A 55756-nucleotide genomic window follows, 5' to 3' on the forward strand; every position below is an offset into this window, starting at 1 on the left:
CGGAGGTGGCCGAGCCCGCCGAACCACAGCTCGGCGAGGGCCGCCGTGTTGGCCTCGTTGTCGGAGGTGAGGGGGAGGCCGGCGGTGGCGGGACGCAGGGCGTTGAGCGCCTTGCCGAAGAGGGCTTCGGCGGGGACCTCGTTCCAGCCGAGGTTGGGGGCCTGCCGGACGGTCCCGTCGGAGACGAGTCCGGGGAGCGCGAGTCCGGCGCCGGCCGGGGCGAGGTGCCGTTCGGCCGCGGCTTCCAGGGCGTCCGCGGCGATGCGTGCGGCGCGGGCGAGGACGTCGGCGGCTTCGGCGTCCCGGTTGTCGAGGCGCTCGGTGCGGCGGACGCGGTCGGTGCCGGTCAGGTCGACGACGCAGACCGTGACGTAGTCGACGTTGATCTCGACGCCGAGGCCGGCGGGTCCGGTGTCGGCCGGTTTGAGCACGGTGCCCGGCCGTCCCGCCTGCCCGCTGAAGGTCTTGCCCGACTCGACGAGGAGGCCGAGGTCGAGGAGCTGCTCGACGAGGGAGGAGACGGCGGGCCTGGTCAGCCCGACGCGGGCGGCGACGGCGGCCCGGGTCGTCTCGCCGGCTTCGTGGACGGTCCGCAGGACGAGGCTCAGGTTGTGCCGGCGCACTCCCGACTTGTCGGCCTTGGGTTCCGTGGGCTGGTTCATGGTGAGCGAGAGCCTAGTCGTCGCTTTCGGCCACGCGAAAACAGTTCGGTGACCGAACCGTCTGCGCTAGGCTCCGCCCATGACGCTTCCGCGCGACTACCGCGGTCAGACCTGTGCCCTCGCCCGGTCGATGGAGATCGTCGGCGAGCGCTGGACCCTGCTGATCCTGCGCGACGCCTTCTACGGGGTCCGCAGGTTCGGCGAGTTCGTCGCGCACCTGGGCGTCCCCCGGGCCGTCCTCACCGACCGGCTCGCCGTCCTCACCGAGGCGGGCGTCCTGGCGCGCCGCCCCGAGACGGGCACGGGCCGCCGCGAGGTCTACGGGCTCACGCCCAAGGGCGTCGCGCTCTGGCCGGCCGTCCGGGCGCTCACCGCCTGGGGCGAGGAGTTCTGCGCGGCGGAGGGCGGCCCGCGGCGCGTCTTCCTGCACGCGCGGGACGAGGCGCCGCTCGAACCGGACGGACGCTGCACCGGCTGCGGCGCGGCCGTACCCGTCCGGGACGTCCTGGTCGCCCCCGGCCCGGGGCTCGCCCCCTCGGCCCCGGACGACGACCCGGTGACGGCGGCACTCGCCCGGCCGCACCGACTGCTCACCCCTCTGCTCGTCACCGCGCCCCCGGGGCGCCTCACGAAGGGTTCACCCCGATGAAGATCCTGGTCGTCGGCGCCGGTGCCACCGGTGGCTACTTCGGCGCCCTGCTCGTCCGCGCCGGCGAGGACGTCACCTTCCTGGTCCGTCCGGCCCGGGCGGCCGCGCTGCGCGAGCGCGGGCTGCGGGTCGTGGGCCGGGACGAGGAGTGGACGGTGGAGCCCCGCCTCGTCACGGCCGACGAGCTGCGCGAACCCCACGACCTCGTCCTGCTGTCGGTGAAGTCCACCGGGCTCGACCGGGCGATCGAGGACGTCGCCCCGGCCGTCGGACCGGACACGGCGGTCGTACCGCTCCTCAACGGCCTCGCCCACATCGACGCCCTCAACGCCCGCTTCGGCCCGTCGGCCGTCCTCGGCGGCGTGGCCAAGGTCGTGACCGTCCTCGACGACGCGGGCGACATCAGGCGGCTCGCGCCGCCGGCCCATCTGTCCTTCGGAGAGCAGGACGGTACGGTCTCCGCGCGCGTGGAGCGGATCCGGAAGGTCCTCGACGGGGCGGGGATCGACGCGCCGGTGCCGGCCGACGTCCTCACGGCGATGTGGCACAAGTGGGTGTTCATCACCACGTTCGGCGCGGTGACGAGCCTGATGCGCGGCACGGTCGGCGACGTGTACGACGCCCCGGGCGGTCCCGCCCTCGGCCCGGCGCTGCTCGACGAGGCCGCCGCGGTCGCCGCCGCGGCCGGGCACCCCGTACCGGAGGAGGAGCGGGCGGCGACGCTCGCCGTGGTGTCCGCGTCGGGTTCGCCGATGGTGCCGTCGCTCTACCGCGACCTGGCGGCGGGCCGCCCGACCGAGGTCGAGCACCTCTTCGGCGACCTCACCGCCCGGGCCCGCGCCCTCGGCGTGGCGACCCCGCTGCTCGACCTGGCGACCCTGCACCTGCGCGTCCACCAGCGCCGGGTCACGGCGTCGGCGGCGGCCTGACGGGAGGACCGCCCCCGCTCGGGGGAGACGGAACGGCCTTCGGGCCGACGCCGGAGACTTCGGCCCGGCGCCGGTCCTGACCACATGAGGAAGCTCAAGGCCCTGCCGGGCGTGCCCCGTTGGGTCGCCGTCGCCGCCCACGCCGTTCCGCTGATCGTCCTGCCGTCCGGCCTCTGGCGGGTCGCCCTGGTGTCCGGCGCGCCGGTGGCCCGGGGGAGGGCCCCGTCTCGGCCCGACCGTCCACGTGCTCGGGCTGACCGTGTTCGTCGAACTGCTCGCCCTCCTGACGCCGGGTCTGGTCCGCGAGTGGGGCGAGGTGTTCCCCGCCGACTGCCGTTCCCCGGCGGACCCTGCTCTGCTTCTGCTACGTCCCGCTCGTCGCCCGGGCTCCGCTGCTCACGGCGGTGACGGTCGCGCACCACCGTCGCCGCGCGGCCCGTTGAGGGAGACCCGGAAGCCCGGCTTGCTGCGGAACCACGCGTCCGCCTCAGGGCCCTGGAGGCCGCTGCCGGCCCTTCCCGTCACTCAGGGCCGACCGCTGCGGCGGATGTGGCCGTCACTCGCCGTGGGCGGGGAGTTGTGGGCGCCCAGGCCGAAGGAGACCCGGTCGGCTCCGGCCCGGCGCAGGGCTTCCTGTTCCTGGAGCATCCCGTCGACCGTGTCCGCGCGGCCGCCGCCCCTGCGGAGGAGGGTGACGGTCAACAGGGCGCCGGTGCAGCCCAGTACGCCGAACAGGATCAGTAGAGCGGTCAAGGCGTCTCCCCCGTCGTTTTCCGCAGGGTAACCCGGCGGTCGCGGGCGGAACAGGGCATCGCGAGCCGTACGCCGGGGGCGGCCGTCAGCTCAGGAGGGTGGGTGTCGCCGCGGCCAGGACGGTCGCGATCCGGTCCCAGGTCTCCTCGTCGCGAGGGGCCGGGGGCAGGAGGACGCCCTCGCCCGTTCCCCAGGCGGTGGCCAGGGCCACCGGGTCGGCGCCGGTGACGGCGGCCGCGGCGAGGGCGGCGGCGCCGAGGGCGACGGGTTCGTCGGCGGCGGGGACGACCAGGGGGCGCCCGGAGAGTCGGCGGACGGTCTCGGTCCAGGCCCGGCCGCGCGCGCCGCCGCCGATGAGGCGCAGCGGGCGGTCCCGCACGTCGGGAGCGGCCGGGTCGAGGCCGCAGGCGGCGAGGAGTCCGTCGAGGGCGCGCAGCACGGTGAAGGCCGCGCCCTCGTAGGCGGCGCCGAGGACGGCCCGGGGGCCGGTGCCGTGCCGGAGGCCGGTGACGAGCCCGGCGGCGTGCGGGAGGTCGGGGGTGCGTTCGCCGTCGAGGTACGGGAGGACGACGACGTCGCCGCCGGGTGCGGCGTCCTCGCGGTCGAGACCGAGGAGCGCGGCGAACCGGTCCACGGCGAGCGTGCAGTTGAGGGTGCAGCCGAGCGGGAGGTACGTGCCGTCGGTGGCGGCGAAGCCGGCGAGACCGGGGTCGGCGGGGCGGACGCGGGTCGCGGCGAAGACGGTGCCGGAGGTGCCGAGGCTGACGACGGGGTGGTCGAGCAGGCCCGCGCCGCCGAGCCCGAGCCCGACGGCGGCGGCCATGTTGTCTCCGGTCCCGGCGGCGACGGCGACCGTGCGGGGCAGACCGAGCGCTTCGGCGGCGGCCGGGGCGAGGGTGCCGACGCGGGTGGCGCCGGAGGGGGCGACGGCCGGCAGCAGGGCCGGGTCCAGGCCGATGAGGTCGAGGACCTCGGGGTCGTAGGCGCCGGCGGCGGTGTCGTACCAGCAGGTGCCGGAGGCGTCCCCGGGGTCGGTGACGGCGGCTCCGGAGAGGCGCTCGGTGAGGTGGTCGTGCGGGAGGCGGACGCCGGCCGTCGCATCGGCGTGGTGCGGCTCGTGCTCGCGGAGCCACTGCCACTTGGCCGCGGTCACGGAGGCGACGGGAACGGAGCCGGTCCGGGCCGGCCAGGCACCGGGACCGCCGAGACGGGCGGCGAGGGCGGCGGCCTGGGGTGCGGAGCGGGTGTCGTTCCAGAGCAGCGCGGGGCGGAGGGGGCGCCCGTCGGCGCCGAGGGCGACGAGGCCGTGCTGCTGGCCGGCGACGGCGATGCCGGTGACGGAGGCCGCCGGGACGCCCGCCTCCCGCACCGCCGCGCGGACGGCCGCGGCGAGGGCGGTCCACCACTCCTCGGGGTCGCCCTCGCGCGCCCCGGCGGAGCCGGTGACGGCGTGCGGGGCGCGGCCGAGGGCGAGGAGCTCGCCGGTGTCGGCGTCGACGGCGGCGGCCTTGGCGGACTGCGTGGAGCTGTCCACGCCGATCACGACGGAGCGGCTCGCGGGCATGCCCCCTCCTCTTCTCTCGGTCTCTCGGTCTCTCGGTCTCTCGGTCATCGGATCACCCGGTCGCCGGGACTGGCGCGGGACCGGCTCCGTCCCGTATTAGTTATCTCAGAAAACAAATATGGCCGCCAGTAGCAGGGAGACGCCGTGACGGACTTCTCGCCCACCCCCGACGACCGCTTCACCTTCGGCCTGTGGACCGTCGGCTGGCAGGGCCGCGACCCCTTCGGCGAGGCGACCCGCCCCGCCCTCGACCCCGTGGAGGCCGTCGAGCGGCTCGCCGCCCTCGGCGCGTACGGCGTCACCTTCCACGACGACGACCTGATCCCCTTCGGGACGCCGGACGCCGAGCGCGACGCGATCGTCAAGCGCTTCCGGGACGCCCTGGACCGCACCGGGCTCGCGGTGCCCATGGCGACCACGAACCTCTTCACGCACCCCGTCTTCAAGGACGGCGCCTTCACCGCCAACGACCGGGACGTGCGCCGGTTCGCCCTGCGCAAGACCCTCCGCAACATCGACCTGGCCGTCGAGCTCGGCGCCACCACCTACGTCGCCTGGGGCGGCCGGGAGGGCGCCGAGACCGGTGCCGCGAAGGACGTCCGGGTCGCGCTCGACCGGATGAAGGAGGCCTTCGACCTGCTCGGCCAGTACGTCACCGAACAGGGCTACGACCTGCGCTTCGCGATCGAGCCCAAGCCGAACGAGCCGCGCGGCGACATCCTGCTGCCCACGATCGGGCACGCCCTCGCCTTCATCGAGCGCCTGGAGCGCCCCGAGCTCGTCGGCGTGAACCCGGAGACCGGCCACGAGCAGATGGCCGGGCTGAACTTCCCGCACGGCATCGCGCAGGCGCTGTGGGCGGGCAAGCTGTTCCACATCGACCTGAACGGCCAGTCGGGCATCAAGTACGACCAGGACCTCCGCTTCGGCGCGGGCGACCTGCGCCAGGCGTTCTGGCTGGTGGACCTCCTGGAGACGGCCGGTTACGCGGGCCCGCGCCACTTCGACTTCAAGCCGGTCCGCACCGACGGCTTCGACGGGGTGTGGGAGGCCGCGAAGAACTGCATGCGGAACTACCTGATCCTCAAGGACCGTTCGGCGGCCTTCCGCGCCGACCCGGACGTCGTGGCGGCGCTCGGCGCCTCCCGGCTGCCCGAGCTCGCCGTCCCCACGGCCGCCGACGGTCTCGCGGCGCTGCTGGCCGACCCCACGGCGTACGAGACGTTCGACCCGGACGCGGCCGCGGAGCGCTCGATGGCCTTCGAGCACCTGGACCAGCTGGCCCTGGAGCACCTGCTCGGCGTGCGCTGACGGCCCGTCCGTACGGGACCCGGCTGCTGCGACACTACGTACAGCAGGGCGACGGCGCCGTCCGGGACGGGGCCGCCGCCCGACCCGAACCGTCCCCGAGGGAGCCTCGATGCGTGTCGCCCTCTTCGTCACCTGTGTCAACGACGCCGCCTTCCCGTCGACGGGCGTGGCCACGGTCCGGCTCCTCGAACGGCTCGGCGTGGCGGTCGACTTCCCGGCGGCCCAGTCCTGCTGCGGTCAGCCGCAGTTCAACACGGGCTACCGCGCGGAGACCGAGCCGCTGGTACGGCGCACGGTGCGGGCCTTCGAGGGCTACGACCACGTCGTGACCCCGTCCGGTTCGTGCGCGGCGATGGTCCGCCGCCACTACCCGTCGTTCGGCACGGAGGCGGGGGCCCTGGCGCCGCGCGTGCACGAGCTGACGGAGTTCCTGGTGGACGTGCTCGGCGTGACGGACGTGGGCGCGTACTTCCCGCACCGGGTGACGTACCACCCGTCCTGTCACGGCCTGCGGCTCCTCGGGCTCGGGGACCGGCCGCGACGGCTCCTGGAGGCGGTGAAGGGCCTGGAGCTGGTGGAGCTGCCGGGCGCGGAGGAGTGCTGCGGCTTCGGCGGCACGTTCGCGGTGAAGAACCCGGACGTCTCGGCGGCGATGGGCGCCGACAAGATCACGAACGCACTGTCCACGGGCGCGGAGGTCCTGTGCGGCGCGGACAACTCCTGTCTGCTGCACGTGGGCGGCATGCTGAGGCGACAGGAGGCGCCGCTGCGGGCGCTGCACCTGGCGGAGATCCTGGCGAGCACGGAAGAGGAGCCCTGGCGGTGAGCGGAACGTTCCTGGGGATGCCGGCCTTCCCCGAGGCGGCGCGGGAGGCCGTGGGCAACCCGACGCTGCGGGCGAACCTGCGGCACGCGACCCGCACCATCCGGGACAAGCGGGCGCGGGCGGTGGCCGAGCTGGACGACTGGGCCGCGCTCCGCGAGGCCGGCAAGCGGATCAAGGACGAGACGCTCCGCCACCTCGACACGCACCTGCTCCGGTTGGAGGAGGCGGTGACGGCGGCGGGCGGCACCGTGCACTGGGCGGCGGACGCGGCCGAGGCCAACCGGATCGTCACCGAGCTCGTACGGGCCACCGGCGAGACCGAGGTGGTCAAGGTCAAGTCGATGGCCACCCAGGAGATCGGGCTCAACGAGCACCTGGCGGCCGAGGGCATCGCCGCGTACGAGACGGATCTCGCGGAGCTGATCGTGCAGCTCGGCGAGGACCGCCCCTCGCACATCCTGGTCCCGGCGATCCACCGCAACCGCGGCGAGATCCGCGACGTCTTCCGCGACAGGATGGGCCGTTGGGGCCGCCCGGCCCCGGAGGGGCTGAGCGACGCCCCGGCCGAACTGGCGGAGGCGGCCCGACTGCACCTGCGGGAGAAGTTCCTGCGGGCCAAGGTCGGGATCTCCGGGGCGAACTTCATGGTCGCCGAGACCGGCACCCTCGTCGTCGTCGAGTCCGAGGGCAACGGCCGCATGTGCCTGACCCTGCCCGAGACCCTCGTCTCGGTCGTGGGCATCGAGAAGGTGGTGCCGACCTGGCGGGACCTGGAGGTCTTCCTCCAGACGCTCCCCCGCTCCTCGACGGCCGAGCGGATGAACCCGTACACGAGCATGTGGACCGGCACCACCGACGGCGACGGGCCGAACGCCTTCCACCTGGTCCTCCTCGACAACGGCCGCACCGACGCCCTCGCCGACGAGGTGGGGCGGCAGGCGCTGCGCTGCATCCGCTGCTCGGCCTGCCTCAACGTCTGCCCGGTGTACGAACGGGCCGGCGGTCACGCGTACGGCTCGGTCTACCCCGGTCCGATCGGCGCGATCCTCACCCCGCAGCTGCGGGGCACCGCGAGCGAGGTCGACGCCTCGCTGCCGTACGCCTCCTCGCTGTGCGGCGCCTGCTACGAGGTGTGCCCGGTCGCCATCGACATCCCCGAGGTCCTGGTGCACCTGCGCGAGCGGGTGGCCGAGGAGGGCGGCAGGGGCCACCGCCTGGAGCGGGCCGCGATCAAGGCGTCCACCTGGGTCCTGGACCACCCCGGCGTGCTCGCCGCGGGCGAACGGCTCGCGTCCGCGGCCCGGAAGGCGCTCCCGAGGCGGCTGCCGGGTCCCGGCGCCCGCCAGTGGACCGACCACCGCGACCTGCCCGAACTGCCCGCCGAACCGTTCCGCGACTGGTGGAGGAAGAACCGCGCATGACCGACTCCCCGCGTACGGAACCGCGGACGGAACCGCGCCTGACCGACTCCCCGCGCACGCAGCCGCACCCGACCGCCGCCGCCCGTCCCCGGACTCCCGCGAGGAAGAACCGCCCATGACCGACGACTCCCGCGCGCGGATCCTCGCCCGGGTCCGCGACGCCGTCGCCGGCGCGCCCGAGGCTCCCGCCGTCGTACGCGACTACCGGCCGCGCCACGCCCCGGACGACCCCGACGTCCTCCTCGGCCTGCTCCACGAGAACCTCGCCGACTACCGGGCCCGTGTCCACCGCACCCCGCCCGACGGCGTGGCCGGGCTCGTCGCGCGGCTCCTCGCGGAACACGGCGCAGGCAGCGTCGTCGTGCCGCCCGGGCTGCCCGAGGAGTGGCTCGCCTCGACCGGGGCCGTGCGGCGGTTCGACGGGCCCCGGCTGACCCCGTACGAACTGGACGGCGCGGACGCCGTGGTGACGGGGTGCGCGGTGGCGATCGCCGAGACCGGCACGATCGTCCTGGACGGCGGCCCGGGTCAGGGCCGCCGTGCGCTGACGCTCGTCCCCGATCTGCACCTCTGCGTGGTGCGGGTCCCGGAGCAGGTGGTGGCCTCGGTGCCGCTCGCGCTCCCCCGGCTCGATCCGGGGCGCCCGCTGACCTGGATCTCCGGGCCGTCCGCGACGAGCGACATCGAACTCGACCGGGTGGAGGGCGTGCACGGGCCGCGCACGCTGGAGGTCCTCCTGGTGGTGGACGCCGAGCGGGTGGAGTCCGCCTCGGCGGCCGGGCCCACCACCGGCGCTCCCTGACTCAGGCCCCGTCCGCCCAGACGCCGTCCCGCATGATGTGCCGTCCCACGATCTCGGGCTCCTCGATCCAGGCCTCCACCGCGACCGGCCTGACCCGGAACCAGACGTAGGAGGGGCCGGAGGTACGCGGGTCCCAGCCGCACTTGGCGGCGAAGGCCTCGATCGCCGCTACCGGCACCTCGTCGCTCGGAAGGGTCGTCACCTCGCCGTCCACGAGGACGACGTCCCGGGTGTCCCCCAGTGCCAGCCGGGTACGGCCCCCGGCGGCGAGGTTCCGCCCGGTGGGGTTGGTCCGCCGGGTGCACAGCCAGACGGCCTCGCCGTCCCAGAGGAAGGCGAGCGGCACGAGGTACGGCCGCCCGTCTCCGTCGGCCGACGCCACCCAGATGTCCACCTCCTGCTCCAGCCGCGCCAGCACGTCCTTCTTTCGCTGCGCGGTGTCGCGCCGCGTCCCCTCGTTCTCGGTCACGCCCCGACCCTACGCGGCGCGGGCGCCACGGACGTCAGCTGGGGCGCGGGGTGGCGGGGGCCGTGATCCCGGGTGCGGTCCGGCTGTCCAGGAGCCGCAGGGCCCGGGCGGTTCCGGAGCCGGGTTCGACGTGGTGGACGCACAAGGGCTGTTCCGCGTCGCCTTCCACCACGATCTCTTCGAGAACGGGGTGGAGCGGGCTCCCCGGGTGCGGTTCGGCCGGGTCGACGCGTACCACGCGCAGTACCCCGCCGAGCAGCTCCGCGCGGACGCGCACGGCCGCCCGCCCCGGCCCTCACGGGTGGAGGAGGGGGAACCCGACCCGCGCCCAGAGCTCCCGGGGAACGGTCGGCAGGTCGTGCGCGTCGCAGTCGTCCGTCCGCCAGACCTTCGGCCGCCCCGGGGCTTCGTCGTACGAGGACCAGCCCGGGTCCCCGGTGGCGGCGAAGCCGGCCCAGGCCTCCCCCATCCGGCGGGCCAGGTCGTGGTCGGCGGCGGTGGGGGCGCCCCCGATGAGGAAGGTCACGCACTCCTCGTCGACGTTGCCGAAGGCGAAGGGGACGTCCGCGCAGTGCCAGGCCCGCACGACCCCGTGCGGGCCGGTGCGCCGCCGGTCGAAGACGGACCGGAACGCCCGGCCGCCGCCCCGGGCGTGCCGTTCGACGAGCCGCTGGGCGTACTCCCCGAAGAGGAGGTCACCGAAGACGGCCAGGTAGACGTCGAGCACGGGGGCGTCGGGCAGGGCGGCGCGATAGCCGGCGAGGAGCCCGTCGGGAAGGCCGAAGTCACCGGCGAACGCGGCCAGTCGCTCCTCCGTGGTGACCTGGGCGCAGCTGCCGACGGCGTCGAGCAGCCGGTACTCCTCCGTGGTGTGGCAGACGAGGAGGTCCACGTCCCGGGCCGCACCGGCGGCCAGGCCCGTGAGGGGGTCGACGGGCAGGACGTCTCCGTCGAGGACGGGGGCGTAGAGCGAGGGGTCGTAGTGGCGGGATCCGGAGGCCTGGTCGCGCCGGTACTTCTCGACGACCCGGTCGGAGGCCGCGAGCAGCGCCTGCGGAGTCGCGGAGGCGAGGGCCTCGGGAGTGGCGGGGCAGCCGGCCGCGGCGGCGACCTCGCGGGTGGTCGCGGCGGCGACGTCCAGGGGGTGGTGGGGGCTGGCGGGGCTGTGGGCGATGGCGCGGTGGAACAGGCCGCGGGCCCGGTCCATCACCATGAGGCAGGCCGCCGACGCCGCCCCCGCGGAATGACCGGCCACCGTGACGTTGCCGGGGTCGCCGCCGAACGCGGCGATGTTCTCCCGCACCCAGCGCAAGGCGGCGACCTGGTCGAGCAGGCCCCGGTTGTCGGGGAAGGCGGTCCCGTCGGCGGCGGGGACGTGTCCGAACCCCTCGAAGCCCAACCGGTAGTTGAGGGTGACCACGACCAGTCCGGCACGGGCCAGGGCGTCGCCGTCGAAGTCGGGCTGGGCGGAGGAGCCGAAGGTGTAGGCGCCGCCGTGGATCCAGACGAGGACGGGCAGGGAACCGCCGTCCGGGACCGGGGTCCACACGTTGACGGTGAGGACGTCCTCGTCGCCGGGCGACCACGCGGGGGAGCCCGGCAGCTCCGCCGACTGCGGGGCGACGGGACCGAAGGCCGTGCAGTCCCGCACCCCGGCCCAGGCGGCGGCCGGGGCGGGTTCCCGGAACCGGTGGACGCCGAACGGCGGTGCGGCGTAGGGGATTCCGAGCACGGCGACGACCTCGGGGGACGCCCGGAAGCCCCGTACCGCACCGCTGGTCGTCTTGAAGATGCCCATGGGTTCAGCTTGTCATCGCGCCCCCGACCGGCACCAACACCAAGATCATGACGATTCACACGCCGCCGGTGTCAATGCCGGGACGCGGCCGGCCCGTTCCCCACGACGGCCCGCCCGCCGGCCGCCGGCGGACAGCCCACCGGACCGGACCCCCTCCGCAGCACGGGCGAGAGGGGGCGGCCGGGAGTCGCGGGCCGACAGGCCCCGGGAGGACCCGGCCCCCACGAAGGATCCGGTGTCCCGCCGAGGGGCCCGGTCGGTCCTCAGCTCAGTCGGGTGTCCGCGTAGACGTTCATCGCCCGCTGCTGGTACTCCGCGAGGCCGACCGCGATCCTGTCGAAGTTCTCGCGGAACCGCGGGTCCTCGGCGTAGGTCCGGGCCAGACCCCGGTACGCCTCGGCGTTCGGGGTCCAGAAACGGCTGACACCCGCGTGGTGGGCCTCCACCTCGGCCTGGACCGCCGGGTCCGCGACCGGCGTGCCGGCGGCCATGTGCTCGGCGAAGCGGATCATCTGGGCGGTCACCTCGCGCTGCCACTGCTCGGTGGTCTCCGGGGTCAGCCCTTCGACGGCCCGCCGGGACTGCTCGTACGCCTCCGGCCACCGCTCCCGCGCCTCGGCCTCGATCGCGGGGTCGGCCCGGAAGCCCTCGAAGAGGTTCTCGGGGCGGTTGATGCTCACCATGTCCTGGTTCTCGCTTTCTTCCAGTTCGGCGATGGTGCGGGCGACCGTGCGGGCCAGGGTGCCGAGCCGGTCCTGCTCCGCGAGCAGCCGCGCGTGGTGCTCGCGCAGGACGGTCACGCGGTCGGCCCCGCTGTCCAGGACCTCCCGGATCTCGCGCAGGCCGAGGTCCAGCTCCCGCATGAGCAGGATCTGCTGGAGGCGCAGCAACTGGGGCTCCTCGTAGTACCGGTGCCCGTCGCTCGCGGTCCACGCGGGCGCGAGCAGGCCGACCTCGTCGTAGTGCCGCAGCGTCCGGGAGGTCACCCCGGACATCCGGGCCACATCCGCGATCGACCAGGCCATGACGGTGTCCTTCCCTCGCCGGGGACCGGTGTCTCCGGCCCCGTACGAAGACCGTAGGAGTTGACGCCGCGTCAACCGCAAGTCCTTCGGGACCCGCCACGGGGACCGAAGCCGCCCCGGGGGCCGGGCGGTCCCTTCCGGGGGCCGCCCGGCCTCGTCGTACGCGGAGCCCGCTCTCGCGGGGCGGGCTGTTGTTCGAGCGGCTCCGCGTACGAGCCCGCGGCCGGGGCGATGTCCGCCCGGGCCCGGAACCGGTGGCAGGTGAAGACGGGGGCGGCGCCGCCCTCCAGGCAGGCCTCGGCCTTGCAGAACTCCACCTTGTCCACGGTGGCGCCGTCGGCGGTGACGGCGAGCGGCACCGCGTCGCCCTCGGCGGGAGTGCCGCTCCAGGACGCGTTGGTCACCGTGACGTTCCTGCCGGACCGCGACCAGACGCCGTTCCAGCCGTTGGTGAGCTCCTGGTCACCGGCGTGGGGGGCACGTCGGCGTCCAACCGTCGAGGGGCGCGGCGGCCCGGTCGGTGAGGGTGAGTTCGGCGGTGGAGCCCGACCCCCGGTCGTCGGTCCTGTGGTCGACGCCGCACTCGACGGCGGCGGCCGGGGCCGTCGTGGCGCCGACGACCGTGGGGCCGAGGGGGGAGGGAGAGCGATGCGGCCGGCGCGGTCGGGCGCCGCCGTGTTCGCGTTCTCTGTCGGAGGGATGCCATGGGCGCGGTTCTCCTCGCGGCTCGGGGGCGGGGATGCGAAGAGCGGGGAGGTGCGACGGTCAAGCCGTGAACCAGTGGGAGCGCTCCCACTGTGCAACGGGGGGCCAACGCCGTCAAGGTGCGTGAGGAAGTCGAAGGCAAAAGTCGGGGAATTTACTCAACTCCTCTTTTGCTTGGCGGCAGTTGACGCTACGGTCTGCCCCGACCCAGTGGGAGCGATTCCATCCAGTCGGCACGCCGTCAGAGGTGTGCCCTCGCTGTGAGGACTCGCTCATGCGACATCCCCCACGTCTGTCCGCGCTGCTCGCAGGAGCGGCGCTCACGATGGCGAGCACCGCTCTCGCCGTCACGGGTACGGCCTCAGGAGCCGCGGCCGCACCCGCCTGCACGGTGGAGTACTCGGTCGTCGGCCAGTGGGCCGGCGGCTTCCAGGGCGCCGTGACCGTCACCAACAACAGTGCCGCGCTGAACGGTTGGAGCCTCGGCTTCGCCTTCCCGGCCGGCCAGGTGGTGAGTCAGGGCTGGGGCGGGAAATGGTCCCGGTCCGGGTCGTCCGTCACCGTCGTCAACGAGAGCTGGAACGGCGCGCTCGGCACGGGCGCGAAGGTCTCGGGCGGTTTCATCGCCTCCTGGACGGGCGCCAACACGGCACCCACCGCCTTCACGCTCAACGGCACCCCGTGCGACACCGACGGACCGACGCCCACGCCCACACCCACTCCGACGCCCACTCCGACGCCCACACCCACACCCACTCCGACGCCCGACCCGACCACCCCGACCACTCCGCCCACCACTCCCCCGACCACCCCGGCCCCGGTCACCGGAGCGCCCGAGCTCGGCGTCTCCGGGAACAGGTTCACCGACCAGAACGGCGCCACCCGCCGCCTCCTCGGCGTCAACCGTTCCGGCGGCGAGTTCATGTGCGTCCAGGGCCACGGCTTCTTCGACGGCCCCGTCGACGACGCCTCCGTCGAGGCGATCTCCGGCTGGAGGGCCAACACGGTCCGCATCCCCCTCAACGAGGAGTGCTGGCTCGGCCTCGACAACGTCAAGCCCGAGTACCGGGGCGCGAACTACGTCGCCGCCGTCAAGGACCTGGTGGCCAAGGTGCTCGCCCACGGCATGACCCCCGTGGTCGAACTCCACTGGACGCACGGCCAGTACACCGGGAACTCGGCGGGCTGCTCCGACGTGCACGCCACCTGCCAGAAGCCGATGCCCGACGCCCGGTACACCCCGGCGTTCTGGACCTCGGTCGCGAACGCCTTCAAGAACGACGAGCGGGTCGTCTTCGACCTCTTCAACGAGCCCTATCCGGACCGGGCGACCTCCACCGCGGCACAGGCCTGGTCCTGCTGGCGCGACGGAGGCACCTGCCCCGGCATCGGCTACGAGGTCGCCGGCATGCAGGACCTGGTGGACGCCGTCCGCGCCACGGGGTCGAAGAACCTCGTCCTCGTCCCGGGCCTCGCGTACTCCAACGACCTGAGCCAGTGGCTCGCGTACCGCCCCACGGACCCGGCGGGCAATCTGGCCGCCGCCTGGCACGTCTACAACTTCAACGCCTGCGCCGACGAGACGTGCTGGAACGACACCCTCGCCCCGGTGGCCGCCGCGGTGCCCCTCCTCGCGGGCGAGATCGGTGAGAACACCTGCGGTCACGCGTTCGTCGACCGCGTCATGAAGTGGTTCGACGACCGCGGCCTCTCGTACCTGGGCTGGACCTGGAACACCTGGAACTGCAACTCCGGCCCCGCGCTCATCACTTCGTACGACGGCACCCCGACCGCGTTCGGCATCGGGCTGCGCGACCACCTGCGCGCCCTCTCCTCCTGAGCGTCCGCCCCTTCTTCCGAAAGGAACCCCACCCGCATGAGCCGCACCAGAAGCACCGGCCGCACCGCCCTCCTGGCGGCCCTCGGCCTGGTCACCGCCACCGGCGCCACCGCCACCGTCCTCGGCACCGCCACCGCCGGTGCCGCCACCGCCGGCTGCAAGGTCGACTACCGGATCACCAGCCAGTGGAACACCGGCTTCGGCGCCAACGTGACCGTCACCAACACCGGTGACCCGGTGGCCGCCTGGACCCTGGAGTGGTCCTACGGCGGCAACCAGCAGGTCACCCAGGGCTGGAACGCCACCGTCACCCAGTCCGGCACGGCCGTCACCGCCAAGAACGTCTCCTACAACGGAACCCTGGCCACGGGCGGCTCCACCTCCTTCGGCTTCAACGGCTCGTACAGCGGCACCAACGCCGTGCCGGCGACCTTCAAGCTGAACGGCGTCGCCTGCAACGGCGCCACCGATCCCACGACGCCTCCCACCACTCCCCCCACGACCCCGCCCACCACTCCCCCGACCACACCGCCCACCACCCCGCCGGCCGGCACCAAGGCCGACAACCCGTACGCCGGGGCCAAGGTGTACGTGAATCCCGAGTGGTCCGCGAAGGCGGCGGCCGAGCCCGGCGGCACCAAGGTCTCCCAGCAGCCCACCGGCGTCTGGCTGGACCGGATCGCCGCCATCAACGGGTCGAGCACCTCCATGGGCCTGCGCGCCCACCTCGACGAGGCCCTGAAGCAGAAGGGTTCCGGCGAGCTCGTCGTCCAGCTGGTCATCTACGACCTGCCCGGACGCGACTGCGCGGCGCTCGCCTCCAACGGCGAGCTCGGCCCGACGGAGATCGGCCGCTACAAGGCCGAGTACATCGACCCGATCGCCGCGATCCTCGCCGACTCCAAGTACGCGGGCCTGCGGATCGTCACCACGGTCGAGATCGACTCGCTGCCCAACCTGGTCACCAACGTCTCCGGGCGTCCCACGGCCACCGCCAACTGCGACGTCATGAAGGCGAACGGCAACTACATCACCGGCGTCGGCTACGCGCTCAAGAAGTTCGGCGCGATCGCCAACGTCTACAACTACATCGACGCCGGCCACCACGGCTGGCTGGGCTGGGACGACAACTTCGGCCCCTCCGCGGAGCTGTTCAAGGCCGCTGCCACGGCGGAGGGCTCCACGGTCTCCAACGTGCACGGCTTCATCGTCAACACCGCCAACTACAGCGCCCTGAAGGAGGACCACTTCACCATCGACGACAGCGTCAACGGCGTCTCCGTGCGCCAGTCCAAGTGGGTCGACTGGAACCGGTACACCGACGAGCTGTCCTACGCCCGGGCGATGCGCGACAAGCTGGTCTCGATCGGCTTCGACAGCCACCTCGGCATGCTGATCGACACCTCCCGCAACGGCTGGGGCGGCACCGCCCGGCCCACCGGCCCGGGCGCCCTGACCAGCGTCGACACGTACGTCAACGGGGGCAAGTACGACCGCCGCATCCACCTCGGCAACTGGTGCAACCAGTCCGGCGCGGGCCTCGGCGAACGGCCCCAGGCGGCCCCGGCCGCGGGCATCGACGCGTACGTCTGGATGAAGCCCCCGGGCGAGTCCGACGGCGCCTCCAAGGAGATCCCGAACAACGAGGGCAAGGGCTTCGACCGCATGTGCGACCCGACGTACACGGGCAACGCCCGCAACGGGAACAGCATGTCGGGCGCGCTGCCGGACGCCCCGCTCTCGGGCCAGTGGTTCTCGGCCCAGTTCCAGGAGCTCCTGAAGAACGCCCACCCGGCGCTGTAACTCTCGAAGGGGGTGTCGTCCCCGGCCCGGCGGGGCCGGGGACGACGCCTCCGAGAGCGCCTGCCCGGACCCTGGGGACGATCACCGGCCCTCCGTGCCGTGCGCTGTTCCGGACAGCCGGACCGGGGGCGGGGATCCGTACGACGGAGCCGACGGTGGCGAGACGGGACGGCGACGCGGCGCGGCGCGGCCGTCCGGATGACGGGCGGCGCTGGGCTGCCTGACCGCCGCGGGTGTCCTGCTCGCGACCGTCGGCACCGTCGCCCGGACGTTCCTGAACCCGATGGGCCACCGGCCGGGGTCGGACCGTCAGCAGGACCCCCGCACCACCAGCTCCGTGGGAAGGACCCGGCTCGGCCGGTCCGGGGTGCCGCCCACGTCCTGGATCAACATCCGCGCCATCGTGCGGCCCATCTCCTCGATGGGCTGGCGCACGCTCGTCAGCGGCGGGTCCATGAGCCGCGCGACCGGCGAGTCGTCGACGCCGACGAGGGCCACGTCCTCGGGGACCCGGCGGCCCGCCTCCCGCAGCGCTCCGCGCGCGCCCGCCGCCATCACGTCGGAGGCGGCGAAGACGGCGTCCAGGTCCGGTCTGCGGTCGAGGAGCCGCCGCATGGCCCGCCGACCGCCCTCCTCCGTGAAGTCGCCGACCGAGACGAGGCCCTCGTCGGGCGGGAGTCCGGCCTCCGTGAGCCCGGCCCGGTAGCCTCCGAGCCGGGCGCGCGCCACGTACATGTCGAGGGGTCCGGTGACGGTCGCGATGCGGCTCCGGCCGCGTCCCACCAGATGGGCCACGGCCGCCCGTCCGGCGCCGATGTTGTCGGAGTCCACGTACGGCACGGGCTCGGCCTCCGTGCGGCGGCCGTTCATCACGACCGGGAGGCCCAGCTCCCTGACGCGGTCGGGCAGCGGGTCGTCGCCGTGCACCGAGGCGAGCAGCACCCCGTCGACGCGCTGGGCGGCGAGGTACTGCTCGAAGCGCTGCCGCTCCTGCTCGCTGCGGACCAGGGTGAGCAGCAGCTGCTTGTCGGCGGCGGCGAGTTCGGCGCTGACCCCGCGGATGAGGTCGAGGAAGTAGGGCTCGGCGAAGAGCCGGGCCTCGGCCTCGGGGATGACGAGCGCGATCGCGTCGGTGCGGCTGCCCGCCAGGGCGCGGGCGGCCTGGTTGGGGACGTAGCCGAGTTCGGCGACGGCTCGGGCGACGGCCGTCCTGGTCCGCTCGCTCACCCGGGGGGAGCCGTTGATGACCCGGGAGACCGTGCCCCGGCCGACCCCGGCCCTGGCCGCGACCTGCTCCAGGGTGGGTCTGCCGCTCTGCCGTCCGTTCACCACTCCCGACCTCCCCTCGTAGGACAACGTGCCGCTCACCTGCCCGGATGACCGCCCGAGTCTATGGGAGCGCTCCCACACTAGTCCATGATCGCCGCACCGCGCCACGCCGCTCCACGCGCACGCGTTCAGGAGATGACGACCCGGCACTCCGCAGGACGGCGCGAAACCCCCGGAAAACCTTCCGGTAACGAATCCGCGTTCATCTCTTGACACCCGCACCCGCCAGGCAGCAACCTTCCGGCAACGACGTGGGAGCGCTCCCATAGGGACGCGACACCGCCTTGCATCAGGTCCTGGCAGGCGCCGCCGAGCCGCGATCGGCCGACCGGGCCTCTTGGCGCACAAAGAGCACCACCTTGGACGAGGAGAGTGGAATGCGCACTTCCAGCAGCAGACGCGGACGCCGTGCGGCGATCGCGGCGGTCGCCGTCGTCGTGACCGGCACGACCCTGCTCACCGGTTGCGGCAGCGACGAGGACGACGCCGGCAAGGACGGCCGGGGCACCGGGAAGATCACGCTGCGGATCGGGACCTTCGGTTCCTTCGGCTACGACGACAAGACCGGTGCCAAGCTCTACGCCGAGTACGAGCGGCTCCACCCGAACATCAAGATCGAGGAGTCGAACGTCTCCGACGGCCAGAAGTACTGGGACACGCTGAAGCTGCGCCTCGCCCAGAACAGCGGCGTCGCCGACATCCAGGCCGTCGAGGTGGGCTACATCGCCGAGGCGACCGGCACCGCCCTGGCGAACAAGTGGGTCGACCTGAGCAAGGAGGGCGGCGCCGACCTCGGCGACTTCCTCGACTGGAAGGTCAAGCAGGCCACGACGGCCGACGGCAGGGTCATCGGCCTCGGCACCGACATCGGCCCCATGGCCATCTGCTACAACAAGGAGCTCTTCGCCGAGGCCAAGCTGCCCACCGCCCGCGAGGAGGTCGGCAAGCTGTGGTCCGGCGACTGGTCCAAGTTCCTCGCGACCGGCGAGAAGTACAAGGCGGCCGCACCCGCCGGCACCGCCTTCCACGACTCCGCGAGCGGCCTCTTCAACGCCGTCGTCTCCAGTGACCCGGTGCAGTACGCCAACGCGAGCGGCGAGCTCGACTGGGAGAACAGCCCCGGCGTGAAGAAGGCCTGGGACACCGCCGTGAAGGCGGCCCGGGGCGGACTCACCGCCAAGCTGCGCCAGTTCGACGAGAAGGGCACCTGGAACGCCGCCTTCAAGAACTCGAAGTTCGCCACGGTCGCCTGCCCGAGCTGGATGACCGGCATCATCAAGGACCAGGCCGGCCCCGCCAACCAGGGCAAGTGGGACATCGCGGCGCCGCCGGTCGCCGGCAACTGGGGCGGCTCCTTCCTCGCCGTGCCCAAGGCCGGCAAGCACACCGAGGAGGCCGCCGAGCTGGCCGCCTGGCTGACCGCGCCGGAACAACACGCCAAGGTGTTCGCGGTCAACGGCAACATCCCCTCGTCCAAGGACACGCTCCTCTCCTCGGCGGTCCAGGAGGCGAAGCTGCCGTACTTCGGCGACACGCCGGTCGGCAAGATCTTCTCCAGCGCGGCGGTCGGCATCACCCCGGCCACCATCAGCCGCTACGACGGCCAGGTGAAGACCTTCCTCACCGACAACGGCATCCTCGACATCGAGCAGCGCGGCACCGACCCGGCCAAGGCCTGGGAGAACGTCAAGAAGCTGGTCGACGACAAGATCGACCACTAGGCCCCGTCCGGAAGGCCGCGCCCGGGCCGCGGCCCCCGCCCCCGGGCGGACGGCACCACTTTCCGGACCCGGCCCGACGGGGGCGCCTGCCGGTCCGTCGCCCGCGGGCGACGGACCGGCACCGTCCGCACCACCGCACGCATCGACCTGGAAGGACGCCCCCGTGGCCACCTCCGTTCGGGCGAAGCGGGACGGTTCCCCGCCGCCCGCCGCACCGCCCTCCTCCCCCGGCCGCCCCTCCGGCCGCCGTGCCGCCCCGGCCGGCCTGCGCAGCGCGCTCTACCGCTGGGACATCAAGGCGGTCCCGTACCTCTTCGTCGCCCCCTTCTTCCTCACCTTCGCCGCCTTCGGGCTCTTCCCGCTGCTCTACACCGGCTGGCTCTCGCTGAACCGGGTCGAGCTCGGCGGCGACCCGACGTGGAAGGGCCTGGAGAACTACACCGACCTCGCGACCAGCGAGTTCTTCTGGAACGCGCTGCTCAACACCTTCACCATCGGGGTGATCTCGACCGTTCCGCAGCTGCTCATGGCCCTGGGCCTGGCGCACCTGCTCAACTACAGGCTCCGCGGCCGCGGCTTCTTCCGGGTCGCGATCCTCGCCCCGTACGCCACCTCGATCGCGGCGGCGACCCTGGTCTTCGCCCAGCTGTTCAACACCGACTACGGGATGATCAACGGCCTCCTCGGCTGGATCGGCGTCGACCCGGTGGACTGGGAGTCGTCCAAGTGGCCGGCGCAGATCGCGATCTCGGTGATCGTCACCTGGCGCTGGACCGGCTACAACGCGCTGATCTACCTGGCCGCGATGCAGGCCGTGCCGCAGGACCTCTACGAGGCGGCCTCGCTCGACGGCGCCTCGCGCTGGCGGCAGTTCGTCAGCGTCACCATTCCGTCGATCCGGCCGACGATCCTCTTCACGATCATCGTCTCCACCATCGGCGCGACCCAGCTGTTCGGCGAGCCGATGCTCTTCGGCGGCAGCGTGGGCATCAGCGGCGGCAGCGGCAACCAGTTCCAGACGCTGAGCCTGCTGATGTACGAGAAGGGTTGGGTGACCGGCGCCCTGGGACAGGCCTCCGCGATCGCCTGGGTCATGCTCCTGCTCCTCCTCCTGATCGGCGGCGTCCAGGCGCTGGTCTCCCGCCGCGACCGCACGAAGCTGGGGGGATGACCTCATGGCCCGCACACTCGACACGACGCCGATCGAGGCCGGGGCCGAGGTCCCGGCGGCCCGGCCGGGACGTCGCTTCCGCCCGTCGGCCGGCCGTCAGCACCACGCGGGGCCGCTGACGTACGTCCTGCTCGTCGTCGCCGCGTTCGTCTCGCTCTTCCCGCTGTACTGGAACGTGGTGGCCGCCTCCCACACCGGCGAGCGGGTCGTGGAGGCCCCGGCGCCGCTGCTGCCCGGCAAGCGGCTCCTGGACAACCTCGGCTTCGCCTGGAACCAGGTCGACATGGGCGAGGCGCTGGTCAACACCACGATCGTGGCGGGCCTGGTGGCGCTGTCCACCGTGCTGTTCTCCACGCTCGCCGGCTTCGCCTTCGCCAAACTGCCCTTCCGCGGCCGGGGCGTGCTGCTCTCGCTCGTGGTCGCCACGATGACGATCCCGCCGCAGCTCAGCGTGATCCCGCTCTACCAGATCATCACGGACCTCGGCTGGTTCGACCAGCTCCAGTCGGTCGTGCTGCCCTCGCTGGTCGCCGCCTTCGGCGTGTTCTTCATGCGCCAGTTCCTGCTGGAGGCGCTGCCGACGGAGCTGGTGGAGGCCGCCCGGATGGACGGGGCGCACAGCCTCCGGATCATCTGGCACGTGGTCTTCCCCGTGGCCAGGCCGGCCATGGCCGTGCTCGGCATGCTGGTCTTCGTCCAGGCGTGGAACGACTTCTTCTGGCCGTTCATCGCGCTCACCCCGGACGGCAACCCCACGCTCCAGGTGGCGCTCGCCGGACTCGGCGCGGGCAGCCACACCGTGGACCACGCCGTGGTGCTGACCGGCGCCCTGATCTCCACCGTGCCGCTGCTGCTGGTCTTCGCCTTCCTCGGCAAGCACATCGTCGGCGGCATCACGGCCGGCGCCGTCAAGAGCTGACCGGCCGCGCCGCGCCCCTCTCCGTACCGAAGCACCGAAGTACCGAACCGCCGTACCGCACACACCCGTACCCGTGTTGGGAGCCCCCTCCTATGACCGCGCCCGAAATCCGGCCGCTCACCGCCGTCCGCTCGTTCCCCGCCGACTTCCTGTGGGGCGCCGCCACCGCCGCGTACCAGATCGAGGGAGCGGCGGCTGAGGACGGCCGCACCCCCTCCATCTGGGACACCTTCTCGCACACCCCCGGCAAGGTCTTCGAGGGGCACACCGGTGACGTGGCCGTCGACCATTACCACCGGTTCCGCGAGGACGTCGGGATCATGGCCGAACTCGGCCTGAACGCCTACCGGTTCTCCGTCTCCTGGTCCCGTGTCCAGCCCACCGGCCGGGGGCCGGCCGTCCAGCGGGGCCTCGACTTCTACCGGCGGCTCGTCGACGAGCTGCTCGCCGCCGGGATCGAACCGGCGCTGACCCTCTACCACTGGGACCTGCCGCAGGAGTTGGAGGACGCGGGCGGCTGGCCGGAGCGGTCGACCGCCGAGCGGTTCGCCGAGTACGCGGGGGTCGTCGCCGGTGCCGTCGGCGACCGGGTGAAGCGGTGGACCACGCTCAACGAGCCGTGGTGCAGCGCCTTCCTGGGGTACGGCTCCGGGGTGCACGCACCGGGCCGGACCGATCCGGTGGCCGCGCTGCGCGCCGCCCACCACCTCAACCTCGGGCACGGTCTCGCGGTCCAGGCGCTGCGGGCCGCGCTGCCGGCGGACCGGCAGATCGCGGTCTCGCTCAACCTGCACGAGATCCGTCCGCTGACCGGTTCGGCGGAGGACCTGGACGCGGCCCGTCGCATCGACGCCGTCGGCAACCGGATCTGGCTGGGCCCGATGCTGGAGGGCGCCTATCCGGAGGACCTGTTCGCCGACACGGCGCACCTCACCGACTGGTCCTTCGTCCGGGAAGGCGACACGGCGGCGGTGCACCAGCCGCTGGACCTGCTCGCGATCAACTACTACACGCCGACGGTGGTCTCGACGGTCCCGGAGGGCGCGGAGAAGCCGCAGGACGACGGCCACGGCAACAGCGAGCACTCGCCGTGGCCGGGGGCGGACGCGGTCGCCTTCCACCGGGCGCCGGGCGAGCCGACGGCGATGGGCTGGGCGGTCGACCCGAGCGCGCTGTACGACCTGCTGACCCGGGTCTCCGCGGCGTACCCCGATCTTCCCCTGGTGATCAGCGAGAACGGGGCGGCGTACGAGGACGCGGTCGGTCCGGACGGTTCGGTGCACGATCCGGAGCGCGCCGCCTATGTGCACGCGCACCTGGAGGCGGTGCACCGGGCGATGTCGGACGGGGTGGACGTGCGCGGCTACTTCCTCTGGTCGCTGCTCGACAACTTCGAGTGGGCGTACGGCTACGCGAAGCGGTTCGGCGCGGTCCGGGTGGACTACGACACCCTGGAGCGCACCCCGAAGTCCAGCGCCCGCTGGTACGCCCGGGTGGCGCGCTCGGGTGAGCTGCACGCGCCCGGCGGGCACTGAGGCGGGACGGGGAAGGGCCGTGCCGGGTGCCCGGCACGGCCCTTCCCCCGGGTGGTGTCCGTCCGTCAGATGTCGACGACCCGGTAGCCGATGACGTAGACGCCGCCGGAGCCCTCGACGGTGCGCCACTGGGTCTCGGCACCGACCTCGCTGCCGGTGACGAGCGTGGCGCCGAGCTTGTCGTCGCCGCCGAAGGTGTCCTTGTCCCACAGGGTCAGGGTGCGGGCCTGCTCCTTGCCGAGGATGAGCGCGGCGTTGCCGTTGCCGTCCGCCATGGACCGGACGTAACCGGTGCCCATGGTCTGGTAGCTGATGCCGTTGCCGGGCCAGACCTTGACGGCGTTGCCGTTGGCGTCGGTGATCTTGAGGTAGGCCTCGTCGTGGTCGCCCTCGCTGTTCTGCTGGCAGTGCAGCTCGAACAGCTCGATCTTCACGTAGTCGATCGGCTCGGCGTGCGCGGTGCCGGCGAAGGCGCCGAGGCTGCCGAGTCCGAGCAGGGCGGTGGCGGCGATTCGGACGACTCGGTTCTTGCTCATGTGGTCCCCCCACACATCGGGTCACGCGTGTGACGTGGTGTCCGGTCCGCCTTTCCCGGCGGCCCCGGTGTGCCGTTTCCCCCCGGCACGACACCCACTGTGCCCGGCGGCACCGCCCCCGCTCTACGCGCGTTCCACTGGGCGGAACGGTGCGGGGAACTACGGGACGAGGGCGGCCGTCGGGACCGGTGCCCGCCGGTGGCCCCGGGCGAGCGCGCGGGTGATCGCGGCCCCCGTCCCGGCGACGGCCCCGGCCAGCGCGTCGAGTCCGCGGCCCGCGGGGACCATGCCGGCGAGCGCCGCGACCGTGCGGCCGTCCGGGGCGCGGACCGGCAGCGCGGCGCAGCACACCCCCTCCATCACGTCCTCCCGGTCGAGCACCGGCCCGCCGCGGAGGGGGCCGCGCAGCGCCTTCCCGGCGGCGGTGTCGAGGCGGAACGCGATGCCGTCGCGTACGGGGAGGAGGGGCTCCAGGTCGCCGGGCACCGAACTCACGGTGATCGCCATGTCCTCGCGCAGCACGGCGAGGACGACGCTGGCGCCGGTGAGGGCCCTGAGGCGCTGGAGGGGCAGCCGGGCGGCGGGACGCAGACCGGGGTGCGGCTCCCAGGCCTGGCCGAGGCGGTAGAGCTGCGGGCCGACCCGGTAGCGGTTGCCCTTGCGTTCCACGGCGCCGACTCCGACCAGCTGGTCGAGCAGCCGGTGGACGCTGCCCTTGGGCACGCCGCAGGCGAGCGCGAGTTCGGTCACGCCTGCCTCGTCGCCGTTCCGGCGCAGGGCGTCGAGCAGTGCGAACGCGCCTTCCAGCACTCCCCGGCCGCGCTCCTGGCGCCCCGGAGCGTCCGTCTCCGCGACGCCGCCCGTTCTCCGTGCCGTTCCGGTGTCCATGAGTCCCCCTGACTCGGTACGCCCGGCCGTGGTCCCCCGATGGCACGGCTGCGGGCACAGGCCCACGATGCCGCAGACCGGACGATTCGGCCAAAGGGCCGGCGCGGTGCGTCGTGTCGTGTCGTGTCGCGCCGTGTTGCGCCCCGGCACGTCGTGTCGCGTCGTGCCCCGGCGTTTCGTGTCGTGTCGCCCGTCGACCTCCAGGATTTGTCGACTCGTCACGTGCCGTGCGGTGTGGGGCCCCGGCGGGGCCACCGTCCGTACCTAAGCTCTGCGTCCATGAACCACCTCCCGTCCCGCGCGCCCCGGATCCGACGGCGCTTCGGTTACGGCCCGGCGGTGCTCGCCGCGGCCCTGGTCCTCGCCGCCCCGCCCAACCTGTCCGCGGAGCCGACCGCGTACGCCCCCCGGCCCGCCGCGCCGCGGCACGCGCCGCCCCCGGGCACGCACGCGGCGGGCCACTGGCTCCGCGCGGCCGGGGAGCCGCTGACCGTGTTCGCCCACCGGGGGGCCTCGTCCGCCGCGCCCGAGAACACCCTGGTCTCCGACGAGGTGGCCCGGCGGGGCGGGACCACGTGGATCGAGAACGACGTCCAGCCCAGCAAGGACGGCGTGCCGTACATCCTCCACGACGCGACCGTCGACCGGACGACCGACGGCACGGGCACGCTCCGCTCGCTGACCTCGGCCCAGCTGGACGCCCTGGACGCCGGCTCCTGGTTCGCCCCCGTCTTCACCGGCACGCGCGTCCCGACGCTGGCCGCCCAGCTGGCGGACCTCCGGACGCGCGGCGGCAACCTGCTCCTGGAGATCAAGGGCCGGCAGACCGAGGCCGAGGTGGCCCGGATCGTGCGGGAGGTGCGGGACCAGGGCATGACCGACCGGGTCTTCGTCCAGAGCTTCGACGTCACGTCCCTGCGGCTCGCCCACGAGCTGGCGCCCGAGCTGCCGTTGGGCCTGCTGCGCGACGACCTGGACCCCGATCCGGTCGCCGTCGCCGAGGAGCTGGACCTGGCCGCGTACAACGTCTCGGACAAGGGACTCTCCGCCCGTTCGGGCGCCGTCGACGAGCTGCACGCGGCGGGCGTGGCCGTGAACGTGTGGACGGTCGACAGCGCGGCGCGGTGGAAGGCCCTGGACGAACTCGGCGTGGACGGCGTCATCACCAACCGTCCGACGGAGCTCACGGGCTGGATCGCGGGCCGACGGGCCTGAGGCCCGGCCGGCCGGTCAGGCCGGTCAGGCCTGACCGGCCGTCCCGGTGAGCTCGGCGAGCAGGTCGGGGTTGACCACCCGGAGGATCGTCGCGATGTCCCCGGGGTCGGCCGCCGGCCACAGGACGGCCCTGGCCGCGCGGTACTTGGCGGCCAGCCGTTCCCGCCGGTCGGGCGGCAGGGCGGCGGCCCGGTCCGCGCGGCTGTTGTGCGCGTTGTCGGCGATCTTCACGAGGGTGGCCTCGGGATCCTCCGTGATGCGGCGGAGCTTCTCCGCGTACTCCGTGTCCGGGTGGTTGGTGACGGCTTCGACGAGGGCGACGACCCGGGCGGGGACCCCGGCGGCGCGCAGCCGCTCCGCCGTCCACTCCGTGTCCTCGATGACGTCGTGCAGCAGACCGGCCATGGCCAGGTGCGGGCCGAGCGGCTCCAGGCCGGCGGCGACCGCGCGGACGTGGGCGACGTAGGGGACGCCGGTCTTGTCGACCTGTCCGGCGTGCGCGCGGTCGGCCAGTGCGTCCACTTCGGCGAGCGTCTTCATGCCCCCATCATCCCCGCCACGCGCCGTTCACACGGAACCGGGAATGCCGGTGCCGGAACGGCCTGTTGCCGGGTGCATGACCCTTGGAGTGACGCTCAGCTCGACCTCCCGGCAGCTTCCGATCGACGACACGGTGCGGCTCGCGCGGGAGGCGCGCGACGCCGGCCTGCACTCGGCGTGGTTCGGCCAGTCCTTCGCGTACGACTCCCCCTCGCTCGCCGCGATCGTCGGGCGCGAGGTGCCCGGGCTGCACGTCGGGACGTCCGCGATCCCGGTCTTCGGCCGCCATCCGCTGCTCGTCTCCAGTCAGGCGCAGACCGCGCAGGCCGCCACCGGCGGCCGCTACCACCTGGGGCTCGCCCTCGGCACCCGGCACCTGACGGAGACCGCGTTCGGCCTCCCGTACGAGCGGCCGATCGGGCTGCTCCGGGAGTTCCTCACGGCCCTGCGGCCGCTCCTGGAGACCGGCGGGGCCGATTTCCACGGCGAGCTGCTGACGGCGACGACTCCGTACTCGGCGGCGGTGCCGGGGGCCGACCCGGCGGTGCCGGTGCTCGTCGCCGCGATGGGGCCGCAGGCCCTGCGGGTGAGCGGTGAACTCGCCGACGGCGTCCTGCCGTTCCTGGCGGGTCCGCGGGCGCTCGCCGAGCACCTCGTCCCGGCCGTGACGGCCGCCGCCGAGGCGGCGGGCCGCCCCGCGCCCCGGATCGTGGCCCTCGTGCCGGGCGTGGTGACGGCGGACGCCGAGGGCGTGCGGCAGAGGGCGGCGGAGGCGCTCGCGCTCTACGAGCGGGTCCCCTCCTACCAGCGTGCGATCGAGCTCTCCGGCGCCGACGGGGCGGCCGGACTGGCCGCGATCGGGGACGAGGAGACGGTCGCCGCCGAGGTGCGGCGCTACCGCGAGGCGGGGGCGACGGAGGTGGTGTTCACCGCGACGGACCTGGGCGGCGAGGAGGACCGCCGCCGCACCTGGAAGCTGCTCGGCGAGCTGTCGCGGGGCTGAGCCGGTGCCGGTTCACCTCTTCCCGGCGGTCTCCGGGACGTCGTGGCCCTCCTCGCCCTCGGTGTCCAGGTGGGGCAGGATCCGGTCGAGCCAGGCCGGGGTCCACCAGGCGTGGCGGCCGAGGAGGGTCATCACGGCGGGCACGAGGAGCAGGCGCACCACGGTGGCGTCGATGAGGACGCTGGCGGCGAGGCCGAGGCCGAGCATCTTGACGACGATGTTGTCCGAGACGATGAAGGCCGCGAAGACGCTGACCATGATCAGTGCGGCGCAGGTGATGACCCGGGCGGTGATCTCCAGGGCGTGGGCCACGCTGGCCTTCGAGTCCCCGGTGCGCAGCCAGGCCTCGCGGACGCGGGACAGCAGGAAGATCTCGTAGTCCATGCTCAGGCCGAAGACGATGGCGAACATCATCATCGGCACGTAGCTCTCGATGGGCACCTTGCCGTTGACTCCGAGTGCGGGCCCGCCCCAGCCCCACTGGAAGACGGCCACGACGACGCCGTAGGAGGCGGCGATGGAGAGCACGTTGAGCACGGCCGCCTTGACCGCGACGAGGAGTCCGCGGAAGACGATCAGGATGACGAGGAAGGCGAGTCCGACCACGACGGCGATGATCAGCGGCAGGCGGCTGGAGACGATGTCGAGGAAGTCGACCTGGGCGGCCGTGTTCCCGGTGACGTAGGTCTGCGCGTCGGTGCCGGCCACCGCCTGCGGGAGGACGTCGTCGACGAGGTGGTTGGTCAGTTGGGTGGTCTTCTCGTCCTGCGGGGAGGTGGTGGAGTAGGCGGTGCCGACGAGGACGTCCCCGTCGGAGGTGGTCTGCAGCGGGGTGATGAAGGCGGCGTCGGGTACGCCCGTCAGCGAGTCCTTGAGCTTGGTGCCGAGGGCGGCCCGGTCGGCCGCGGGCACGGCCGACTGGTCGACGACGAGGGTGAGCGGCCCGTTCGCGCCGGGGCCGAAGGCCGTGGAGATCAGGTCGTAGGCCCGCCGGTCGGTGAACGACTCGGGGTCGGCTCCGTCGCCGATGTGGCCGAGCTGGATGAAGAGCAGGGGGAAGGCGAGGACGAGCAGGACCAGGACGCCGCCGGTGAGGAACCACCAGGGGCGCTTCTCGACGCGTTGCGCGTACCGGTGCCAGGTGCCGTGCGCGGGTGCGCCGGGCTCGGCGTCGGTCTCCGCCACGGGCTTGCGGACGTGGTAGCGGTCGATCCGGTGGCCGACGAGCCCGAGCATGGCCGGGACGAGGGTGAGCGCGGCGATGACGGCGGTGACGACCGTGAAGGCGGCCGCCAGGCCGAGTTTGCCGATGAAGGTGACGCCGGAGACCCACAGGCCGGACAGGGCGATGATGACCGTGCAGCCGGAGACGAGGACCGCGCGGCCGCTGGTGGTGGTCGCGCGGGCGGCCGAGTCGGCGGGATCGTGGCCGTTCATGAGGTTCTGGCGGTGGCGGGTGATGAGGAACAGCGCGTAGTCGATTCCGACGCCGAGGCCGATCATGGTGGCCAGGGTGGGCGAGACCGTGCCGAAGGTGAAGGCGGCCGCCATCAGGCCCAGCAGGGCGAGCCCGCAGACCGCTCCGAGGAGTGCGGTGACCAGCGGCATGACGGCGCCGATGACGCTGCCGAAGCCGATGAGGAGGACGACGATCGCGACGGCGAAGCCGATGGCCTCGCTGCTGCGGTCGTCGGCCGTCGGCCGGGCGAGTTCGCCGAGCGAACCGCCGTACTCGACGGTGACGCCGGCGTCCCTGAGCGGCTGGACGGCGGCGTCGACGCCGTTCAGGTAGTCGGTGCCGAGGGTCGAGGGCGCCACGCTGAAGCGGACGGTGATGTAGGCGGTCTTGCCGTCCGTGGAGAGCGGGCCGGTGTTGGGTGTCCCGGCCGGGAGCGCCGGCGGGGTGGTACCGGGCGGCGGCAGCGGGTTCTGGGCGCCGAGGACGTCGGGGAGCTTCGCGAGGGCGGCGACGGCGGAGTTGACCGCGGACGACTCCTGGGTGAGGGGCTTGGAGGGGTCGTTCAGGACGACTTGGGCGCTGTATCCGCCGGCGGCGGGATCGTGCGCCTTGAGGACGTCGAGGCCCTCGGCCGACTGCACTCCGGGAAGCGCGAAGTCGTCGGAGAACATTCCGCCGACGGCCCGGTCGGTGATCTGGAGTCCCGCGACGGCCGCCAGCCAGAGGGCGATGACGACGAGGAAGTGACGGGCGCACCAGTGACCGAGTCGGTAGAGAGCACCTTGGGGGGATGCTGGCCGGCCCTGGGCCGGGCTTCCTGCGTTCATGGCATGGCCGTGTCCGGATAGGGAAGTCCCCGAGCGGTTCCGGCACCCGCGTCCTGCGGGCCTACTCCGTCCATTGTTCGTCCGGCTCCGCGCTCCGGCATCTCGACCGCACGAAGACCGGCGGAAGCCCGGAGAAGACCGGTGGGAAGCCGGTGGGAAGCGCGTGGGAAGCGGGTAGGAAGCCGCCCGGGACGGGCGGTCGGCCCGTGCGGTCCGGGAAACCCGGGAACCCGGAAAATCCGGGGAATCCGGGGAATCCGGGAAAGGGGAGCAGCATGCGGGACGAGGGTGTCGGGCGGAAGCCGCTGTCGGCGGCGGAACTGTTCGACGAGCTGGGCATGGCGTACGAGCGGGCCTTCGGGCGCCTGCCGGAGCAGACGGCGGCGGTGGACTGGCTCACGGAGCGCCTGGGCGCGGGGGCCCGGGTCCTGGACGTCGGCAGCGGGACGGGGCGGCCGGTCGCCGACCGCCTGGTGCGGGCGGGGTGCGCGGTGACGGGCATCGACGTGTCCGGGGAGATGGTCGGGCTGGCCCGCGCACAGGTGCCGGGGGCCGTGTTCGAGCAGGTGGACGTCCGTGACTACGACGCTCCGCCGGAGGGCTTCGACGCCGTGTGCGCCTTCTTCCCGCTGCTGATGATGAGCCGGGCGGAGGCGTCCGCCGCCCTGGAGCGGATGGCGGGCTGGGTGGCGCCGGGGGGTTATCTGGTGACCGCCACGGTGCCGGCGGACGTGGACGGGGTGGAGATCGAGTTCATGGGCCGGCCGGCCAGGGTCTCCAGCTTCCCGGTGGAGGAGTACGTGCGGACGCTGCGGGAGGACTGCGGTCTCGACGTCCTCCGGCACGAGGTGTCGGTGTTCCGGCCGGACGACGAGCGCGCGGTTCCGGAGGAGCACCTCTTCTGTTTCGCGCGGCGCCCCGCTCGGGCCGACGGCGGGAGGACCTGAGCCGGCCGGGGGTCGTCCCGCCGTTCGGGAGGTCGTCTCGGAACGCGGAAGAGAAGAAGGTCACAGTCGTACGCTCTCCTGCTCCTTTGTGGATCTCCCCTAGCATCCGAGCCATGACGGTCCTGCCTGACGACGGGCTCTCCCTGGCGTCCGAATTCCCAGACGCGCCACATGAGCAGTGGCAACACCTCGTGGCGGGTGTCCTGCGCAAGTCGGGCAAGGAGGTCTCCGGCGACGCCGCCGAGGACGCCCTGTCCACTCTGCTGGAGGACGGCCTCGACACCCGCCCGCTGTACACCGCGCGCGACTCCGCCCCCGATCCCGGCCTGCCCGGCTTCGCTCCCTTCGTGCGCGGCGGACGCGCCGAGGGCAACACGGCCGGCGGCTGGGACGTGCGCCAGCTCCACGCGACGGCCGACGGCGAGGCCGTCCTCGCCGACCTGGAGAACGGCGTCACCTCCCTCTGGCTCGGTGTCGGCGGCACCGGCATCCCGGTGTCCTCGCTCGACGGCGTCCTCGAGGGCGTCTACCTCGACCTGGCGCCCGTCGTCCTCGACGCGGGCGACGAGACGGAGGCCGCCGCCGAGCGACTGCTGCGGCTGTACGAGGAGCGGGGCGTCGCCCCGGAGGCGGCCCGGGGCAACCTGGGCGCGGACCCGCTGGGCCACGAGGCCCGCACCGGCCGCCCGGCGTACGACCTCGCGTCCGTGACCGGTCTCGCGCGCCGCTGCGCCGACCGGTACCCGGGGCTGCGGGCCCTGACCGTGGACGCCCTGCCGTACCACGAGGCCGGCGGTTCGGCCGCGCAGGAGCTGGGCGCCTCGCTCGCGACCGGTGTCGCGTACCTGCGCGGGCTGACCGAGGCCGGACTGGGCGTCACGGAGGCGTGCGGTCAGCTGGAGTTCCGTTACGCGGCCACCGCCGACCAGTTCCTGACGATCGCGAAGCTGCGCGCCGCGCGCCGTCTGTGGGCCCGCGTCGCCGAGGCCTGCGGCGCCCCGGAGGCGGGTGCGCAGCTCCAGCACGCGGTGACCTCGCCGGTGATGATGACGCGCCGCGACCCGTGGGTGAACATGCTGCGCACGACCATCGCGACGCTCGCGGCGGGCGTGGGCGGTGCCGGCAGCGTCACCGTGCTGCCCTTCGACGACGCGCTCGGCCTGCCGGACGCGTTCTCCCGCCGGATCGCCCGCAACACCTCCAGCGTCCTCATCGAGGAGTCGCACCTGTCCCGGGTGATCGACCCGGCGGGCGGTTCCTGGTACGTGGAGCGGCTCACCGACGAACTCGCGCGCGCCGCCTGGGAGTTCTTCCAGGACATCGAGCGGGAGGGCGGTCAGGCCGCCGCGCTGCGCTCCGGCACGATCGGCGAGCGGCTCGCCGGGACCTGGGCCGCGCGCAGCCGGAAGCTCGCCACCCGCCGGGAACCGATCACCGGTGTCAGCGAGTTCCCGCACCTCGCGGAGAAGCCCGTGGACCGCGTGCCCGCGCCCGAGCCGCCGTCCGGCGGTCTTCCCCGCGTGCGGCGCGACGAGGCGTACGAGGCGCTGCGCGCCCGTTCCGACGCCCACCTCGCGGCGACCGGCGCCCGGCCCCGCGTCTACCTGGCCGCGCTCGGCCCGGCGGCCGCGCACTCGGCCCGGCTCGCCTTCGCCGCGAACCTCTTCCAGGCGGGCGGCATCGAGGCCGTCACCGAGGGCACGTTCGAGGAGAGCGGCGCCCGCGAGGCCTGCCTCTGCTCCAGCGACGCGCTGTACGAGGAGGGGGCGGAGGCCGCCGCCGGGGAGCTGCGCGCGGCCGGGGCCGAGCACGTCCTCCTCGCCGGGCGCCCCGGGTCGTACGCCGGTGTCGACACGTACGTCTTCGCCGGCTGTGACGCCGTCGCCCTGCTCTCCACCGCCCTCGACCGCATGGGAGTGTCCTGATGTCCATCCCCGATTTCTCCGGGATCGAGCTCGGGGCACAGGCCGCCGCCGGCGGCCCCGAGGAGTGGCGCGCGGCCGTGAAGAAGGCGGCGGGCGGTGACGACCTGCTGTGGGAGACCCCGGAGGGCATCGCCGTCAAGCCGCTCTACACCGGGCAGGACCTGGAGGGCCTGGACTTCCTCGACACCCTCCCGGGCATCGCCCCGTACCTGCGCGGCCCGTACCCGACGATGTACGTCAACCAGCCCTGGACGATCCGTCAGTACGCGGGCTTCTCCACGGCCGAGGAGTCGAACGCCTTCTACCGGCGCAACCTCGCGGCCGGCCAGAAGGGCCTGTCGGTCGCCTTCGACCTGCCGACCCACCGCGGCTACGACAGCGACCACCCGCGCGTCACCGGCGACGTCGGCATGGCCGGTGTGGCCATCGACTCGATCTACGACATGCGGCAGCTGTTCGACGGCATCCCGCTGGACAAGATGTCCGTGTCGATGACGATGAACGGCGCGGTGCTGCCGGTCCTCGCGCTGTACATCGTGGCGGCCGAGGAGCAGGGCGTACCGCCCGAGAAGCTGGCCGGGACCATCCAGAACGACATCCTCAAGGAGTTCATGGTCCGCAACACGTACATCTATCCGCCCGGGCCGTCGATGCGGATCATCTCCGACATCTTCGCCTACACCTCGCAGCGGATGCCGCGCTACAACTCCATCTCCATCTCCGGGTACCACATCCAGGAGGCGGGCGCGACGGCCGACCTGGAGCTGGCGTACACCCTGGCGGACGGCGTGGAGTACATCCGCGCGGGGCGTGAGGCCGGGCTCGACGTGGACGCGTTCGCGCCGCGCCTGTCGTTCTTCTGGGCGATCGGCATGAACTTCTTCATGGAGATCGCCAAGCTGCGCGCCGCGCGGCTGCTCTGGGCGAAGCTGGTGAGGCAGTTCGATCCGCAGAACGCCAAGTCGCTGTCCCTGCGGACCCATTCGCAGACCTCCGGCTGGTCGCTGACCGCGCAGGACGTGTTCAACAACGTCACGCGGACGTGCGTGGAGGCGATGGCGGCGACCCAGGGCCACACCCAGTCGCTGCACACCAACGCCCTCGACGAGGCGCTCGCGCTGCCCACGGACTTCTCGGCGCGCATCGCGCGGAACACGCAGCTGCTGCTCCAGCAGGAGTCGGGCACCTGCCGGACGATCGACCCGTGGGGCGGCAGCGCGTACGTCGAGAAGCTCACCTACGACCTGGCCCGCCGCGCCTGGCAGCACATCCAGGAGGTCGAGCAGGCCGGCGGCATGGCGAAGGCCATCGACGCGGGCATCCCGAAGCTGCGCGTGGAGGAGGCGGCGGCCCGCACCCAGGCCCGGATCGACTCCGGCCGGCAGCCGGTGATCGGCGTCAACAAGTACCGGGTCGCGTCGGACGAGCAGATCGACGTCCTCAAGGTCGACAACTCCTCCGTCCGCGCCCAGCAGATCGCCAAGCTGCGTCGGCTGCGCGAGGAGCGCGACGAGACCGCCTGCCGGGACGCGCTCGACGCGCTCACCCGGGCCGCGGGCGGCGACGGCAACCTCCTGGAGCTCGCGGTGCGCGCGGCCCGCGCGAAGGCCACCGTCGGCGAGATCTCGGAGGCCCTGGAGAAGGTGTACGGCCGTCACGCGGCGCAGATCCGTACGATCTCCGGTGTGTACCGCAACGAGACAGGCGAGTCCCCCTCCGTGGAGCGCACCCGCGCCCTGGTCGACGCCTTCGGCGAGGCCGAGGGGCGCCGGCCGCGCATCCTGGTCGCCAAGATGGGCCAGGACGGCCACGACCGCGGCCAGAAGGTGATCTCCACCGCCTTCGCCGACCTGGGCTTCGACGTGGACGTCGGCCCGCTGTTCCAGACCCCGGCCGAGGTGGCCCGTCAGGCCGTCGAGGCGGACGTGCACGTCGTCGGGGTCTCGTCGCTGGCCGCGGGGCACCTCACCCTCGTGCCGGCGCTGCGTGAGGAGTTGGCGGCGGAGGGCCGCGAGGACATCATGATCGTGGTCGGCGGCGTGATCCCCCCGCAGGACGTGGCGACGCTCCTGGAGATGGGTGCGGCGGCCGTGTTCCCGCCGGGGACGGTGATCCCCGACGCGGCCCACGACCTGGTGACCCGGCTGGCGGCCGGCCTCGGGCACGACCTGTGATCGGTCTCGACACGTACGTGAAGGGCGTGCTCGACGGGAAGCGGGCGGTGATCGCCCGTGCGATCACCCTCGTCGAGTCGACCCGCCCCCAGCACCGTGCGCTGGCGCAGGAGCTCCTCACGGAGCTCCTGCCGCACAGCGGCAAGGCCGTGCGGATCGGGATCAGCGGGGTGCCCGGGGTCGGGAAGTCGACCTTCATCGACGCGTTCGGGACGATGCTGACCGGGCTCGGCCACCGGGTGGCGGTGCTCGCCGTCGACCCGTCGTCGACCCGTACGGGCGGCTCCATCCTCGGCGACAAGACCCGGATGGAGCGGCTCGCCGTCGACCCGGCGGCCTTCGTGCGCCCCTCCCCCAGCGCGGGCACGCTCGGCGGGGTCGCGAAGGCGACCCGCGAGTCGATGGTCGTGATGGAGGCCGCGGGGTACGACGTGGTGCTCGTGGAGACGGTGGGCGTCGGCCAGTCCGAGACCGCCGTCGCGAACATGGTCGACTCGTTCCTGCTGCTCACCCTGGCCCGTACGGGCGATCAGCTCCAGGGCATCAAGAAGGGCGTCCTGGAGCTGGCCGACGTGGTCGCGGTCAACAAGGCGGACGGTCCGCACGAGCGCGACGCCCGCGCCGCCGCGCGGGAACTGGCGGGTGCGCTGCGGCTGATGCACGGCGCCGACGCGATCTGGACGCCGCCGGTCCTCAGCTGCAGCGCGCGGGAGTCTGCGGGCCTCGACGAGGTCTGGGAGCGGCTGCGGCAGCACCGCGCGCTCCTCGACTCGACGGGCCGTCTCACGGCCAAGCGCCAGGACCAGCAGGTCGACTGGGCCTGGTCGATGGTCCGTGACGAGCTGCTGCGGCGGTTGCGCACCGACCCGGCGGTCCAGGAGGCCACGCCCTCGCTGGAGCGGCGGGTCAGGAGCGGGGAGCTGACGGCGACGCTGGCCGCCGAGGAGATCCTGAGGGCCTTCGGGGAGCGCCGGGGCTGAAGCGCCGGCCCCTTCGGGGCTCCTTCGTGGACGCCTGTACGGGACTTCCCGTCAGGCGTCCTTCTCCATGCCCGGGCGCAGCCGCGCCAGCAGGGCGTACAGGGTCGCGCTGTCCTCCGCGCCGAGCGTGTCGAGGGCGCCGTGGGTCGCCTGCATCTCCTCGCGGACCCGCCGGATGACGTCCCGGCCCTCGTCGGTCGCCACGACGTTCTTGACGCGCCGGTCGGAGGCGTCGGGCTCGCGGCGCACGAGACCGCGTCCCTCCAGGCGGTCCACGATCCCGGTGACGTTCGACGCGTCGCAGACCAGCAGCGTGGCGAGGGCGCGCATCGGCAGCGGGCCGTTCAGCTGGGCGAGCACCTTGGCCTGGGTGGAGGTCAGTCCGTGGTGGGCGGCGGCCGCGGCGAAGTCGCGCCACTGGGCCGTGCCGATGGCGGCGAGGAGCTCAAGCAGCTGGAGCTTGGTGGGCGTCTCGGGGGTCGTCGCGCTCATGCTTCGAGCGTACTCACGATCCTTGACATTATCAATTGTTTACTTAAGCGACTCAAGCATTTACTTGACCTCCTCAATCATCGGGCCCTACCTTCGTCGTATTACTTGATGACATCAAAGATCTACGACCTGAAGCACCGAGAAGGCCCCCACCCATGAGTCACGAGACCACCCCGCCCACCGCCGACCCCCGGCGCGAGACGCTCGTCGTCTTCGCGCTGAGCCTCGCCGCCATGGTCGTGTCGATGATGCAGACCCTGCCGGTCCCGATCCTCGGCCTCATCCGCGCCGACCTCGGCACCTCGGCCGCGAACGTGAGCTGGGTGACCACCGCCACGCTGCTCTCCGCCGCCGTCTTCACCCCGCTGCTCGGCCGCTTCGGCGACCAGCACGGCAAGAAGCCCACCCTCGTCGCCGTCCTCGGCGTCATGGTCGCCGGCTCCGTCGTCGCGGCCCTGGCCACCTCGCTCCCCCTGCTGGTCCTCGGCCGCGTCCTCCAGGGCGCCGCCACCGCGATCTTCCCGCTGGCCCTGTCCGTGCTGCGCGAGGAGGTCCGTCCGCAGAAGCTGCCCGGCGCGATGTCCCTCGTCAGCGGCACCCTGGCCTTCGGCAGCGGCCTCGCGCTCGTCGCCACCGGCCTGCTCACCTCCGGCTCCGACGCCGACTACCGCAGCGCCTTCTGGATGGCCACGGGCTTCGCCGCGATCGCCCTGCTCGCGGTCGTGTTCCTGGTCCCCGCGACCCGCCACAAGACCGGCGGCCGCACCGACTTCCTCGGCGCGCTCACCCTCGGCGCCACCCTGCTGCTGCTCCTGCTGCCGATCTCGCAGGGCCACGAGTGGGGCTGGACCTCCGGCCGCACCCTCGGCAGCTTCGCCGGCGCGGCCGTCATGACCGTCGTCTGGGTCCTCACCGAGCTCAAGGTCCGCGAGCCCCTCGTCGACATGCGGATGTTCGTGCACCGACCGGTGCTCATGGCGAACCTCGCCGGCGTCCTCGTCGGCTTCGGCATGTTCGCGAACTTCCTGGGCGTCTCGTACCTCGTCCAGATGCCCGAGGCCCTCACCGGCTACGGCTTCGGCGCGTCCATCCTGCGGGCCTCCGTCGAGTTCCTGCTGCCCGGCGCGATCGTCTCCCTGCTCGCCTCGCCGATCGGCGGCCGGCTGGTCCGCCACCGCGGTCCGCGCACCGCGCTGACCCTGGCCGCCGTCCTGGGCGCCGTGGGCTTCGGCTGGCTCGGCATCGACCACGGCCACACCGCCTCGGTGATCGGCGCCGGCGTGATCGTCGGCGCGGCCGTCAGCTTCGGCTACGCGGCCATGCCCGCCGTCATCATGGCGAGCGTCCCGCACCACCAGAGCGGCATCGCCAACGGCATCAACTCCATCTCCCGCTCCACCGGCAGCGCGATCGGCAGCGCCGTGGTCACCACGATCCTGGCGTCGAAGACGATCGAGCACCTGCCCGCCGGCGTCCCGGCGCTGCCCGCCGAGTCCGGCTTCACCCTCACCTTCGGGATCGGCGCCGCCGCCTTCGCGCTCGTCGCCGTCATCGCGCGCCTCGGCCTGCGGGCCGGCCAGGCGCCCCGCACCGAGCGCGTGAGCGCACCGGCCGCCGAGACCGAGAAGGAGAAGGCGGCCGCGGCATGACGGGAGGGGCGGACCCGTCGTCCGACGGGTCCGCCCCTTTCGTACCGCCGCCGGGTCAGACGCGGTCGGCCGCGATCAGGACGTACTGGAAGGAGCCGTCCCTGTACGACTCGATGAACGCCTCCTCGATGCCGGTGACCAGCGAGGACGTGGCCCGCAGTTCCCAGTAGGGCAGGGTGTCCGGCGTCAGGTCGACGACGGCCTGCGGGACGAGCCGGTTGTCGGCCATCGCGCGCAGGTACTCGCGGCGGGAGTGGATGTTGCACTCGAAGTGCGCGTTGATCTGGGAGACCCACTTCGAGGGCTGGCCGTACTTCGGGTTCCAGCATCCGGTGATGGTCACGTAACGCCCGCCGACCTTGAGGAACCGGGAGTGCTCGGCGAACAGGTCGTCCAGGTCGACGTACATGCTCGACTCGTTGTTCCACGAGGCGGCGATGCTGCCCTTCTCGAAGGGGGTGTCGAGCATGTTGCACACCTGGGCGTGGACGTGGTCCTCGATGCCCAGCTCCTTGGCCCGCTTGTTGCCGAACTCGGCCTGCGCGGAGGAGAGGGTGACGCCCTCGACCTTGCAGCCGAAGCGCTGGTGGGCCATGACGCTCGAACCGCCGCGGCCGCAGCCGGCGTCGACGAGGGTGTCCTCGCGGCCGATGGCGCCCAGGTGGTCCAGGAGGACCTCGGCCTGCGCCGACTCCAGGCGGTGCAGCTCGGCGATCAGCTTCTTCTCGTAATCGCCGTCCTCGACGTCACCGAGGGAGGCGTGGTCGACGGCGCCGATGCCGTAGTGGTGGTGGTACAGCCCGTCGACATCACCGAGGCGCAGGTTCACGGGCCTGGCCTCGGCGTTCCAGTAACGGGCGATGTCTCCCTGGTACGGCGTCGCCGGGGCGGGGACGAACGCGGAGGTGCCGTTGACGGTGGGGAGCTCGGTGTTGGTCACAGGTGAATCCGTTCTTACCAGAAATCGGGCAGGCTGTAGCGGTACGTGTTGGTCTGGTGCCAGTAGTGGTTGCCGTCCACCCACACGGCCACTCCGCGCAGGAAGCGGAGCACACTGGGGACGGGGCAGGCGGCGGCCAGTTCGGCGGACGCGGCCTCGAAGTCGCGCATGAGGTCGTTGTGGACCTCGACCGCCTTCAGGTAGGCGTCCTTCTCCGAGAGGGACTCCTTCTCGGCGAGGACCACCGGCAGGTTCATGTGCCGTCCGGGGCTGGCGAGTTCCTTGGTGTACGAGTACAGGTCGTTGACGATGGTGCTGGCGTTGCCGGCGAGGGCCAGGACCCGCTGCATGCCCGGCTGGGCGTGCAGGTCGGCGGGGAGTTCGTAGCCGCCGACGGTGTCGGTGATGGTGGGGCAGGGGCGGAAGTTGTTGAACTGCCGCATCACCAGGTACTCCCACACCTCCGGCACGTGGTTCGTCTCGTCCCACGCGGCCTCGGCGAGGTAGCCCATGTGCAGCCGGGCCATGTCGTGCCGGAACCGGTCGGCCTGGGAGGGGGTCGCCAGCCGGGCGAAGTACTCCATGGCGGAGCGGTAGGAACGCCGGGGCGCGTCCGCGTGGAGCGACTCCGCCCACACCGGCTGGTACTCCGCCGTCGAGTGCAGCGGGTCCAGGGCGGTGTGCGCGAGGAGGAGCCGGCCGCCCAGACCGATGGGCGAGCCGCCGAGGTCCTCGCAGTAGCAGTCGTCGACCGCGTTCTCGGCGACCATCAGCCGGGCGGCGACCATGAGGTGTTCGACGGTCGGGGCGTCCGGGTGGCAGGCCACCATGTAGCGCCCGACGTGGAACCCGTCGAAGTCGCCCTCCCAGTCCTCGGGGTAGAGCTGGATCTCGTCGAGCGCCCAGGACTTGATGCGGAGGCTGACCTCCTCCACCCGCACCGGGTCGGGCTCCGGCACCGGGTGCCAGTAGAGGCCCGGGATGATCAGGGCGTCCGTCGGCGCCGCGGCTGGGGGCGCCGGGGACACCGGGCGGGGGACCTCCTCGCGCGGGACCAGGGACAGGCCCGCCGTGCCCAGGCCGGTGGGACCGCGCAGGATGCGTGCCACCTCGGTCCGGGCGGCGGGGGGTTCGGCCGCGGGCACCGCGGCGGGGGCGGCCTGCGGGTGCGCGGTGCCGAGGGCCTCGGCTTCGGCGCGGGCCGCCGCGGCGGCGAGGACGTGGGTCCCGAAGTGGGCCGCGGCGCCGGGCAGGCTGGACTGCAGAGGGGAAGGCCCGGGATCGGGCATCCGTGACTCCTTGGAAAGAGGGGTGGGCCGTCCCGGATTCGGGCACGCCGGCCCGGCCCGGATGGTCCGGGTGGTGGTGGCCTGTGGGGAGGGAGTCAGTCGCGCCGGCGCGCGATCTGCACGTTCTCCAGGACGCCGAGCGCGTTCGGGACCAGGACGGCGGCGGAGTAGTACGTCGTGACGAGGTACGACATGATCGCCTGCTCGTTGATCCCCATGAACCGCACCGACAGGCCCGGCTCGTACTCCTCGGGCAGCCCGGTCTGGCGCAGACCGATGACGCCCTGGTTGTCCTCGCCGAGGCGCATGGCGAGGATCGAGCTGGTGTTCTCCTTGCTGATGGGGATCTTGTTGCAGGGCAGGATTGGCACCCCGCGCCAGGCCGGGACCTGGTGCCCCTGGAGCTCGACGGTGTCCGGGTAGAGCCCGGCGCGGTTCCACTCGCGCCCGATCGCCGCGATCGTCCGCGGGTGGGCGAGGAAGAGCTTGGTGCTGCGGCGGCGGCAGAGCAGCTCGTCGAGGTCGTCCGGGGTGGGCGGGCCGGAGTGCGGCTGGATCCGCTGCTTGAAGTCGGCGTTGGGGAGCAGGCCGAACTCCGGGTTGTTGATGAGCTCGTGCTCCTGGCGCTCGCGGAGCGCCTCGATGGTGAGCCTGAGCTGCTCCTCCGTCTGGTTCATCGGCCCGTTGTAGAGGTCGGCGACCCGGGTGTGGACCTTGAGGACGGTCTGGGCGACGGAGAGCTCGTACTCGCGCGGCTTGAGCTCGTAGTCGACGAAGGCGCCGGGGATGTCGGCCTCGCCCTTGTGGCCGGCCGACAGCGCGATCTCGGCCTCGCCGTACTTGTTCTGTCGCTGCTCGGGCAGCGAGCTGAACTCCTGGATGTGGGCCTGGAGGCTCGGCGTCGAGGCCATGATGCTCGCGAAGTCCGCGCGGGAGAGGGTGAGCAGGGTGCCGGAGGTCTCGGCGGTGGCGGTGTAGTCCCAGCTCGCGTCGGCGTCGAGCAGGGCGTTCTCACCGAACCGGTCGCCGTCGGCGAGCGTGGCGACGGCGACCTCGTCGCCGTACTTGCCGACGGAGGTCTGGTTGATGCGGCCGTGGGCGATCAGGTGGATCTGTTCGGCGGACGTCCCGCGCTGGACGAGCACCTCGCCGGCGTTGAAGTCGCGCTGGACGCACCGGTCGGCGAGCGCGTTGAGCGCGTCGACGTCCTCGAAGCCGCGCAGCAGGGCGAGTTCACCGAGCTCGCGGGGGATGACGCGGACGCGGGAGCCGTCCTGGACGAAGTCGATGCGTCCGTCGCCGACGGTGTAGGTCAGTCGGCGGTTCACCCGGTAGGCGCCGCCCTTGGTCTCCACCCAGGGGAGCATCCGCAGCAGCCAGCGGGAGCTGATCTCCTGCATCTGCGGGGCGGACTTGGTGGTGGTGGCGAGGTTGCGGGCGGCCGCGGTGCTCAGACTGGACTGCTGGGGCGGCGCCGGCCGTACGTCCGGGCGGTCGTCAACGGTCATCGGGCGAGCTCTCCTTCGCGAGAGCGGCTTCCGACGCACGGGTGCGCCGAAAGCCGGTGAAAGAAGACAAAGGGGGGCGAAGATCCGGGAATCCGTCCAGATCTCGGGGAACAGTAACGGCCGCCGAGCCCGCCTCGCTCAGGGAGTCCGAGGGCATTACCTCCTTGCAGTGATCTTGCTCGAAACGAGGTTTATCTCGCTGACCAGGCGAATTCCGGCCAACCCATGGAGAGTCGGTCAGTGAAGCGCGGCGGTTCCGCCGCTTCGGCCACCCGTTCGGCCCCCCGGTCGCGGGGGGCCTGCGGGCCCGAGCGCGCGCGCTGCCCCGTACGGGGGAAGCGTTCTCCCTCGCGTGCGTCGTGTTGACCGGGGGTCAGCGCTCGAGCTGTCCGTCCAGCCATGCGAGGACCTCGGGGGTCACCGGATCGGTGACGTCCGCGAACTCGTCGTGCTTCTTCAGGAACTTCGCCACGTAGGGGCAGACGGGGACGATGCGCATCCCGGAGGCGCGGACGTCGGTGAGGGCCTGCTCGACGAGGATCGCGGCCAGGCCCTGGCCCGCGTGGGCCTCGTCGACCTCGGTGTGGAAGAAGACCCGCCGGTCGTCACGGTCGCGGTAGGCCGTCAGGCCCGCGCGCTCGCCGTCGACGAGGATCTCGTACCGGTGCCGGGGATCCACGCGCCGGACGACGGGGGTGGTGGCCTGCTCGGTCATGGAAGTGCCTTTCGTGAGGGGATGGGTGGCCGCCGACCTCGCCGAAGCGGTCGGAGGCCCTCTCCCACTCCTCGCGGGCTTCGACGACGTCCTCGGGGGCTGCGGCCGGTGAAGGTCCGTCGCAGCCCGCGCGGGCACTGCATCATCGCAGGTCAGCGGCCCTTGCGCCAGGTCGGGGACGTGGGCCGGGGGTCGACGGGCCCACGTCGGCGGGACCGGGGCGTCACGTGGTCGTTCCGGTCAGGGCGAGGAACTCGCTGCGGGAACGGGCGTCGGAGCGCAGCAGCCCGAGGAGGGTGGAGGTCATGGTGCTGGAGCCGATGGCCTGGACGCCGCGCAGGGTCATGCAGGCGTGTTCGGCTTCGATGACCACGCCGACGCCCTTGGGCTCCAGATGGGTCTGGAGCCAGTCGGCGACCTGCTTGGTCAGGCGCTCCTGGACCTGGGGGCGACAGGCGAAGTGCTCGACGACCCGGGCCAGTTTGGACAGGCCGAGGATGCGGCCGCCGGGCAGGTAGCCGACGTGTGCGGTGCCCACCACCGGCAGGAGGTGGTGCTCGCAGACGGTTCGCACCGGGATGCGCCGCGCCAGGACGAGTTCGTCGTAGCCCTCGTCGTTGGGGAAGGTGGTCAGGTCGAAGGGACGGGGGCTGAAGAGCTCGGCGTACGCGCGGGCCATGCGGCCCGGCGTGCCGCGCAGGCTCTCCGAGGCGGTGGAGATGCCGAGGGCGTTCAGGAACCGGCCGGCCGCGACCTCCGCGGCGGCCAGGTCGATGCCGTCGGGTTCGTGGACGACCCGCAGGACGGGCCGTGGGGGCGCCGTCCCCTCCTCGTACGGGCCCGTGCGGGTGGTGGTCCGGTGGGAGTGCTCGGTCATGTCAGCTGCCCTCCCACACCCAGCGCGGTGAGCAGGACCAGGACGAGGGTGGCCACGGCGAGCAGCCCGTGGGCCAGCACGACCGCCACGGGGAAGTGCCGTTCGGCGGGCACGGTCCCGTCGGCCTCCCGGGCCGTCGCCGGGGCCCCGGCCGTCCGGGCGCGGCGGACGGGAATCCAGCGGGCCAGCATGACGAATCCCAGCAGGGCGACCGGAAGCAGCAGGCCGAAGGCGGTCCACGCCAGGGCGGTCCTGTCGGCCACGACGTAGACGATCCACACCACCAGTCCGATCGCGGCCAGGGCGAAGTGACCGAAGACGACGGGCGCGGGCAGACGGCCGGCACCGGTCTGCTGCTGCCGGATTCCACCGCGTTGGATCCAAATGCCGAGCATGTAGAAGCCGCCGAGAGCGGTGACCACCCAGGTGGTCAGTGCGGCGATGTCCATGAGGAACTCCGAGGTGAGACGGATGGGGGGAGGCGGCCGGAAACGCGGCACCCGGTTGCCGGGACGCCCGCCGGGAAAGGCCGCTGGGGAAGGCTGCCGGGGGAAGGGAAAGGGTCCGGTCACCCGGGGCCGGGGGGACTCCTGCGGCCGCGGCCGGCCGCGTAGCCCTCGGCCTGGGTGTCCTCGTCGGCGACCCGTACGCCGTAGCGGTAGGCGAGCTTGCCGCCCAGGAATCCCGAGACGCCCAGGGTCGCCACGCCGAAGGCGGACAGGACGAGTGGCCCGGTCCCCACGCTTCCGCCGTCGGCGTGGTCGCCGAGGCGCCACAGGAAGTTCACGGCGTAGGCGGCCGTCACCAGCAGGTTCAGCGTCATGTGCACCAGCGCGGTACGGAACGCCGGGGTGCCGGCGGGGATCGCGAACAGGTCGAGGAACCCGGCCGTGGCCGCCAGCAGAGCGCCGATCACGCCGACTGCGATCAGCCACTCCGAGGCCTGGGTCAGGAACCCGGGCCGGTCCACGACGTGGGATGCGATGTCGAACACCAGGCCGGTCACCCAGGCACCGATCGGCACGGTCACCAAGATCGGGTGGAAGGGGTGGCCGTACGGGCCTGCGAGCGCGGCGCTGACCGGACGCTTCGCCTGCAGCCGAGACTCGTCGGTCATGGGGGCCTCCTCTAGTTTCACCAATAAAGCTTGGTCTTATTGAGGGAGGGCGTCAAGACGCGCAGGGCACGGCAGGTGAAGAACGCTTGTGCCCATGCGGGTGGGAGTTATCGTTGTCGTGTGGCTTCCGATCCGAGCGTGCCGACCGACAGCGCCATCGACGCCGTCAGCGTCCTGAGCGAGGACTCGCGTCGGCGCATGTTCACGTTCATCCGCCGGGCCCGCCGTGCCGTCACCCGCGACGAGGCGGCCGCGAGCGTCGGCATCTCCCGCAAGCTCGCCGCCTTCCACCTCGACAAGCTCGTCGACGCCGGCCTGCTCCGGGCGCGCTACGAGACGCCCGGCGGAATCCGCAAGGTCGGCAGGCAGCCCAAGGTCTACGAGCCCACCGACGCCCAGATCACCCTGAACATCCCCGACCGCCGCCACGAGCTCCTCGCCGACCTGCTCCTGGACGCCGTCCTGTCCGAAGGCAGGGGCGAGAACGCCACGCAGGCAGCGGTCCGGACCGCCCGGGAGCGCGGTCGACAGCTGGGCGAGACCGCCCGACGGGAGACCCGCCCGGGCCGCCTGGGGACCGAGCGGGGACTGACCGCATGCGAGCGGCTGCTGGACGCGTACGGCTACGAGCCCGTCCGGAGCACCCCCACCCAGCTGCGGCTGCGCAACTGCCCCTTCCACCCCCTGGCCGCGAAGGCCCCCGACCTGGTGTGCGGCATGAACCTCGCCTTCCTCGGCGGTTACCTGGACGGCCTCGAGGTCAAGGGCGTCCGGGCGGCCCTCACCCCCGAGCCGGGAGAATGCTGTGTGCGGCTGGGGTCGAGCGGCGACGACCACGCCGACCCGGTGGACCACCCCGACCGGGTGGACCACGCCGACCCGGTGGACGACGACGCCTGATGTCCCGCCGGCAGGGCGGTGCCGGTGTGCGCGGAACCCGTCGGCGAACGCCGCCCGACGGCCCTGGACCTCCACGTGCGCGTCCACGGCAGCACGAAGCCCCGGTCCCGAGCGGGGACCAGGGCTACCGCCGGCCGAAGGGCACGCGCCTCGTCGACGCGCCGCCCCCGCGGCCGTCGCGTGCGCTCAGGAGGCGACGGCGTCGTCGACCGTTCCCCGGATCCGCAGAACGCCGTCCACGCCGGTGATCGCGCAGAGTCGCCGGACCCGCTCCGAGGGCGCCGCCACGCGCAGCTTTCCCGTCTGGTGGGTGAGGATCATCAGGTTCAGGAAGGTCGAGTCCGCGAAGGTGACCCCGGAGGCGTCCAGGACCACCTTCGGATGCGTCTCGGTCGCGGCCTTCAGCGCGTCGGCCAGGGGTCCGAGGGTGTGCATGTCGTAGGCGCCGCAGGCCTCGACGACCTGCGCCCCGCGGCGCTCGTACTGGATCACCGCGCTCTGCCGCGACGCGTCCGCGGTGACCTGCCCCGGCACCGGCTTCCCACCGGACGTGGTCAGGACTGCGGCCGTGGCGGTCTCGTCCCAGGGCACTCTCGGGCTCCCTCCGGTGATCCCTCCGCGGGAGGGTAAGAAACGACATCAGATGCAGGAAAACTATGTCATGCATTTCTGTTCCGGCAACCGGGGTCCTCTAAAATCCAGGCCATGGTTGGATCCCCTGAATCTCACACCGGATGGACGTTCCTCACGAACCACGCGCGCGTACTGGCCGCCATCGCGGACAACCCGAACGTTCGCATCCGGGACATGGCCGCCCGCTGCCGGCTCACCGAACGCGCCGTCTCGCGGATCATCGCCGACCTCGAACAGGACGGCTACCTCTCCCACACGCGAGAGGGGCGCACGAACACGTACCGCATAGAACCGGGCAAAGTGCTGCGCCACCCCGCCGAGGCGGGTCTCCCCCTGGCCTCCCTGCTGTCCCTCCTCGTACAGGACGAATCCGAGCGCGCCGGCCGGCAGCCGGTCCCCCACTGACGGCCCGGGCCGGCGAGGGTGACGGGAGACCGGCTGATCGACGAACAGCCGGTCGACCGCCGGGCGCGCTGCTCCACGAGGTGGGTCCTCCGCTCGGCCGTCCGCCGCCGCCTCGGGTGCGAGGGGGCGAAGGGCGGCTGCGCCGGCGAGAGGACGAGAGGGAACGACCACCGACCGGCGGGAGGCCCTCCTGCGGGTCATGCGGCTGATCGTGCGCGCCGAGCGCGTCTTCGACGGGGAGCGGGTGCTGCCCGGGGGCGCGGCCGTGTTCGTCGAGGGCCGGTGGATCGTCGGCGTCGAGCCGACGGGCACGCCCGTCCCGGACGGCCGGCAGCTGGTCGGCCGCGGCGATGGAGCGGCGGGCTCACGGCCCGTGCCCGCGATCGTGGCGTCGGGGCCCCCGATCACCGTTCCGGGCGGCCGCTGCACCTTCACGGGCGGCGCCGTCGCCGGGGCGGACGCCTGCGGGCCGACCGGCCGTACGGGGCGGTTGCGGCCCGGTCCGGCCGCCGACCTCCTCCTGGTCCACGGCGACCCGCTCGCCGACATCGCCGCCCTCGCCCGCCCGGCCGCCGTCCTCGCCGCGGGCACCTGGGCGCGGTGACCCGCCCGTAGGCCCGTCCGCCTGCTACTCGGGCTGCCGGGACTCCGGGAAGAAGCGGAGGAAGAGGGAGTCCGTGCCGGGCGGACCGGACTCGAGGGCCGCGGAAGGGGGGGGTGGCCTGGTCGGCCGAGCGGATCGAGGCCGCGTGGACGTCGAAGTACCGGACGCCGTCGACCTTCATGCCGACGGCGGGGCGGGAGCGGATTCCGGGGCAGGGGCTTCCGAAGCCTCGCGTCCGCCGTCAATGGCGTGCCGACGGTTCGTCGGCGGGCCCCGTGCGCGGCCGTCCTGACGGCCCTCGCCGTTCCGGCAGCCGCTTCCGCGGTCTCGGTCGCGATGCGTTCGCGGCCCTCCGGGTGGTCCGCCCTCCCGGCATGTCCCGAGCATTGCCTTCGCCATCATCCATTGCAATGCACCGTTGCATTCAGCTTCAGCGTCATTGCATCAATTTACCGCCGTTTAACTGGCAATACGCTTTCAATAGATTGAAGTAATCGTGAATGCAACGTAGCTTTCACTCATCTTCGAACACCCCGTATCGCGAGATGAGGACGGACCATGAGCGACTCCCTCCACACCGTCACGGCACTGCCGACGGAGCGCCGGACCGGCTGCCCCTTCGACCCGCCGGCCGAGCTGCTCGACGCCCGTCGGCACGGGCCGATCAGTCGCTACACCCACCCCGGCGGAAAACCCGGCTGGCTGATCACCGGATACGACATGATGCGATCGGTCCTGGCCGACCCGCGGTTCAGTTCGCGCAAGGACCTCATGAACGTCGTCGACTTCCAGCTCCCGCCGGCGCCGCCCGGCGAGTTCCTCCTCATGGACGAGCCCGAGCACAGCCGCTACCGCAAGCCCCTGGTCGGCAAGTTCACCGTGCGGCGGATGCGGATGCTCACCGAGCGGATCGAGCAGATCACCGCCGACTGCCTGGACGCCATGGAGGAGGCCGGGCCGACGGCGGACCTGGTGACCGCGTTCGCCAAGCCCATCCCCACCATCGTGATCTGCGAGATCCTGGGCGTGCCCTACGAGGACCGGGCGTCCTTCCAGGAGCAGATCGACGCGTTCATGGGCGGGGAGGTCGGCGACGAGGAGCTGATCGCGGCCTACACGGCGACCCAGGAGTACCTCGCACGGCTGGTGGCCGCCAAGCGCGCCCACCCCACCGACGACGTCCTCAGCGAACTCACCGACAGCGACCTGACCGACGAGGAACTGAAGGGGATCAGCCTCATCCTCCTGGCGGCCGGATTCGACACCACCGCGAACATGCTGTCCCTCGGCACCTTCGCGCTGCTGCGGAACCCGGAGCAACTCGCGGCGCTGCGCGCCGATCCCGCCCTCACCGACGGGGCCGTGGAGGAACTGCTGCGGTACCTGAGCGTCGCCAAGACGTTCCACAGGACGGCACTGGAGGACGTCGAGCTGGGCGGCCGGACCATCGAGGCCGGGACGACGGTCCTGCTCTCGTACAACACCGCCAACCGCGACCCCGACCGCTTCACCGACCCCCACGCGCTCGACCTCCGCCGACAGGCCACCGGACACCTGGCCTTCGGCCACGGCATCCACCAGTGCCTGGGGCAGCAGCTGGCCCGCGTCGAGATGCGGGTCGCGTTCCGCGCGCTGGTCGACCGCTTCCCCACCCTGCGCTTGGCGGTGCCGGCCGAGGAGGTCGTCCTGCGCCCGGAGAGCGCGGACATCTTCGGGGTGAAGAGCCTCCCCGTCACCTGGGACGCGAAGTGAGCGCGCCCCGGCTGGCCGCCGACCGGGAACGCTGCATCGGCGCCGGCATGTGCGCCATGACCGCCCCCGACGTCTTCGACCAGGACCCGGACGACGGCCTCGTACTCCTGCTGCACGCCGAACCGCCCGCGGCGCACCGCGCAGCCGCGCGGATGGCCGTCGGCGTCTGCCCCTCCGGGGCGATCACCCTCCGCGATCCGGAGGCCGAGGCCCCCTAGACTCCGTGGCGCTCCGCACCGGCGCGGTTCAGAGACCGGTCCCCGACCGTGGCGTCCTCACTCCGCGGGACCCGCCGCTCCGTGCCGGACGGCGTCGGTCGCCTCCGGCGTCGGCGGGTGGGCGCGGCGGCGCCGGCGCAGCCATGCGTAGAGCATCAGGGACGGCAGCAGCATCCCGGCGACGGTGAGGGTGAGGAACGCCGGGAAGCCGCTGATGTGGCTGACCAGCCAGTCGAAGTTCTGCCCGAAGAAGCCGACCACGAAGGACAGCGGGAGGAACACGCTCGCGAGGATGGTGAGACGCTCCATCGTCGCGCTCTGCCGAAGGTTGATCTTGTTCTGCTCGACGGAGATCACCGCGATGTTCGCTTCCAGAACGGTGGCCAGGAGGTCGCGCTGGGCCGCGACCTCCTCGTTGACCAGCAGGAGGTGGTCGTGCACGTCGCGGATGTACGGCAGGAGCGCGGGCGGCGACTTGCCGGGCTGCAGGCGCCGTCCGAGCACGGCGAGCAGCGGGTGCACGGCGCGGTAGAAGTCCGTCACCTCGCGGCGCAGGAAGTAGATCCGTTGCGTCGGGGCGACCGCCCCGGAGAACACGGTGGCCTCGATCTGCTCGATGTCGCGTTCGAGCTCCTCGACGACCGGCGCGTAGCCGTCGACCACCTGGTCGAAGATGGCCCACAGCGTGGAGGCGCTGCCGGCCTTCAGCAGTTCGGGGCGGCTTTCGAGCCGGCTCCGGGCTCCGTGCAGCTCGCTCGCGATGCCCTGGCGCACGGTGATCACGAAGTGTTCGGCGAGGAAGACGCTGATCTCGCCGGTGTCGACCTCCTCGCGCTCGTCGTCATAGCGCGCCGTGCGCAGGATGATCAGTTCCGTGCCGTCCTCGTACTGCTCGGCCTTCGGCCGCAGGTGGAACGTCCGGGCGTCCTCGACGGCCAGCTCGTGCAGTCCGAAGACCTCACGCACCCGGGTCAATTCCTCAGGACTCGGCTCGAAGACGCCCAGCCAGACGAACCCGCCCACCTTGCAGTGCGCGGCCGCCTGCTCCAGTGGCATCGCGCCCTCGTGCTGCCGGCGCCCGTCCCGGTAGTGCGCACAGTCGACGATCATGGCCGCCACCTCCTCACGGCCGGCCGACGTGCACCGCCTCTCGCCCACCGGCGGCGCAGCGCACCGCACCGGCCCCACACCATGAGATGGTCCTCCGGATCACCGGGAATGTCCTGACGGTCGGGCCCGACGAGCCCGGTCGGGCCCGACGAGCCCGCCCCCGGCGAGGGGGCCGGGCGCCCACACGGCCGGGTCCCCCGTGCCGCGCGGGTCGCGGTGCCGAGACCGGCCCGTCGCCACGTCTCGCGCCGCGCCACCGAGTCGCCCGGCGCCCCGCCGGTGAGGTCGACGAAGGGCGCCGGCGTCCGGCCGACCGGGCCCGCCCGCACACGTGCGCGCCCCGGAAGCGCTCCCGCCGTCCCCTATGCGACCGTGAGCATCGCCTCGGCGACCTCGCGGACCGCCGCGTCGGGGACCGCGGTGGCGGCCTCCTCGAGGACGAGCAGCCGTGCCCCGGGGATCTCGCGCGCGATCGCCTCGCCGTTGCCGACGGGGAAGAACCGGTTGCGGCGGCCGTGGACGACGAGCGCGGGGACCGCGATCCCGGGCAGGCGCTCGCGCCAGCGGGGCGCGCAGTCGAGCCGGGAGAACACCGCGCCCATCTGGTTGGCCATCTGGATCGGAGGCGTGGTGCCGGGCGTGCGGTCCCAGACGCGCGCGGCGATCGCACGCGCGGCGACGGGGTCGTCGCCGAGGATCTCCGCGCTGCCTGCGGCGAACTCCGCGACCGCCCCGCGGTCGGTCCATTCGGGCATCGGACGCGCGAACAGCCGGCCCATCGTCGCCCGGTCGTGGTCGGGAAGGTCGTCGTCGGGCGGACCGGGGGCGACCGCGCGGGTGCCGACCAGGGTGAGCGCCGAGAACGCGCCCGGATGGTCGAGCACGGCCACCTGGGCGACCATCCCGCCCACGCCGATCCCCGCGAGGTGCGCGGGTCCCCCGCCGAGCGCGCCGGCAAGGGCCGCCGCGTCGGCGGCGAGGTCGCGCAGGGTGTAGGCGGGCGCCTCCGGGTCCGCCGTCGTCGACTCCCCGCTGTCGCGCAGGTCGTAGCGCACCGCACGGCGCCCACCGGCGGCGAGGCGCTCGCACAGCGCGTCGGGCCAGGAGAGCATCGTCGTCCCGCCCACCAGCAGGACGAGCGGCGCGTCGTCCTCACCGAACGACTCGACGCCCAGGTCGATCCCGCGGACGTTGACAGTGGTCATCGGATCACCGCACGACGTCGTAGGTCAGGTGCGTCGCGGTCGCCGTCGAGACCACGCTCCGCCGCACCAGCGTGCGCGGCGCTCCACCGGTGAACAGCGGCGTCCCGGCACCCAGCACGACGGGCGCGAGGTGCAGCGCCAGCACGTCGAGCAGCCCGGCCTCCAGCGCCGAGCCGACCGTGGCGCCACCGCCCATGAGGACCACGTCCAGGTCCTTTCCGCAGGCCGACGACGCCGCCTCGGCGCGCTCGCGCGCGGCGGCGACGGCGTCGGGCAGCCCGGTGGTGACGAACGTCCAGTCGAGGTCGGCGGTCCGCACCGACTCCGGCGGCGCGCTCGTCACGACGACGAACGCGGGCCTGCCGACCTCGCCGGCGCCGTAGCCGACCGTGTCGTCCCAGCCGTTCGGCCCGTCGACCACGTCGAAGAGGCGGCGGCCGAGGACGACGGCGCCCGAGCGGGCGGTCCCCTCGCGCAGGATCCGGCGGTCGTCGGGGTCGTCGGAGAACGCCCACGTGTGCAGCGCCTCTCCACCGGTGCCCAGACCGTTGTCGGGGCCGGGGTCGGGCCCGGTGACGAAGCCGTCGAGAGAGACCGAGATGTCAGCGATGATGCGCGTCATACCAGGGCAGACCCGATCCGCCGACCGAACTCATCGCTCGGGCACGAAACACGCGGCACGCGCGAACTCGACGGCGGGACGCACGGGGCGGCACGCCGGACGCGCAGCGGACGATCACCTCGCGGTGCCTGCCGCCGAGGTCCCCCTCCGCGCGAGGGGGACCCGCAGAGCGGTCGGGGCCCGGTACGCACCGCGCCGTGCCGTGCCGTGAGGGGGGTGGCAGAACGAATCGACGCCGCGTGGATGGGGAAGTACCAGGTGCCGTGGCCACGTACGTGGTCCGGCGGACACATCCGCCGGGGCCGGTCATCGGCGGCGTGGTCCTCACCCGCCTCGGCCGGTGGCCGCCGGCCGGGGACCCGGGTCTTGATCCCGTGCCCGTTCTCGGGACACGCTTCGTGCCGGCCGTCTCCATCGCCGCGGTCGACCTCGTCGCGCCGGGCGGAAGGAGACCGATCAGATGGGAGAGGTCCGCATGACCACGCGCACTCCACAGGAACTCGCCGTCCCCGTACGAGGAGGCGACCTCGCCGTGACCCGCTGGCCCGGCGAAGGGCCCGCGGTCATCGCCCTGCACGGCATCACGGGCAACAGCCTGTCCTTCGGCGCCGTCGCCGAGCAGCTCGACGACGTCGATCTGTACGCCCCGGACCTGCGCGGCCGGGCCCACAGCGCCGGTCTGCCCGCTCCCTACGGCATCCCCGCCCACGTCGAGGACGTGCTCGCCCTCCTCGATCACTTAAACCTGCGTCAGGCGCTGCTCGTCGGCCACTCCCTGGGAGCGTTCACCACCGCGGTGGCCGCCGCACGGCACCCGGAGCGCTTCCCGCGCGTGGTCCTCGTCGACGGTGGCCTCGGATTCCCGATTCCGGGCGGCACGGACATCGACGAGGTGATCGAGTCGGTCATCGGCCCGGCGATGCGCCGGCTCAGGACGACCTTCCCGGACGGCGACGCGTACCGCGCGCTCTTCCGTGAGCACCCGGCCTTCACGGCCCACTGGGGCCCGCACGTCCAGGCGTACGTGGACCGCGACCTGGCCGGCGAGCCTCCGGAGATGCGCAGCAGCTGTGTCCTGGACGCGGTCCGTGCCGACGGCGCGGGCCCCGTCGGCGACCCCGAGACGCTGGCCGCCATCCACCGGCCGGAGGTGCGCGGCACCATGCTGTGGGCGGAGCGAGGAGTGATGAACGAGCCTCAGGGACTCTACGACGAGGGGCGGCTGGCGGCGGGCGCCCTCTCCCCTGACCGGCTCACCACCCGCCGGGTCGACGACACCAACCACTACACGATCCTGTTCGCGGCGAACGCGACGGCGGCCGTCGCGGAGGCCGTGCGCACGGAGCTGAAGCAGATGTAGCGACGGACCCGACGGGACACACCGGGCCGGGCACGCGTCCGACACCGCGGGACGACGCACGTCCGGCCCGGTGCACGTCCCGGCCTAGTGCGCACCGGCCCGGTGCGCGTCCGGCCCGGTGCGCGTCCGGCGTCACCACGGCGGCCGGCCTGAAGACGGAGCGTTCCGGAGGTCTGGTCCTGTGGCAGACGGTGACGTTGTGGACACGCCGCGCCCGCAGGCATCAGACTCGCCTCAATCCCCCGGTGGGACGCCAGAATCCAGGACGGAGACGCGATGTTTCGACGTACGGTCCACCTCACGCTCACGATTGTCATGGCCATGACCGCAATGCTCGGTGGGATGCTGTCCACGGCCGGATCCGCCCAGGCCGACGAGTGCTACACCTGGGGCCGCACCCTGTCCGAGGGCATGTCGGGCGCCGATGTGACGCAGCTGCAGATCCGCGTGGCCGGACACGCGGCGTACGGCGAGGTCATCGCCGTCGACGGAGCCTTCGGCCCGGCCACGAAGGCCGCGGTGACCCGGTTCCAGCAGGCGTACGGGCTGCCCGCGGACGGCGTCGCGGGTTCCCAGACCTTCAACAAGATCTACGCCCTGCAGGACCCGGACTGCACCCCGATCCACTTCGCCTACGCCGAGCTGAACAAGTGCAACTCGGACTGGTCCGGTGGTGCGGTCAGCGCCTCGGCGGCCAAGGCCAACGGCCTGCGCACGATGTGGAAGCTGGAGGCCATGCGACACGCCCTGGGCGACGTTCCGCTGACCGTGTCCAGCGGATTCCGCTCGTACGCCTGCAACAGCGCGGTGGGCGGCGCCTCGAACAGCCGACACCTGTACGGTGACGCCGCCGACCTGACCGGCAGCCCGTCGCTGTGCACGCTGGCACAGCGGGCCCGCTACCACGGCTTCGGCGGAATCTTCGGCCCCGGCTACCCCGACCACGACGACCACGCCCACGTGGACGGACGCACCAGCCGGTCCTGGTCCGCGCCCGGCTGCGGCGTCTGACCCGTACGGACGACACCGACTACGGGCCCCCCCGAACGAGAGCCCCTCGCCCTCCCTCGGATCGGTCGAGAAAACCCCGGGTCAGCGCCGCGCGGGGTTCTTGCGGGGTGCGATCCGGGCGTTGGGCAGGGCGGGGGCGGGGAGGCGGTCGCCGGGGCAGCCGGCGACCGCGCCGAAGCGGTCGGAGGCCTCGCCGAAGCGGTCGGAGGCCTTCTCCCACCTGGGCCCTGGAGTCTTCGACGACACGACAGCGCACCGACGTCGTCCCCTCACCACGGACCACCTGCGGCTGCTGCGCTCGGCCGGAAACGCCGGGGACGGGCTGTACATCGGGTTCTCCACGGACGGTGGAGCAGAGGTCCTGCCGTTCCCCGAGCTCGAGCGGCGGACCGCCCGTGCCGGCGAGGCGTTCTCGTCGCCGGCTCGACGAACCTGCCCGCCGCCCTGATCGAACCATGGTCGGACGAGCTCGGTCAGCGGCCCGAGGCCAGGGCCGTCCTGCCCCACGTCCACCCCGAGGGCGTCGACTGGCCGGCCGTGCGCCTCGCCCTCACCGTGCCTTCCCGCCGACGTGCGAACGGCCAAGTCCTGCAGGACGTCTTCGAGGAGGGACGGGCGCCGAACCTCGCATCGATCCACCGTGCCGCTCCTGCCCGCAGTGTCGACCGCGATCCGGGCCCTCTTCCGCTCGGGTCGATACGTACTTGAAACAAAGCCGTGGGGCGCTCGAAGCAGTGATCACGTCGGCTGGAAGCGTGCCCACGCGACGCTGTGCCCGTACCCGATTCCCGGTGTACGCGACGCCGGAGGCCATTGTCATGTCGAGCACTCCCCACCGCCCCAGTCCCACCACCCCAACGGGGCCCGCCGACCCGCCCCAGGAGGGGGCCGGGTCGCGTGGAGCCCGCGTCCGCGCGGGCCGTCGCGGACGGCTGATCGCCGGCTTCGCGCTCTGCGCGGCCCTGCTGATGGCACTGCACGCCCAGATCCCCAACGGGGTCGGCCAGCTCGGCAGCCTGTTCGAGACCTTCCTGCCGTGGGCTGGGCTGGGCGTTCCGGTTCTGCTCGCCTTCGCGGTGGTTCGACGCTCCCGGATCGCGGCCGTCGCGGTGATCGCGCCCGCGGTCGTCTGGGGCTCGCTCTTCCACGGTGTGGTGGCCGACAAGAGCTCCGAGGGCGGAGACCTGATCGTGCTCACTCACAACGTGGACGAGGCGAACCCTGATCCTGAATCCACCGCGCGTGCCCTCGCCCGGTCCGGGGCGCACGTCCTCGCCCTGGAAGAGCTGTCCTCCGAGAGCACACCCGCGTACGAGCGTGAGCTGGCCGAGGCCTACCCGCACCACTCGGTACACCTCGGCATCGGACTGTGGAGCAAGTACCCGCTGCGCCGGGTGGAACCCGTGCCGATCATGCCCTGGACCCGTGCGGTACGGGCCGTGGTCGACACCCCGCAAGGCCCTGTTGCCGCATTCGCCGCTCACCTCGCGTCGGTACGGGTGACCCCCCTCGGCTTCGCCACCGCCCGCCGCAACGAGGCAGGAAGGAATCTCGCCGAGGCCGTGCGGGCCGAACGACTACCCCGGGTCATCGTGATGGGCGACTTCAACGGGACGAGCGAGG

At 72.9% G+C, this 55756-nt stretch carries 53 protein-coding genes (2 of these 53 cut by a window edge); 27 read left to right on the forward strand and 26 right to left on the reverse strand.

Going from position 1 to position 55756, the window contains the following annotated elements:
- On the reverse strand, positions 1 to 662 hold the 5' portion of the coding sequence (locus ACZ66Z_RS00775) for an ROK family protein (RefSeq protein WP_469931789.1). The gene continues 550 nt to the left of window position 1, outside the view; only the first 662 of its 1212 coding nucleotides appear in the window; it begins with the start codon at positions 660 to 662; its stop codon lies off the left edge, out of view.
- Positions 663 to 741: 79 nt separating this feature from the next.
- Here ACZ66Z_RS00775 and ACZ66Z_RS00780 point away from each other — a divergent pair, with 79 nt between their 5' ends.
- Positions 742 to 1311: a winged helix-turn-helix transcriptional regulator gene (locus ACZ66Z_RS00780; protein ID WP_469931790.1), complete on the forward strand. Its 570-nt coding sequence runs from the start codon at positions 742 to 744 to the stop codon at positions 1309 to 1311.
- Positions 1308 to 2240 carry a ketopantoate reductase family protein gene (locus ACZ66Z_RS00785; RefSeq protein ID WP_469931791.1) on the forward strand — a complete coding sequence of 311 codons (933 nt, stop codon included), beginning with the start codon at positions 1308 to 1310 and terminating at the stop codon, positions 2238 to 2240. Before ACZ66Z_RS00780 ends, ACZ66Z_RS00785 begins: the two co-directional genes overlap by 4 nt.
- A gap of 525 nt (positions 2241 to 2765) precedes the next feature.
- Here ACZ66Z_RS00785 and ACZ66Z_RS00790 read toward each other — a convergent pair.
- Both ACZ66Z_RS00790 and xylB read right to left on the reverse strand, forming a co-directional pair.
- Positions 2766 to 2993 (reverse strand): hypothetical protein, encoded by a 228-nt coding sequence (locus ACZ66Z_RS00790; RefSeq protein ID WP_469931792.1) that lies wholly within the window; start codon positions 2991 to 2993, stop codon positions 2766 to 2768.
- Positions 2994 to 3078: 85 nt separating this feature from the next.
- Positions 3079 to 4557 carry a xylulokinase gene (gene xylB, locus ACZ66Z_RS00795; protein ID WP_469931793.1) on the reverse strand — a complete coding sequence of 493 codons (1479 nt, stop codon included), beginning with the start codon at positions 4555 to 4557 and terminating at the stop codon, positions 3079 to 3081.
- Positions 4558 to 4701: 144 nt separating this feature from the next.
- Here xylB and xylA point away from each other — a divergent pair, with 144 nt between their 5' ends.
- From xylA to ACZ66Z_RS00815, 4 genes are all read left to right on the forward strand, one after another.
- On the forward strand, positions 4702 to 5868 hold the full coding sequence (gene xylA, locus ACZ66Z_RS00800) for a xylose isomerase (protein WP_469931794.1): 1167 nt from the start codon (positions 4702 to 4704) through the stop codon (positions 5866 to 5868).
- A gap of 109 nt (positions 5869 to 5977) precedes the next feature.
- Entirely contained in the window at positions 5978 to 6694 is a 717-nt protein-coding gene (locus tag ACZ66Z_RS00805) for a (Fe-S)-binding protein (protein WP_469931795.1), read from the forward strand.
- Positions 6691 to 8115: a lactate utilization protein B gene (locus tag ACZ66Z_RS00810; RefSeq protein ID WP_469931796.1), complete on the forward strand. Its 1425-nt coding sequence runs from the start codon at positions 6691 to 6693 to the stop codon at positions 8113 to 8115. Before ACZ66Z_RS00805 ends, ACZ66Z_RS00810 begins: the two co-directional genes overlap by 4 nt.
- Before the next feature lie 115 nt (positions 8116 to 8230).
- Positions 8231 to 8917, forward strand: coding sequence for a LutC/YkgG family protein (locus ACZ66Z_RS00815; RefSeq protein WP_469931797.1), 687 nt, complete (start codon positions 8231 to 8233; stop codon positions 8915 to 8917).
- Position 8918: 1 nt separating this feature from the next.
- Here ACZ66Z_RS00815 and ACZ66Z_RS00820 read toward each other — a convergent pair whose 3' ends face one another.
- The 5 genes from ACZ66Z_RS00820 to ACZ66Z_RS00840 all read right to left on the reverse strand — a co-directional run bounded on the left by ACZ66Z_RS00820 (position 8919) and on the right by ACZ66Z_RS00840 (position 12613).
- Entirely contained in the window at positions 8919 to 9386 is a 468-nt protein-coding gene (locus ACZ66Z_RS00820) for a pyridoxamine 5'-phosphate oxidase family protein (protein WP_469931798.1), read from the reverse strand.
- A 34-nt stretch (positions 9387 to 9420) separates the two neighbouring features.
- On the reverse strand, positions 9421 to 9663 hold the full coding sequence (locus ACZ66Z_RS00825; protein WP_469931799.1) for a hypothetical protein: 243 nt from the start codon (positions 9661 to 9663) through the stop codon (positions 9421 to 9423).
- A gap of 18 nt (positions 9664 to 9681) precedes the next feature.
- On the reverse strand, positions 9682 to 11184 hold the full coding sequence (locus ACZ66Z_RS00830) for a carboxylesterase/lipase family protein (protein ID WP_469931800.1): 1503 nt from the start codon (positions 11182 to 11184) through the stop codon (positions 9682 to 9684).
- A gap of 263 nt (positions 11185 to 11447) precedes the next feature.
- Positions 11448 to 12209, reverse strand: a complete 762-nt coding sequence (locus tag ACZ66Z_RS00835) for a MerR family transcriptional regulator (protein ID WP_469931801.1) — start codon at positions 12207 to 12209, stop codon at positions 11448 to 11450.
- A gap of 71 nt (positions 12210 to 12280) precedes the next feature.
- The gene (locus ACZ66Z_RS00840) at positions 12281 to 12613 is read right to left on the reverse strand and encodes a hypothetical protein (protein ID WP_469931802.1); all 333 of its coding nucleotides are present in this window, start codon (positions 12611 to 12613) and stop codon (positions 12281 to 12283) included.
- A gap of 575 nt (positions 12614 to 13188) precedes the next feature.
- On the opposite strand from ACZ66Z_RS00840, the gene ACZ66Z_RS00845 reads away from it, so the two are divergent.
- Both ACZ66Z_RS00845 and ACZ66Z_RS00850 read left to right on the forward strand, forming a co-directional pair.
- Positions 13189 to 14754, forward strand: coding sequence for a cellulase family glycosylhydrolase (locus ACZ66Z_RS00845; RefSeq protein WP_469931803.1), 1566 nt, complete (start codon positions 13189 to 13191; stop codon positions 14752 to 14754).
- A gap of 36 nt (positions 14755 to 14790) precedes the next feature.
- Positions 14791 to 16557 (forward strand): glycoside hydrolase family 6 protein, encoded by a 1767-nt coding sequence (locus ACZ66Z_RS00850; RefSeq protein ID WP_469931804.1) that lies wholly within the window; start codon positions 14791 to 14793, stop codon positions 16555 to 16557.
- Positions 16558 to 16866: 309 nt separating this feature from the next.
- Here the strand turns inward: ACZ66Z_RS00850 and ACZ66Z_RS00855 are convergent, their stop codons facing one another.
- Positions 16867 to 17886: a LacI family DNA-binding transcriptional regulator gene (locus tag ACZ66Z_RS00855; protein WP_469931805.1), complete on the reverse strand. Its 1020-nt coding sequence runs from the start codon at positions 17884 to 17886 to the stop codon at positions 16867 to 16869.
- Positions 17887 to 18263: 377 nt separating this feature from the next.
- Here ACZ66Z_RS00855 and ACZ66Z_RS00860 point away from each other — a divergent pair, with 377 nt between their 5' ends.
- The 4 genes from ACZ66Z_RS00860 to ACZ66Z_RS00875 all read left to right on the forward strand — a co-directional run bounded on the left by ACZ66Z_RS00860 (position 18264) and on the right by ACZ66Z_RS00875 (position 23232).
- Entirely contained in the window at positions 18264 to 19607 is a 1344-nt protein-coding gene (locus tag ACZ66Z_RS00860; RefSeq protein WP_469931806.1) for an ABC transporter substrate-binding protein, read from the forward strand.
- 163 nt (positions 19608 to 19770) lie between these two features.
- Positions 19771 to 20778, forward strand: a complete 1008-nt coding sequence (locus ACZ66Z_RS00865; protein ID WP_469931807.1) for a carbohydrate ABC transporter permease — start codon at positions 19771 to 19773, stop codon at positions 20776 to 20778.
- A gap of 4 nt (positions 20779 to 20782) precedes the next feature.
- The gene (locus ACZ66Z_RS00870) at positions 20783 to 21697 is read left to right on the forward strand and encodes a carbohydrate ABC transporter permease (protein ID WP_469931808.1); all 915 of its coding nucleotides are present in this window, start codon (positions 20783 to 20785) and stop codon (positions 21695 to 21697) included.
- A 92-nt stretch (positions 21698 to 21789) separates the two neighbouring features.
- Positions 21790 to 23232 (forward strand): GH1 family beta-glucosidase, encoded by a 1443-nt coding sequence (locus tag ACZ66Z_RS00875; protein WP_469931809.1) that lies wholly within the window; start codon positions 21790 to 21792, stop codon positions 23230 to 23232.
- A 65-nt stretch (positions 23233 to 23297) separates the two neighbouring features.
- Here ACZ66Z_RS00875 and ACZ66Z_RS00880 read toward each other — a convergent pair whose 3' ends face one another.
- Entirely contained in the window at positions 23298 to 23768 is a 471-nt protein-coding gene (locus tag ACZ66Z_RS00880; protein WP_469931810.1) for a hypothetical protein, read from the reverse strand.
- Positions 23769 to 23927: 159 nt separating this feature from the next.
- Positions 23928 to 24656, reverse strand: a complete 729-nt coding sequence (locus tag ACZ66Z_RS00885; RefSeq protein WP_469931811.1) for an IclR family transcriptional regulator — start codon at positions 24654 to 24656, stop codon at positions 23928 to 23930.
- Between the two features lie 279 nt (positions 24657 to 24935).
- Between ACZ66Z_RS00885 and ACZ66Z_RS00890 the strand changes: the two genes are divergently transcribed.
- A complete protein-coding gene (locus ACZ66Z_RS00890) occupies positions 24936 to 25871 on the forward strand; it encodes a glycerophosphodiester phosphodiesterase (protein ID WP_469931812.1) in 936 nt (311 codons plus the stop codon).
- Positions 25872 to 25895: 24 nt separating this feature from the next.
- Here the strand turns inward: ACZ66Z_RS00890 and ACZ66Z_RS00895 are convergent, their stop codons facing one another.
- Complete coding sequence (locus ACZ66Z_RS00895) at positions 25896 to 26411, reverse strand: HD domain-containing protein (protein WP_469931813.1); 516 nt, start codon at positions 26409 to 26411, stop codon at positions 25896 to 25898.
- A 76-nt stretch (positions 26412 to 26487) separates the two neighbouring features.
- Between ACZ66Z_RS00895 and ACZ66Z_RS00900 the strand changes: the two genes are divergently transcribed.
- Complete coding sequence (locus tag ACZ66Z_RS00900) at positions 26488 to 27414, forward strand: TIGR03564 family F420-dependent LLM class oxidoreductase (RefSeq protein ID WP_469931814.1); 927 nt, start codon at positions 26488 to 26490, stop codon at positions 27412 to 27414.
- A gap of 12 nt (positions 27415 to 27426) precedes the next feature.
- On the opposite strand, the gene ACZ66Z_RS00905 is transcribed toward ACZ66Z_RS00900, so the two are convergent.
- Complete coding sequence (locus ACZ66Z_RS00905) at positions 27427 to 29700, reverse strand: MMPL family transporter (protein WP_469931815.1); 2274 nt, start codon at positions 29698 to 29700, stop codon at positions 27427 to 27429.
- A gap of 275 nt (positions 29701 to 29975) precedes the next feature.
- Between ACZ66Z_RS00905 and ACZ66Z_RS00910 the strand changes: the two genes are divergently transcribed.
- The 4 genes from ACZ66Z_RS00910 to meaB all read left to right on the forward strand — a co-directional run bounded on the left by ACZ66Z_RS00910 (position 29976) and on the right by meaB (position 35726).
- Positions 29976 to 30647 (forward strand): class I SAM-dependent methyltransferase, encoded by a 672-nt coding sequence (locus ACZ66Z_RS00910; protein ID WP_469931816.1) that lies wholly within the window; start codon positions 29976 to 29978, stop codon positions 30645 to 30647.
- Positions 30648 to 30760: 113 nt separating this feature from the next.
- Positions 30761 to 32572, forward strand: coding sequence for a methylmalonyl-CoA mutase family protein (locus ACZ66Z_RS00915; RefSeq protein WP_469931817.1), 1812 nt, complete (start codon positions 30761 to 30763; stop codon positions 32570 to 32572).
- Entirely contained in the window at positions 32572 to 34746 is a 2175-nt protein-coding gene (gene scpA, locus ACZ66Z_RS00920; RefSeq protein ID WP_469931818.1) for a methylmalonyl-CoA mutase, read from the forward strand. The genes ACZ66Z_RS00915 and scpA overlap by 1 nt, the downstream gene beginning before the upstream one ends.
- Positions 34743 to 35726, forward strand: coding sequence for a methylmalonyl Co-A mutase-associated GTPase MeaB (gene meaB, locus ACZ66Z_RS00925; RefSeq protein ID WP_469931819.1), 984 nt, complete (start codon positions 34743 to 34745; stop codon positions 35724 to 35726). Before scpA ends, meaB begins: the two co-directional genes overlap by 4 nt.
- Positions 35727 to 35777: 51 nt before the next feature.
- On the opposite strand, the gene ACZ66Z_RS00930 is transcribed toward meaB, so the two are convergent.
- Positions 35778 to 36218: a MarR family winged helix-turn-helix transcriptional regulator gene (locus ACZ66Z_RS00930; RefSeq protein WP_352020256.1), complete on the reverse strand. Its 441-nt coding sequence runs from the start codon at positions 36216 to 36218 to the stop codon at positions 35778 to 35780.
- 155 nt (positions 36219 to 36373) lie between these two features.
- On the opposite strand from ACZ66Z_RS00930, the gene ACZ66Z_RS00935 reads away from it, so the two are divergent.
- On the forward strand, positions 36374 to 37867 hold the full coding sequence (locus ACZ66Z_RS00935; RefSeq protein ID WP_469931820.1) for an MFS transporter: 1494 nt from the start codon (positions 36374 to 36376) through the stop codon (positions 37865 to 37867).
- A gap of 55 nt (positions 37868 to 37922) precedes the next feature.
- On the opposite strand, the gene ACZ66Z_RS00940 is transcribed toward ACZ66Z_RS00935, so the two are convergent.
- The 7 genes from ACZ66Z_RS00940 to ACZ66Z_RS00970 form a co-directional block, all read right to left on the reverse strand.
- Entirely contained in the window at positions 37923 to 38807 is an 885-nt protein-coding gene (locus ACZ66Z_RS00940) for a geranyl diphosphate 2-C-methyltransferase (RefSeq protein WP_469931821.1), read from the reverse strand.
- Positions 38808 to 38821: 14 nt separating this feature from the next.
- Entirely contained in the window at positions 38822 to 40096 is a 1275-nt protein-coding gene (locus tag ACZ66Z_RS00945) for a family 2 encapsulin nanocompartment cargo protein terpene cyclase (protein ID WP_469931822.1), read from the reverse strand.
- 95 nt (positions 40097 to 40191) lie between these two features.
- On the reverse strand, positions 40192 to 41604 hold the full coding sequence (locus ACZ66Z_RS00950; protein ID WP_469931823.1) for a family 2B encapsulin nanocompartment shell protein: 1413 nt from the start codon (positions 41602 to 41604) through the stop codon (positions 40192 to 40194).
- A 373-nt stretch (positions 41605 to 41977) separates the two neighbouring features.
- On the reverse strand, positions 41978 to 42319 hold the full coding sequence (locus ACZ66Z_RS00955; protein ID WP_469931824.1) for a GNAT family N-acetyltransferase: 342 nt from the start codon (positions 42317 to 42319) through the stop codon (positions 41978 to 41980).
- A 223-nt stretch (positions 42320 to 42542) separates the two neighbouring features.
- Positions 42543 to 43196 carry a GTP cyclohydrolase I FolE gene (gene folE / locus ACZ66Z_RS00960; RefSeq protein ID WP_469931825.1) on the reverse strand — a complete coding sequence of 218 codons (654 nt, stop codon included), beginning with the start codon at positions 43194 to 43196 and terminating at the stop codon, positions 42543 to 42545.
- Complete coding sequence (locus ACZ66Z_RS00965; RefSeq protein WP_469931826.1) at positions 43193 to 43645, reverse strand: hypothetical protein; 453 nt, start codon at positions 43643 to 43645, stop codon at positions 43193 to 43195. The genes folE and ACZ66Z_RS00965 overlap by 4 nt, the downstream gene beginning before the upstream one ends.
- A gap of 119 nt (positions 43646 to 43764) precedes the next feature.
- A complete protein-coding gene (locus ACZ66Z_RS00970) occupies positions 43765 to 44313 on the reverse strand; it encodes a DUF2231 domain-containing protein (RefSeq protein ID WP_469931827.1) in 549 nt (182 codons plus the stop codon).
- Positions 44314 to 44433: 120 nt separating this feature from the next.
- On the opposite strand from ACZ66Z_RS00970, the gene ACZ66Z_RS00975 reads away from it, so the two are divergent.
- The gene (locus ACZ66Z_RS00975; protein ID WP_469931828.1) at positions 44434 to 45213 is read left to right on the forward strand and encodes a helix-turn-helix transcriptional regulator; all 780 of its coding nucleotides are present in this window, start codon (positions 44434 to 44436) and stop codon (positions 45211 to 45213) included.
- A 186-nt stretch (positions 45214 to 45399) separates the two neighbouring features.
- On the opposite strand, the gene ACZ66Z_RS00980 is transcribed toward ACZ66Z_RS00975, so the two are convergent.
- Positions 45400 to 45804 carry an STAS domain-containing protein gene (locus ACZ66Z_RS00980; protein ID WP_469931829.1) on the reverse strand — a complete coding sequence of 135 codons (405 nt, stop codon included), beginning with the start codon at positions 45802 to 45804 and terminating at the stop codon, positions 45400 to 45402.
- A gap of 114 nt (positions 45805 to 45918) precedes the next feature.
- Here ACZ66Z_RS00980 and ACZ66Z_RS00985 point away from each other — a divergent pair, with 114 nt between their 5' ends.
- From ACZ66Z_RS00985 to ACZ66Z_RS01000, 4 genes are all read left to right on the forward strand, one after another.
- On the forward strand, positions 45919 to 46251 hold the full coding sequence (locus ACZ66Z_RS00985) for a helix-turn-helix transcriptional regulator (protein ID WP_469931830.1): 333 nt from the start codon (positions 45919 to 45921) through the stop codon (positions 46249 to 46251).
- Between the two features lie 199 nt (positions 46252 to 46450).
- Positions 46451 to 46855: a hypothetical protein gene (locus ACZ66Z_RS00990; protein WP_469931831.1), complete on the forward strand. Its 405-nt coding sequence runs from the start codon at positions 46451 to 46453 to the stop codon at positions 46853 to 46855.
- A 558-nt stretch (positions 46856 to 47413) separates the two neighbouring features.
- Positions 47414 to 48607, forward strand: a complete 1194-nt coding sequence (locus tag ACZ66Z_RS00995) for a cytochrome P450 (protein ID WP_469931832.1) — start codon at positions 47414 to 47416, stop codon at positions 48605 to 48607.
- A complete protein-coding gene (locus tag ACZ66Z_RS01000) occupies positions 48604 to 48825 on the forward strand; it encodes a ferredoxin (protein WP_469931833.1) in 222 nt (73 codons plus the stop codon). Before ACZ66Z_RS00995 ends, ACZ66Z_RS01000 begins: the two co-directional genes overlap by 4 nt.
- A gap of 57 nt (positions 48826 to 48882) precedes the next feature.
- Here ACZ66Z_RS01000 and ACZ66Z_RS01005 read toward each other — a convergent pair whose 3' ends face one another.
- The 3 genes from ACZ66Z_RS01005 to ACZ66Z_RS01015 form a co-directional block, all read right to left on the reverse strand.
- The gene (locus ACZ66Z_RS01005) at positions 48883 to 49935 is read right to left on the reverse strand and encodes a magnesium and cobalt transport protein CorA (RefSeq protein WP_469931834.1); all 1053 of its coding nucleotides are present in this window, start codon (positions 49933 to 49935) and stop codon (positions 48883 to 48885) included.
- A 362-nt stretch (positions 49936 to 50297) separates the two neighbouring features.
- Positions 50298 to 51140: an alpha/beta fold hydrolase gene (locus ACZ66Z_RS01010; RefSeq protein ID WP_469931835.1), complete on the reverse strand. Its 843-nt coding sequence runs from the start codon at positions 51138 to 51140 to the stop codon at positions 50298 to 50300.
- A 4-nt stretch (positions 51141 to 51144) separates the two neighbouring features.
- Positions 51145 to 51762 carry a dihydrofolate reductase family protein gene (locus ACZ66Z_RS01015; RefSeq protein WP_469931836.1) on the reverse strand — a complete coding sequence of 206 codons (618 nt, stop codon included), beginning with the start codon at positions 51760 to 51762 and terminating at the stop codon, positions 51145 to 51147.
- A gap of 460 nt (positions 51763 to 52222) precedes the next feature.
- Between ACZ66Z_RS01015 and ACZ66Z_RS01020 the strand changes: the two genes are divergently transcribed.
- Both ACZ66Z_RS01020 and ACZ66Z_RS01025 read left to right on the forward strand, forming a co-directional pair.
- On the forward strand, positions 52223 to 53122 hold the full coding sequence (locus tag ACZ66Z_RS01020) for an alpha/beta fold hydrolase (RefSeq protein WP_469931837.1): 900 nt from the start codon (positions 52223 to 52225) through the stop codon (positions 53120 to 53122).
- 276 nt (positions 53123 to 53398) lie between these two features.
- Entirely contained in the window at positions 53399 to 54133 is a 735-nt protein-coding gene (locus ACZ66Z_RS01025) for a D-Ala-D-Ala carboxypeptidase family metallohydrolase (protein ID WP_469931838.1), read from the forward strand.
- Positions 54134 to 54214: 81 nt separating this feature from the next.
- Here ACZ66Z_RS01025 and ACZ66Z_RS01030 read toward each other — a convergent pair whose 3' ends face one another.
- Entirely contained in the window at positions 54215 to 54379 is a 165-nt protein-coding gene (locus tag ACZ66Z_RS01030; protein WP_469931839.1) for a hypothetical protein, read from the reverse strand.
- A gap of 572 nt (positions 54380 to 54951) precedes the next feature.
- On the opposite strand from ACZ66Z_RS01030, the gene ACZ66Z_RS01035 reads away from it, so the two are divergent.
- A protein-coding gene (locus tag ACZ66Z_RS01035; RefSeq protein ID WP_469931840.1) for an endonuclease/exonuclease/phosphatase family protein crosses the window boundary here: on the forward strand, positions 54952 to 55756 show its 5' portion. 203 nt of this gene lie beyond the right edge of the window; only the first 805 of its 1008 coding nucleotides appear in the window; the start codon lies at positions 54952 to 54954; its stop codon lies off the right edge, out of view.

The sequence above is a fragment of the Streptomyces sp. NPDC107498 genome (assembly GCF_055582805.1).

Coding starts and splice junctions, on each gene's coding strand:
- ACZ66Z_RS00780 (WP_469931790.1), top strand. CDS start 742: ATGACGCTTCCGCGCGACTACCGCGGTCAGACCTGTGCCCTCGCCCGG.
- ACZ66Z_RS00785 (WP_469931791.1), top strand. CDS start 1,308: ATGAAGATCCTGGTCGTCGGCGCCGGTGCCACCGGTGGCTACTTCGGC.
- xylB (WP_469931793.1), bottom strand. CDS start 4,557: ATGCCCGCGAGCCGCTCCGTCGTGATCGGCGTGGACAGCTCCACGCAG.
- ACZ66Z_RS00805 (WP_469931795.1), top strand. CDS start 5,978: ATGCGTGTCGCCCTCTTCGTCACCTGTGTCAACGACGCCGCCTTCCCG.
- ACZ66Z_RS00815 (WP_469931797.1), top strand. CDS start 8,231: ATGACCGACGACTCCCGCGCGCGGATCCTCGCCCGGGTCCGCGACGCC.
- ACZ66Z_RS00830 (WP_469931800.1), bottom strand. CDS start 11,184: ATGGGCATCTTCAAGACGACCAGCGGTGCGGTACGGGGCTTCCGGGCG.
- ACZ66Z_RS00835 (WP_469931801.1), bottom strand. CDS start 12,209: ATGGCCTGGTCGATCGCGGATGTGGCCCGGATGTCCGGGGTGACCTCC.
- ACZ66Z_RS00845 (WP_469931803.1), top strand. CDS start 13,189: ATGCGACATCCCCCACGTCTGTCCGCGCTGCTCGCAGGAGCGGCGCTC.
- ACZ66Z_RS00850 (WP_469931804.1), top strand. CDS start 14,791: ATGAGCCGCACCAGAAGCACCGGCCGCACCGCCCTCCTGGCGGCCCTC.
- ACZ66Z_RS00860 (WP_469931806.1), top strand. CDS start 18,264: ATGCGCACTTCCAGCAGCAGACGCGGACGCCGTGCGGCGATCGCGGCG.
- ACZ66Z_RS00870 (WP_469931808.1), top strand. CDS start 20,783: ATGGCCCGCACACTCGACACGACGCCGATCGAGGCCGGGGCCGAGGTC.
- ACZ66Z_RS00875 (WP_469931809.1), top strand. CDS start 21,790: ATGACCGCGCCCGAAATCCGGCCGCTCACCGCCGTCCGCTCGTTCCCC.
- ACZ66Z_RS00880 (WP_469931810.1), bottom strand. CDS start 23,768: ATGAGCAAGAACCGAGTCGTCCGAATCGCCGCCACCGCCCTGCTCGGA.
- ACZ66Z_RS00885 (WP_469931811.1), bottom strand. CDS start 24,656: ATGGACACCGGAACGGCACGGAGAACGGGCGGCGTCGCGGAGACGGAC.
- ACZ66Z_RS00890 (WP_469931812.1), top strand. CDS start 24,936: ATGAACCACCTCCCGTCCCGCGCGCCCCGGATCCGACGGCGCTTCGGT.
- ACZ66Z_RS00895 (WP_469931813.1), bottom strand. CDS start 26,411: ATGAAGACGCTCGCCGAAGTGGACGCACTGGCCGACCGCGCGCACGCC.
- ACZ66Z_RS00900 (WP_469931814.1), top strand. CDS start 26,488: ATGACCCTTGGAGTGACGCTCAGCTCGACCTCCCGGCAGCTTCCGATC.
- ACZ66Z_RS00905 (WP_469931815.1), bottom strand. CDS start 29,700: ATGAACGCAGGAAGCCCGGCCCAGGGCCGGCCAGCATCCCCCCAAGGT.
- ACZ66Z_RS00910 (WP_469931816.1), top strand. CDS start 29,976: ATGCGGGACGAGGGTGTCGGGCGGAAGCCGCTGTCGGCGGCGGAACTG.
- ACZ66Z_RS00915 (WP_469931817.1), top strand. CDS start 30,761: ATGACGGTCCTGCCTGACGACGGGCTCTCCCTGGCGTCCGAATTCCCA.
- scpA (WP_469931818.1), top strand. CDS start 32,572: ATGTCCATCCCCGATTTCTCCGGGATCGAGCTCGGGGCACAGGCCGCC.
- ACZ66Z_RS00930 (WP_352020256.1), bottom strand. CDS start 36,218: ATGAGCGCGACGACCCCCGAGACGCCCACCAAGCTCCAGCTGCTTGAG.
- ACZ66Z_RS00935 (WP_469931820.1), top strand. CDS start 36,374: ATGAGTCACGAGACCACCCCGCCCACCGCCGACCCCCGGCGCGAGACG.
- ACZ66Z_RS00945 (WP_469931822.1), bottom strand. CDS start 40,096: ATGCCCGATCCCGGGCCTTCCCCTCTGCAGTCCAGCCTGCCCGGCGCC.
- ACZ66Z_RS00950 (WP_469931823.1), bottom strand. CDS start 41,604: ATGACCGTTGACGACCGCCCGGACGTACGGCCGGCGCCGCCCCAGCAG.
- ACZ66Z_RS00955 (WP_469931824.1), bottom strand. CDS start 42,319: ATGACCGAGCAGGCCACCACCCCCGTCGTCCGGCGCGTGGATCCCCGG.
- folE (WP_469931825.1), bottom strand. CDS start 43,196: ATGACCGAGCACTCCCACCGGACCACCACCCGCACGGGCCCGTACGAG.
- ACZ66Z_RS00965 (WP_469931826.1), bottom strand. CDS start 43,645: ATGGACATCGCCGCACTGACCACCTGGGTGGTCACCGCTCTCGGCGGC.
- ACZ66Z_RS00970 (WP_469931827.1), bottom strand. CDS start 44,313: ATGACCGACGAGTCTCGGCTGCAGGCGAAGCGTCCGGTCAGCGCCGCG.
- ACZ66Z_RS00985 (WP_469931830.1), top strand. CDS start 45,919: ATGGTTGGATCCCCTGAATCTCACACCGGATGGACGTTCCTCACGAAC.
- ACZ66Z_RS00990 (WP_469931831.1), top strand. CDS start 46,451: ATGCGGCTGATCGTGCGCGCCGAGCGCGTCTTCGACGGGGAGCGGGTG.
- ACZ66Z_RS00995 (WP_469931832.1), top strand. CDS start 47,414: ATGAGCGACTCCCTCCACACCGTCACGGCACTGCCGACGGAGCGCCGG.
- ACZ66Z_RS01005 (WP_469931834.1), bottom strand. CDS start 49,935: ATGATCGTCGACTGTGCGCACTACCGGGACGGGCGCCGGCAGCACGAG.
- ACZ66Z_RS01010 (WP_469931835.1), bottom strand. CDS start 51,140: ATGACCACTGTCAACGTCCGCGGGATCGACCTGGGCGTCGAGTCGTTC.
- ACZ66Z_RS01015 (WP_469931836.1), bottom strand. CDS start 51,762: ATGACGCGCATCATCGCTGACATCTCGGTCTCTCTCGACGGCTTCGTC.
- ACZ66Z_RS01020 (WP_469931837.1), top strand. CDS start 52,223: ATGGGAGAGGTCCGCATGACCACGCGCACTCCACAGGAACTCGCCGTC.
- ACZ66Z_RS01025 (WP_469931838.1), top strand. CDS start 53,399: ATGTTTCGACGTACGGTCCACCTCACGCTCACGATTGTCATGGCCATG.